Source organism: Brevibacterium sp. AGC70 (assembly GCF_057334195.1).
This window is the reverse complement of the sequence record NZ_JBHFIH010000015.1, coordinates 97,380-142,422: the sequence shown is the minus strand read 5'-3', so window position 1 is coordinate 142,422 and position 45,043 is coordinate 97,380. Positions and strand designations below refer to the sequence as shown.

The 45,043-nt window shown below is 63.5% G+C and carries 34 protein-coding genes and 3 tRNA genes (1 of these 37 running past the window's edge); 23 read left to right on the top strand and 14 right to left on the bottom strand.

The window, feature by feature from the left end; genetic code table 11:
• Window positions 1-40 precede the first annotated feature (40 nt).
• The 5 genes from ACE03M_RS13575 to ilvA all read right to left on the bottom strand — a co-directional run bounded on the left by ACE03M_RS13575 (window position 41) and on the right by ilvA (window position 4,402).
• The gene (locus tag ACE03M_RS13575) at window positions 41-880 is read right to left on the bottom strand and encodes an HAD family hydrolase (RefSeq protein WP_485934452.1); all 840 of its coding nucleotides are present in this window, start codon (window positions 878-880) and stop codon (window positions 41-43) included.
• A complete protein-coding gene (locus tag ACE03M_RS13570; protein ID WP_485934451.1) occupies window positions 852-1,379 on the bottom strand; it encodes a hypothetical protein in 528 nt (175 codons plus the stop codon). The genes ACE03M_RS13575 and ACE03M_RS13570 overlap by 29 nt, the downstream gene beginning before the upstream one ends.
• Complete coding sequence (locus ACE03M_RS13565; protein WP_485934450.1) at window positions 1,376-1,954, bottom strand: proteasome activator; 579 nt, start codon at window positions 1,952-1,954, stop codon at window positions 1,376-1,378. The genes ACE03M_RS13570 and ACE03M_RS13565 overlap by 4 nt, the downstream gene beginning before the upstream one ends.
• A gap of 61 nt (window positions 1,955-2,015) precedes the next feature.
• Window positions 2,016-3,044, bottom strand: a complete 1,029-nt coding sequence (locus ACE03M_RS13560; protein WP_485934448.1) for an NAD(P)H-quinone oxidoreductase — start codon at window positions 3,042-3,044, stop codon at window positions 2,016-2,018.
• Between the two features lie 71 nt (window positions 3,045-3,115).
• Entirely contained in the window at window positions 3,116-4,402 is a 1,287-nt protein-coding gene (ilvA, locus tag ACE03M_RS13555; protein WP_485934446.1) for a threonine ammonia-lyase IlvA, read from the bottom strand.
• 247 nt (window positions 4,403-4,649) lie between these two features.
• Here ilvA and ACE03M_RS13550 point away from each other — a divergent pair, with 247 nt between their 5' ends.
• Window positions 4,650-7,211: a maltokinase N-terminal cap-like domain-containing protein gene (locus ACE03M_RS13550; protein ID WP_485934444.1), complete on the top strand. Its 2,562-nt coding sequence runs from the start codon at window positions 4,650-4,652 to the stop codon at window positions 7,209-7,211.
• A 102-nt stretch (window positions 7,212-7,313) separates the two neighbouring features.
• A tRNA-Ser gene (locus tag ACE03M_RS13545) sits at window positions 7,314-7,401 on the top strand.
• A 241-nt stretch (window positions 7,402-7,642) separates the two neighbouring features.
• Here ACE03M_RS13545 and ACE03M_RS13540 read toward each other — a convergent pair.
• A complete protein-coding gene (locus ACE03M_RS13540; RefSeq protein ID WP_143920806.1) occupies window positions 7,643-9,016 on the bottom strand; it encodes an APC family permease in 1,374 nt (457 codons plus the stop codon).
• A 458-nt stretch (window positions 9,017-9,474) separates the two neighbouring features.
• Between ACE03M_RS13540 and ACE03M_RS13535 the strand changes: the two genes are divergently transcribed.
• On the top strand, window positions 9,475-10,569 hold the full coding sequence (locus ACE03M_RS13535) for an MBL fold metallo-hydrolase (RefSeq protein WP_485934443.1): 1,095 nt from the start codon (window positions 9,475-9,477) through the stop codon (window positions 10,567-10,569).
• A 34-nt stretch (window positions 10,570-10,603) separates the two neighbouring features.
• Entirely contained in the window at window positions 10,604-11,740 is a 1,137-nt protein-coding gene (locus tag ACE03M_RS13530) for a C45 family autoproteolytic acyltransferase/hydrolase (protein ID WP_485934442.1), read from the top strand.
• 10 nt (window positions 11,741-11,750) lie between these two features.
• Here the strand turns inward: ACE03M_RS13530 and ACE03M_RS13525 are convergent, their stop codons facing one another.
• Together ACE03M_RS13525 and ACE03M_RS13520 are read right to left on the bottom strand one after the other, a co-directional pair.
• Window positions 11,751-12,728 (bottom strand): hypothetical protein, encoded by a 978-nt coding sequence (locus ACE03M_RS13525; protein WP_485934441.1) that lies wholly within the window; start codon window positions 12,726-12,728, stop codon window positions 11,751-11,753.
• Window positions 12,729-12,779: 51 nt separating this feature from the next.
• Window positions 12,780-13,427 carry a TetR/AcrR family transcriptional regulator gene (locus tag ACE03M_RS13520; protein ID WP_143920798.1) on the bottom strand — a complete coding sequence of 216 codons (648 nt, stop codon included), beginning with the start codon at window positions 13,425-13,427 and terminating at the stop codon, window positions 12,780-12,782.
• A gap of 205 nt (window positions 13,428-13,632) precedes the next feature.
• On the opposite strand from ACE03M_RS13520, the gene ACE03M_RS13515 reads away from it, so the two are divergent.
• Both ACE03M_RS13515 and ACE03M_RS13510 read left to right on the top strand, forming a co-directional pair.
• Window positions 13,633-16,503, top strand: a complete 2,871-nt coding sequence (locus ACE03M_RS13515; RefSeq protein ID WP_485934440.1) for an MMPL family transporter — start codon at window positions 13,633-13,635, stop codon at window positions 16,501-16,503.
• Window positions 16,500-18,908 (top strand): YhgE/Pip family protein, encoded by a 2,409-nt coding sequence (locus ACE03M_RS13510; protein ID WP_485934439.1) that lies wholly within the window; start codon window positions 16,500-16,502, stop codon window positions 18,906-18,908. The genes ACE03M_RS13515 and ACE03M_RS13510 overlap by 4 nt, the downstream gene beginning before the upstream one ends.
• A gap of 99 nt (window positions 18,909-19,007) precedes the next feature.
• Here the strand turns inward: ACE03M_RS13510 and ACE03M_RS13505 are convergent, their stop codons facing one another.
• Both ACE03M_RS13505 and ACE03M_RS13500 read right to left on the bottom strand, forming a co-directional pair.
• Window positions 19,008-21,236 (bottom strand): FAD/NAD(P)-binding protein, encoded by a 2,229-nt coding sequence (locus tag ACE03M_RS13505; protein ID WP_485934437.1) that lies wholly within the window; start codon window positions 21,234-21,236, stop codon window positions 19,008-19,010.
• On the bottom strand, window positions 21,230-23,095 hold the full coding sequence (locus ACE03M_RS13500; RefSeq protein ID WP_485934436.1) for an LCP family protein: 1,866 nt from the start codon (window positions 23,093-23,095) through the stop codon (window positions 21,230-21,232). The genes ACE03M_RS13505 and ACE03M_RS13500 overlap by 7 nt, the downstream gene beginning before the upstream one ends.
• A 772-nt stretch (window positions 23,096-23,867) precedes the next feature.
• Between ACE03M_RS13500 and ACE03M_RS13495 the strand changes: the two genes are divergently transcribed.
• From ACE03M_RS13495 to ACE03M_RS13465, 7 genes are all read left to right on the top strand, one after another.
• Window positions 23,868-23,956: transfer RNA gene (locus tag ACE03M_RS13495), tRNA-Ser, on the top strand.
• Window positions 23,957-24,141: 185 nt separating this feature from the next.
• Entirely contained in the window at window positions 24,142-24,735 is a 594-nt protein-coding gene (locus tag ACE03M_RS13490; RefSeq protein WP_485934435.1) for a short chain dehydrogenase, read from the top strand.
• Window positions 24,736-24,791: 56 nt separating this feature from the next.
• Window positions 24,792-25,547: a GntR family transcriptional regulator gene (locus ACE03M_RS13485; protein WP_485934433.1), complete on the top strand. Its 756-nt coding sequence runs from the start codon at window positions 24,792-24,794 to the stop codon at window positions 25,545-25,547.
• A gap of 189 nt (window positions 25,548-25,736) precedes the next feature.
• Window positions 25,737-26,987, top strand: a complete 1,251-nt coding sequence (locus tag ACE03M_RS13480; protein ID WP_485934431.1) for an NAD(P)/FAD-dependent oxidoreductase — start codon at window positions 25,737-25,739, stop codon at window positions 26,985-26,987.
• 58 nt (window positions 26,988-27,045) lie between these two features.
• On the top strand, window positions 27,046-27,945 hold the full coding sequence (locus tag ACE03M_RS13475; protein WP_485934429.1) for a dihydrodipicolinate synthase family protein: 900 nt from the start codon (window positions 27,046-27,048) through the stop codon (window positions 27,943-27,945).
• 33 nt (window positions 27,946-27,978) lie between these two features.
• Window positions 27,979-29,064, top strand: coding sequence for a proline racemase family protein (locus ACE03M_RS13470; RefSeq protein ID WP_485934428.1), 1,086 nt, complete (start codon window positions 27,979-27,981; stop codon window positions 29,062-29,064).
• A gap of 55 nt (window positions 29,065-29,119) precedes the next feature.
• Entirely contained in the window at window positions 29,120-29,866 is a 747-nt protein-coding gene (locus tag ACE03M_RS13465) for an SDR family NAD(P)-dependent oxidoreductase (RefSeq protein ID WP_143920778.1), read from the top strand.
• Between the two features lie 92 nt (window positions 29,867-29,958).
• Here ACE03M_RS13465 and ACE03M_RS13460 read toward each other — a convergent pair whose 3' ends face one another.
• On the bottom strand, window positions 29,959-31,614 hold the full coding sequence (locus ACE03M_RS13460; protein ID WP_485934427.1) for a PucR family transcriptional regulator ligand-binding domain-containing protein: 1,656 nt from the start codon (window positions 31,612-31,614) through the stop codon (window positions 29,959-29,961).
• A 184-nt stretch (window positions 31,615-31,798) separates the two neighbouring features.
• Here ACE03M_RS13460 and ACE03M_RS13455 point away from each other — a divergent pair, with 184 nt between their 5' ends.
• The 3 genes from ACE03M_RS13455 to ACE03M_RS13445 all read left to right on the top strand — a co-directional run bounded on the left by ACE03M_RS13455 (window position 31,799) and on the right by ACE03M_RS13445 (window position 35,182).
• Window positions 31,799-33,244, top strand: coding sequence for an aminotransferase class III-fold pyridoxal phosphate-dependent enzyme (locus tag ACE03M_RS13455; protein WP_485934426.1), 1,446 nt, complete (start codon window positions 31,799-31,801; stop codon window positions 33,242-33,244).
• Window positions 33,245-33,470: 226 nt separating this feature from the next.
• Complete coding sequence (locus ACE03M_RS13450) at window positions 33,471-34,952, top strand: inorganic phosphate transporter (RefSeq protein WP_143920764.1); 1,482 nt, start codon at window positions 33,471-33,473, stop codon at window positions 34,950-34,952.
• Complete coding sequence (locus ACE03M_RS13445; protein ID WP_143920763.1) at window positions 34,949-35,182, top strand: hypothetical protein; 234 nt, start codon at window positions 34,949-34,951, stop codon at window positions 35,180-35,182. Before ACE03M_RS13450 ends, ACE03M_RS13445 begins: the two co-directional genes overlap by 4 nt.
• 458 nt (window positions 35,183-35,640) lie before the next feature.
• On the opposite strand, the gene ACE03M_RS13440 is transcribed toward ACE03M_RS13445, so the two are convergent.
• On the bottom strand, window positions 35,641-37,473 hold the full coding sequence (locus ACE03M_RS13440; RefSeq protein ID WP_143920761.1) for a phosphoenolpyruvate carboxykinase (GTP): 1,833 nt from the start codon (window positions 37,471-37,473) through the stop codon (window positions 35,641-35,643).
• A gap of 446 nt (window positions 37,474-37,919) precedes the next feature.
• Between ACE03M_RS13440 and ACE03M_RS13435 the strand changes: the two genes are divergently transcribed.
• The 3 genes from ACE03M_RS13435 (at window position 37,920) to ACE03M_RS13425 (ending at window position 39,490) form a co-directional block, all read left to right on the top strand.
• The gene (locus ACE03M_RS13435) at window positions 37,920-38,306 is read left to right on the top strand and encodes a hypothetical protein (RefSeq protein WP_485934425.1); all 387 of its coding nucleotides are present in this window, start codon (window positions 37,920-37,922) and stop codon (window positions 38,304-38,306) included.
• A gap of 165 nt (window positions 38,307-38,471) precedes the next feature.
• Window positions 38,472-38,544 (top strand) — tRNA-Arg (locus tag ACE03M_RS13430).
• A 142-nt stretch (window positions 38,545-38,686) separates the two neighbouring features.
• Window positions 38,687-39,490: an alpha/beta fold hydrolase gene (locus tag ACE03M_RS13425; RefSeq protein WP_485934423.1), complete on the top strand. Its 804-nt coding sequence runs from the start codon at window positions 38,687-38,689 to the stop codon at window positions 39,488-39,490.
• On the opposite strand, the gene ACE03M_RS13420 is transcribed toward ACE03M_RS13425, so the two are convergent.
• Both ACE03M_RS13420 and argG read right to left on the bottom strand, forming a co-directional pair.
• Window positions 39,453-40,259: a DNA alkylation repair protein gene (locus ACE03M_RS13420; RefSeq protein ID WP_485934421.1), complete on the bottom strand. Its 807-nt coding sequence runs from the start codon at window positions 40,257-40,259 to the stop codon at window positions 39,453-39,455. The two genes, ACE03M_RS13425 and ACE03M_RS13420, sit on opposite strands and share 38 nt — an antisense overlap.
• Before the next feature lie 392 nt (window positions 40,260-40,651).
• Complete coding sequence (gene argG / locus ACE03M_RS13415) at window positions 40,652-42,073, bottom strand: argininosuccinate synthase (protein WP_485934419.1); 1,422 nt, start codon at window positions 42,071-42,073, stop codon at window positions 40,652-40,654.
• A gap of 284 nt (window positions 42,074-42,357) precedes the next feature.
• On the opposite strand from argG, the gene ACE03M_RS13410 reads away from it, so the two are divergent.
• The 4 genes from ACE03M_RS13410 to ACE03M_RS13395 all read left to right on the top strand — a co-directional run.
• Window positions 42,358-43,548 (top strand): CPBP family intramembrane glutamic endopeptidase, encoded by a 1,191-nt coding sequence (locus ACE03M_RS13410; RefSeq protein ID WP_485934417.1) that lies wholly within the window; start codon window positions 42,358-42,360, stop codon window positions 43,546-43,548.
• Between the two features lie 54 nt (window positions 43,549-43,602).
• Window positions 43,603-44,079, top strand: coding sequence for a DoxX family protein (locus tag ACE03M_RS13405; protein WP_204233248.1), 477 nt, complete (start codon window positions 43,603-43,605; stop codon window positions 44,077-44,079).
• A gap of 93 nt (window positions 44,080-44,172) precedes the next feature.
• Window positions 44,173-44,940 (top strand): siderophore-interacting protein, encoded by a 768-nt coding sequence (locus ACE03M_RS13400; RefSeq protein WP_485934415.1) that lies wholly within the window; start codon window positions 44,173-44,175, stop codon window positions 44,938-44,940.
• Window positions 44,941-44,993: 53 nt separating this feature from the next.
• On the top strand, window positions 44,994-45,043 hold the start of the coding sequence (locus ACE03M_RS13395; protein WP_485934413.1) for a GrpB family protein. 637 nt of this gene lie beyond the right edge of the window; only the first 50 of its 687 coding nucleotides appear in the window; it begins with the start codon at window positions 44,994-44,996; its stop codon lies off the right edge, out of view.

Here is a 45,043-nt window from a genome sequence, read left to right as displayed (position 1 = left end):
GGCGGGCGGCGCCGCCTGACATTAGTGACGTCGGGTATTTTTAAGGGCGTCCTGCGTGAGCGTCGAGCACGGCGCCCAGGTAGCGTGCGACGCCATCCTCATCGACTGCGTCGGTGACGGTGGCAGCGCAGTCCTTCACCGACTGCAGCGCGTTGCCCATGGCGACGCCGTGGCCGGCCCAGGTCAGCATCTCGATGTCGTTGGGCATGTCCCCGAACGCCATCACCTGATCACGGGCCACGCCGAGGTGGCCGCACAGTTCCTCGAGCGTCTTCGCCTTCGTGACACCTGCCGGAGCCAGTTCGACGAGACCGTTGACAGGGTCTGAGAATGAAGCATGGCAGTTCGCGGCGACCAGGGGATCAAGCAGATCGTGGAGGGCCGCTGAGTCTTCGGAGCCGATGCTGACGAGGATCTTCACGACGTCACGCGTGGCCAGCTCCGACAGGTTCTCCATGACGTGGGCCTGTCGGGGGTTGCGGGAGATGAAGTTTTTGTCGACGAGTCCGCCGGTGAGAGTCTCGAACGCGAAATTCGCCTCCGGGTGGGAAGCGGCGATCGTGGCGATGATCTTCTCAACTTCGGAGAATTCGATCGTGAGAGCAGAGACCACACTCGCCGAGGCGATGTCATAGACGACTGCTCCGTTGAGGCAGATGACACGGCCGAGGTCGGGTATCTGTGCGGCGATCGTCTCCAGCCATCTGATCGGCCGACCGGTGACGAGGACGAAGGGGATGTCCATGTGTTGGCAGCGGTGGATCGCATCGATCGTGGCCTTGGAGATGGGCTTCCAATCAAGCAGAAGAGTGCCGTCGATATCGCTGGCGACGAGCCCCAGGTCGAAGCCCTCAGGTGGCGTCATGATTGCCCCGTCCATCCACGTTCTCCTGGACGTGTTCGAGCAGCTGCGCAGCGTCGGCGATGAATCGTTCGGTCGCCTTCGCGCTTGGGCCGAACTGTCGCCCGGCGATGATCTCGGTGCGGGCCATCGATGCCGCGAGCACCGCCTCGGCGACTTTCGATGAGGCCCTGGTCAGCAGTTCCGGAGTGTCACCGACAGCATTTCGGGTGTGGCAGGGAACGACCTGCCCGGAGACCGGGTGATGGGTGTTCAGCCACGCGGTGATCTCGTCGACGACCGGCACCAGGTCGTTGAGGCGCTGCGTCCCATCGATGATCGTGTTGGCATCGGCAGACGGACCCCGGCCCTCGGCCGTCAACTCGTGGATGGCCACCGAGGTGGTGTAGTAGCGGTCGACGGCGCGGATGAACCGGTCGCGGTTATGGCGCCAGAGACCAGTGCCGAACTGCTGGTCAGGGCCCTTGCGCGAGGAGGATCCGCCCGGCTTCCGCAGACCGGAGAAGATGTTCTTCACAAGTAGTTGCCCGTGCGGCGGTTGTCGGTGTCGTCTTGCTTCTGGCCGTTGGCGGCTGCGTCCGGAGCGGTCCCGGGTGCCACCATTCCCGGTGGCAGCTGTCCATGCCCGGCAGGACCCTGCTGCGCCATCGCCTGCTGTGCCATGATCGCGGTCTGGATGCCGTGGAAGAGTCCCTCCAGCCAGCCGACCAGCTGGGCTTGGGCGATGCGCAGCTCGGAGTTCGTCGGAGGGCCATCGCCAGTGTCGAAGGGCAGGTCGAGGCGTTCGAGTTCGTCGATGAGATCTTTGGACAGGCCGTCCTCGAGCTCGTCGATCGACCGGCGGTGGATCTTCGCCAGACGCTCGCGACCCTTCTCGTCGAGGTCGGTGTTGCGAACCTCTTCGAGGAGCTGTTTGACCATGGTTCCGATCCGCATCACCTTCGCCGGGGATGATACATCGACCTCGGCCGATGACTCTTCGACGGATTCACCGGCAGGACCCGCCGGCTGTTCAGAGATGCTCGCCGACTGACCGGGGGAGTGTCCCGGCTGCGTGGAGGAGCTCTCGGACTGATCGGGAGTACTGGTCATGTTCGGACACCTTCTTCCTGCGCTGAAGCTCAGACACGCTGGGCCTCAGCCTCAATGAGCCTCAGACGTGCTGTTCTGAATTCGCGGCGGGCGCTGACTCGTCGACGATGAGCAGCACCTTTCCGATGCTCGCGCCCTCTTCCAATGCGGTATGGGCCTTGGGCGCATCGGACAAGGGCATCGTCTCGTGGACGATCGGGCGGATGTCACCGGAGATCACTGCAGGCCACAACTGTGCAGCCACCTCGGCGATGATCTCGATCTTCTGCTCCTTGGGTCGTGCCCGGAGCGTCGTGCCCGCGACCGACTTGCGTGGCTGCATGAGCGAGGCGATGCTGAGTTCGGCCTTCGCGCCGCCCTGCATACCGATGATGACGAGGCGCCCGTCGGTGCCCAGAGCCTTGACGTTGGACTTCAGGTACTTCGCGCCGATGATGTCGAGGATGACGTCGGCGCCGGTCGAACCGTCGGGGCGAACGCAGATCTCGTGGACGCGTTCGACGAAGTCCTCGTCACGGTAATTGATGACGGCATCGGCGCCGAGGCTGCGGCAGAATTCGGCCTTGCGTTCGGACCCGACGGTGACGACGATCTTTACGCCGAGGTATTTGGCGATCTGGATGGCGGCCGTGCCGATTCCGGATCCGCCGCCGTGGACGAGGAGCCATTCGCCAGCCTGGATGTTCGCATTGCCGACGATGTTGGAATGCACTGTCGCCAGAACCTCGGGCAGGCCGGCAGCCTCGGTGAGGTCGAGACTGTCAGGGACTGGAAGGAGCTGACCTGCAGGAACGGGGACTGACTCCGCGTAACCTCCACCGGAGAGGAGGGCGGCGACTCGGTCGCCGACCTTCCAGCCGGTGACCTCGGAGCCGAGCTCGGCGATCGTGCCGGAGACTTCGAGGCCCGGGATCAGCGTGGCACCGGCCGGTGGGTCGTAGAAGCCCTGGCGCTGCAGCAGATCGGCGCGGTTGATGCCGGCCGCGTGCACTGTGACCAGAACTTCGTCGGCCGCGATGTCCGGGGTCGGCTCCTCGGTGACCTGAAGGACTTCGGGACCGCCTGGAGTGGAAATCGTGATTGCTCGCATGATTCCACTCTAGTGGTTCGGCGAAGATTCGGCCGAGGTCACTTCACGTCCGAGACCAGGCTCGCAGGGCCTCAGGCGAAGAGACGGAACATCGGTGAGTTCTGGTGCACGCGTTCGATCTCGATCTGTGAGGCGTCCATACGTTCGAGCAGGTTCGGCAGGTCCTCGGCATAGCCGAGTTCGATGCCGACGAAGGCAGGGCCGGTTTCACGATCAGAGCGTTTGACGTACTCGAACATCGCGATGTCGTCGTCGGGGCCGAGGATCTCGTTGAGGAAGCGACGGAGGGCGCCGGGCTCCTGCGGGAAGTCGACGATGAAGTAGTGCTTGAGGCCTTCGTGGACGAGTGAGCGCTCCAAGATCTCCGGGTAGCGGGAGATGTCGTTGTTGCCGCCGGAGACCAGGCACACGACGGTCGATCCCGGCTCGATGGCGATCGGCTTGCCCGTCCCCGGCTTCCCGATGGCTGCCGAGGCGATTGCCCCGGATGGCTCGGCGATGATGCCGTCGACCTGGTACATGTCGAGCATCTCCGTGGCCACTGCACCCTCGGCAACGGGGCGGACATCGACATCGAGGTCGGAGACGATGTCGTAGGTCAGCGCCCCTGCGCGCTTGACCGCGGTGCCGTCGGCAAAGGGATCGATGTTCTCCAAGGTGACCGGACGTCCGGCCTTGAGTGCTGCGATCATCGAGGCGGCACCCGCTGGTTCGGCGCCGATGACGGTGGTGCCCGGCAGGTTCTGAGCCGCATAGGCCGCGATTCCGGAGATCACTCCGCCGCCGCCGACGGGCACGATGATGTAGTCGGGTGCTGCCTTGAGCTGGGAGGCGATCTCCACAGCGACCGTGCCTTGGCCGGCGATGGTGCGAAGATCGTCGAAGGCCGAGACGAGGAGGGCGTCATTGCGTTCTGCGTGCCGGTGGGCCAGCGCCGATGCGTCGTCATAGGTGGAGCCGGAGATCTCGATCGTGACCCAGTCGCCGCCGAAATGACGGACCCGGTCGACCTTCTGCCTCGGCGTGGTCTTGGGGACGAAGATGGTGCCCTGGATGCCCAGCTCCTTACACGCGCGGGCGAAGCCCTGGGCATGGTTGCCCGCCGAGGCGCACACGACTCCCCGGGCACGCTCGGTCTCGTCGAGCTGGAGCATGAAGTTGAACGCGCCGCGGACCTTGTACGAACGCACCATCTGCAGGTCCTCGCGTTTGAGGTAGACAGTGGAGCCGGTGGCGGCGGACAGCCGCTCCGAAATCTGCAGGGGAGACATGATCACAGAGTCGGCAATTCGCGTCGCGGCCGCTTCGACCTCGTTCGCGAGTGTTTGCTGCTGGGGTGATACGTCTTTTTTCAACACGACTCCATTGTGCTCCTTCTGTGTTGTCCTTGTGCAACTCGTTCCGGAATGAGGACACCCGGCAAGCCGCCCTACCAGCACTCCGCCGCCGCTGACCGGCACTGCGCTGGGGCGTCGAAAGGCCTGCGATGGGGTGCTGAAGGTATGGAATACGGCGCGGAGTTGATGATTTCTGGTGCGCCCTGAACAGCGCGAGGGCCTTAACATGATTGGATGGAGATGCCCTTAATTCCTTCAAGGAGGCGACATGGCCATCAGCAGTGAGCTGGAGCAACTGTTAGCCAGCTGGATACCTCGGCAGTCGTGGTTTCCGAAGCACGCCGCAGACTTCGGAACCGACCCCGATATCACTCCGATGTCGGTGGCTCGTGCCTTTGTGTATAAGGCCGAGGAGCTCGGTGGTTTCGCCGGTCTCGTGACCGTGATCTCTGTCGGTGACGGTCCGACCCTGCGTCGGCTCAACATTCCGCTCTCACTGCGCGGAGTCGAAGACATGCACCTGCGCAAGTCGCTGATCGGTCGGATCGATGACCTCGCACTGGGAGAAGTCTTCGTCTATGACGGTGCGGCAGACCCCGTCTTCGTCAATCTCATGGCCGACGCGATCACCAAGCGCAAAGTCTTCGACGGCGGCCAGCTGAGCACAGAATCGCTGCGTCACAGCCAGGAGAAGGCAGCAGCATCGCGAGGGAGCCAGCCTGCGCAGTCTTCGGTGCCGGCGGCATCAGCTCCTTCGCGGTCAGCCTCGGGCCGTAGCAATTCCCCCGCCGAGGTGGTCCCACCGAAGCCGTCGAAGGCTTCGTTGGTCACGGACGCTCGTGAAGAGCTGCCCATCGACATCCGTCCCATAGAGGTCACCGACTCCGGCGCCCATAAATCAACGGTCATCATCCACGACGAGTACGAGCCGATGGAGCTCAGCTTCTTCCGTGTGCTGGAGAACGGGATGCCGTCATCGCTGACGATCCCGGTTCTGCTCACCGAGGCGGGCTCCCGCAGTGTTCCCGAAGTCATCGGCTGGGGCTCAGGCCGGTGGTACGACATGTTCGAGGTCACCGAGATGGAGGCTCCGATGGCGCTGCTGTCCCATGTGGACGTCGACGCCGAAGCCGCCTGGCGCGAAGCAGTGGACATCGTCTGCGCCGTCGATTCCGGATCGATCGGAGCCTACAACGCTCAGGCTTCGGAGATGGGCCGCCGCATCGGTGAGCTCCACTCGGATATGGCCGCCGAATTCGGCATCGTCGAAGGTCGGGGCGAGCCGACGAGGCTTCTGGCCAAGAAGTGGATCGAGCGCATCGACTGGGCACTGGGCCGTGCTCCGCTGGCCCTGGATTCCCTGGTGCCCGAGCTGCGTGCCCACCGCGTGAAGCTGCAGTCGCTGAGTACGATCGGTGTGCTGCAGAAGATCCATGGAGAGCTGACTCTTGATCACGTAGTGAGCTCGGGAACCGACGGCTACTCGGTCGTGAAGTTCACGGACTCGACGAACTCGGATCCGAAGCCGGTGGCACTCGACCTCGTGGCATTGCTGCGCAGCGTTGACTACGCGGCTGGATTCGCCAGATTGCAGCGGACCGGCGAGCTCGAATCGGAGGACGGCGGCCTCGTCGTCAACGGCTTCGGCAATGACGCGTCAGCGCTGCGAGCCGTCTACGATTCCCCGGAATTCCTCTGGGCCTCGCAGGTGCAGAACTCGCTGCTCAGCGGCTATTCTCGTGCCCGTGGCGAAAGCCTGGGTCTCGGCGATCCTGTCCTGCGCGCGGCACTCATCGACAGGCTCCTTGTGGAGGTCGTCACCGAACTGCGCAATCGTCCCAACTGGCTCTCGGTTCCGCTGTCGACCTTGACCTTGGTTCTCAAGGGCAAGCCGGCTCGTGCCGGTGACACGCCCGCCGAGGCGGAACTCAGCGTTCCCGCGACTGCCGCAGAGGTTTCGGGTGCCACGGAGGCTTCGAACGATATGGTGACTTCGAACGACACGGTGACTTCGAACGACGAAGACAATTCGAGTGACGCGGAGGCCCCTAGCGACGCAGTCGTTTCGAACGGCGCGGATGAATCGCGGACGCCCGATCTCGTGGTCGAAGCCGACGAAGCTCTCGCTGACGCGGGCACCGGGGCCGACGCTGATTCCAAGGCCAGCAAGGTCGCTGGGACCGACACCGGCTCCGAGGCCGACAAGGACACTGCAGCCGACTCCGACTTTGCGATCAACACGGACGCTGCTGCTGACGCAGACACCAAGGTCGACGCAGGCAGTGCTGCTGACGCAGACACCAAGGTCGACGCAGGCAGTGCTGCTGAAGCCGACACCACAGTCAACACCACAGTCAACACCGGCCCTGTGCCCGAAACAGACAGTGCTGCCGACGCGGAGACCACCGCCGACACGGACGCCGGCACCACCGCCGACACGGATGCCGGCACCATTGTCGATTCGGACTCCGAGGCAACAGAATCCGCTGAACCTCGGCCACGTCCCGCACCCCGGCAGGAACCGACGGCGCAGTTCACCGGCGCCGCCAGGCCGAGCAGGATTCGTCGTCCAAGCCTCGCCGAGCAGTCGGCCTTCGACGATGAGGAGTTCGAGGACGAAGAGGACGAGTTCGTCGTCTCGCCCGTGCCCGCTACGTTCGCTGCGCGCGGCGCCGCCCCGGAGGATTCGGATTCGACTGGTCGACACGTCTTGCAGGAGGAACGGCAGGCGCAGCCGCGGACCGACGAGTCCGACAAGTCACAGGCCGATATGTCCGAGCAGTTGCAGACTGACGCATCTGAGCAGGGCAGCGGGTCAGCAAAGCACTGACGCCGCTCCTTCGGGAACCGATTAGCAGAAGACAATCGGTTTGTGAGAAACTGTTGTGGCTCAGCCTCGTGCGGAGCAGGCCGTGGTTCATCGCGAACCCTTGGAAGCGTGTCCGAGCGGCCGAAGGAGATGGTCTTGAAAACCATTGAGCGGCAACCCCGCTCCGTGGGTTCGAATCCCACCGCTTCCGCAAAGTGAAAGTCCCCGTTCGCATCGTGAAAACGACAGCGACGGGGACTTTTCGCATCCCTGCACATGGTCGTGATTCTCTGGTGAAAGATTGTCGAATTCCATTGATGAATTCGACAATCTTTCACCAGGAAATCTGAGTCTGCGGGCACTCCGCCCGGCGCCTACTCCGCACCGCCGCATTGCCGCATCCGCCGCGCCCGGCGCCTACGCCGCACCGCCGCATCCGCCGCGCCCGGCGCCTACTCCGCGGCGGCCTCCGGTTCGGACATCTCGGCGTCGGCCTCGGGGTCGTCGAAGCTGCGGACGGTGCGCTTGAAGCCGCGGGTGAGCACAGCCAGGTAGATGACACCGATCGCCAGCCAGATCGCGCCGCCGATCAGTGCGGTCTCGTGCAGGCTCACCCACAGGATGCCGGTGAGTATTGCGCCGATCGCTGGCATCACCACGTAGTTGAACGCCGACTTGAAGTCGACGACCTGTCTGGTGCGGAACGCGAAGTGCGCGATGACCGTGAGGTTGACGAAGGTGAAGGCGATGAGAGCCCCGAAGTTGATCAGCGCGGAGATGAACTCGAGGCTGAACGACATCGCAAACAGGCACACCGCGCCGACCAGGATGATGTTGAACATCGGGGTGTGGGTCTTCGGATGGATGTAGCCGAAGGCCTTGCGCGGCAGCACGCCATTGCGTCCCATCACCAGCAGCATGCGCGAGACCGAGGCATGGGAGGCCAGGCCCGATGCCACAGTGGCGGCGAAGGCGGCTGCGAGGAAGAAGCCCATGAAGACGGGCCCTCCGGTGAGGAGGCCGATCTCCGGCAGCGGATCGTCGACGACGCTGAACTGCGAATTGTCGGGGAAGAGCTGCTGAGCGAAGTAGCTGGCGACGAGGAAGATGAGTCCACCAGCGACCACGGTCAGCAGAATCGCCTTGGGCATGAGGCTCACATGCTTGGCCTCATTGGTGTACATCGTCACGGCATCGAAGCCGATGAAGGAGAAGCAGACCACCGTGGCGCCGGTGAGGAGCGCGGACATGTGCACGCCCTCATGCATGAAGGGCTCGGCGCTGAAGACGATTCCGGATCCCTCGCCGTTGGTCAGATTGACGACGGCGATGATGCAGAAGAGAGCGACCATAGTGACCGCGAAGACCAGGAGGACGGCGTTGAAGTTGGCCGTGCCGCGCATGGAAGTGGTGACGATGCCGGTCATGATCACGGTATAGAGGACCACCCACACCCAGGCGGGGGCATCGGGGACCAGTGACTCCATATACAGGCGGGCGATGAGGCAGTTGACCATCGGCAGCAGCAGGTAGTCCATGAGTGAGGTCCAGCCGACCAGGAAGCCGAGTCCCGGGCTCATGGTTTCTCGAGTGTAGGTGTAGGCCGAACCCGCTGTCGGGAAGACCTTGACCATCTTTCCGTAGCTGAAGGCCGTGAAGATCATGACGATGAGCGCGACGAGGTACGCGGCGGGCACCGCCCCATCGGTTTCGTCCGACACGATCCCGAACGTATCGAAGACCACCGTCGGCGTCATATATCCGAGACCGAGCCCGACGATGGACCACAGCCCGAGGTTGCGTTTCAGTGACCCTGACGCAGCCATATCAATCCTCCCCAATGAGTCTTGCCAAATGTCGCAGCGCTCCCACCCGACCGTGCGTTCGCGCGGGCGCATAAGTGATCTGCGCCATAGACACTATCCGCAATACAACCGAAAACGCAATCATTCTCACGAAACGAAACGATAACTTCACAGGCAATGTGTCATTCGCAACGAATCCAGTGGCCCAAGTTGCTGATTGCTAGTCGAGATTCGAATCCGGGTCGGTGTGCCCGACGCCGGCATTTCACGCAGGGCTCCGTGCTCATCACGGCGCCGAGGTGGTGGCGTCCCACCACGCTTCCCCTCATCCCGTCTATCGAACGACTTTTCAGTAACGGCGAAAAGAGAGTAGGTTGAACAGCATTGGCAATGTCGGCCCGCAAAAGTACGGGGTCGCAATGGTTCGGTCCCGAGCGGACCCGACCATGATGCTCGACGAAGAGAGGCAACGGCGAACAATGGCGATCGAAACACTCAGCTCGGCGCAGTCGAAGGCGTGGAAAGACAGAGTTCTGCCCCCAGTGGAGAACGTTGCCGAAGGCGTCTGGGCGATCCCCGTCCCGATCCCCAACAACCCACTCGTCTACACCTACTGCTACGGAATCGCCGACGGCTCGGGTCTGATCCTCATCGATCCCGGTTGGGACGGCAAGGACCAGTACCTGGCGCTCACCTCGGCGCTGGGATCCCTGGGATTCACTGTCGCGAACGTCCACGGGATCGCCATCACCCACTACCACCGCGACCACATCGGGCTGGTTCCCGCGCTGCTCCACAAGAACCCTGACATGTGGGTCGCCATGCACGGCGAAGATCTGCGCTCGATCAAGCAGTTCTTCTCCCAGAGCGTGGATCTGGGCACCGGGGTCGACCCGAGCATCAACATCGCTCGCGCCTACGGAGTTCCCGAGGACCGCTGGTCCGAGGTCGAGCGCCTCCAGGTCAGCAAGAAGGACGGCAGCAAAAAGGACAAGGGCGGCGCGGGATCCAAGGACGACTTCGCGCTGCTGATGAGCAGCATGCCCGACACCGTCACCATCCTCGAGGACGGCTCCGAGCTGCCGCTGGTCTCCGGCGCGCTGCGTGCACTGTGGACGCCGGGCCACACCTACGGCCACTCGGTCTTCATCCGCGATGAGGACCAGCTGCTGTTCTCGGGCGACCACGTGCTCCCGACGATCACCCCGAACATCGGGCTCGACAGCGGCGCAATCACTCACAGCCTCGGCGACTATCTGGATTCTCTGGACAAAATCGGCCAGCTGGACGCCGAGGTGGCGGTCCTGCCGGCGCACGGGTTCCGCTTCCAGGGTCTCCACGACCGCAGGCGTGAACTCGTCGACCATCACCAGCAGCGTCTGAGTGAGATCACCGCGCGCATGGACGCCACCGATGACCACAGCGTCTATTCGATCGCGCAGGGACTGCACTGGTCGCGCGGATTCGAATCTCTGCACAACTTCAACCTGTTCGCCGCCCTGGCGGAGACCGCCGCCCACATGCACTACCTGGACATCGAAGTCGGAGCGGGGTCGCTCGTCCCGCAGGCGTGAGGCGAGCATTCCCCGGTGACAAGAGGAGACCCTGATGAGCACCGAATACGTTCCCGCGGCCGAGGTCAGGCCCGAGACCTTCATCTCGCGAGCCGCTGACCACGTCCAGCGCGGGGCCCAGCGCGGGCGTGAGCTGCGCACAGGCATCGAATCCGCGATCGCAGGCTACCGGCGCTACTTCGAATTCCTGTCCATCGCCGAGGCGAACGTCCGTGCCGCTGCCGCAGCGAGTCACGCACGTCTCAGGGCGTGGTCGCCGCAGGCTGCCGAGGAGGTCGCAGCTGTGGCCGAGGGCGCGCAGGTTCCCGTGGATGAACTGATGGAGGTCATCGCCCGCACCGAGATCATGACCCTGGCACCGGCTTCGCCGACGGAGTGCTCGACCGTGAGCTTCACTCGCCCGGGAAGCTCGCTTGCGGCGCAGAACTGGGATTGGGCCGCCGACTTCTCGACGCTGTGGCACATCAACGATGTGGGCGCTGTGCCTGGCCAGCTGCGTCATGTGGGCATCGCCGAATACGGGATGCTCGGCAAGATCGGACTCAACGAAGCCGGCGTCGGCGTCTTGCTCAACATCCTCAAGCACGAGGGCGATGGGGTCGGGGGAGTGCCCATCCACATGATCCTCGAACGTGTCCTGTCGACGGCGAGGACACTGGACGAGGCACTCCAAGTCATCCACTCGGCGCCGACCACCTCCTCGTCGATCATCACGGTGGTCACCGCCGACGAGGTGGTTCAGGTCGAGATCGCCAATGCCCAGAAGTGCGAGCGACGAGCCGGAGATCCGAGCGTATCGCCGGGCACGGAGTCAGGATTCCTGCTGCACACGAACCACTTCCTCCACCCCGACCTCGTCCCCGGAAGCCTCGAGCTCAATGCGACGTCGACCTCACGGGCACGTCACGCTCACCTCGAGCGGCGACTGGAGGAGTACTCCGCCCGAGCTGGAACCTCAAGTGGTCCCGAGTCGACGGCTGAGCTCATCGACCTTCTGACCACAGGACCAGACGAAGCGCCGGTGTCCTGCACCCCGGCTCCAGGTGCCGCCTACGGGGACCGGTCGGCGACCCTGGTCACCGTGCAGATCGACCCGAAGCGCAAGCAGATCGATCTGGCTCCCGGTTCACCGGCAGACGGGTTGCAGGGCAACCGTCGCTACCAGCTCTGAGCTATGAACGTCAGGCATCAGCGGCTTCGCTTGCGGCCTCTTCTTCGCGCATCGAGATGATCGTGTCGAGGCCGGAGGCGATCGAGTTCGAATCATCCAGCGCTGTCTGAGCCAGGCGCCACGGCACCATGTCGAGGTTCTGATCGCCGACGCGGAAACGGATGAATGGCTGCCTGCCGCGGGGGTCATCGGCCTCGAGGTGCGCGCCGTATCGCCACTGTCCGAAGCCGATCCGCCGGATGGTCTCGCCGATGAAGCGCATCGCTCCGGCGACGAATTCAGTCTCGTCTTCCGTCATCATCTCATCGCGGGAATCGTACCGGGCCTTGAGCTGCTTACCCAGCCGGACCAGTGCCTCGCGCCCGAACTCCCATGACGACGGATCGGCCTGCTCCTGGGTCCAGGCAGCGATGCCCGGTTCCACGGTGCCGATGAAGCGGGAGAGGAACTCGACCTCTTCTTCGCTGGAGTTCTCAGCGGTGAGCATCCCCATCGCCAGGCCGGTGCAGCTGCGCTTCGGCGCGCCGTCACCGCCGAGGTTCTCGCGGGCCTTGGACAGGACGGCCGTGAAGACCTCGGCGGTCCTGGCATCGACTGCGGCAAGGATGATCGCCAGGATGGGAATGGGTTCACCTTTCAGCGGACCTTCTTCCGTGTCCGGGCGGATGAACGGCATCCCGTTTCCGGTCTCCTCGTCGTGATCCCAGGCTCCGCCGATCGCTCGGAGATAGGTCTCGCCGAGGTAGCGGATGAGGCCCTCGACAAATCTGCGGTTCTCGGGGTCGATCACCTCGTCGGGGGAGGAGAAGCGGGAAAGCACGAAGAACTCGAGCATCGGAAGAGACTTGGGACCGAAATCCTTGGGGAACGGCACCGTCTCCCCGTCTTCCTTATCGAAGGTCTCGGGCAGGTCGGCGAGGACGAAGGCGCCGAGGCGGACATCCATGTTGTTGATGAAGGCGTAGTATTCGCGCTGAAGTTCATTCACGGCCACCACTTTAGTGCCTTGGCGCCGGTCCTGGGCGTTCGCCGTCCGAGCCTAGGCCTTCTGCGAGAAGTCGAGCAGCCGACTGAGGATCCGCACCATCTGCGTCGAATCGATCTCGACGACCTCGTGAAGTTCCCTCCCCGCAGCCGCGCGCAGAGAAGACTGCGTGTGAACGGCGGTGAGCGCTTCGATGAGGTCCTTCAGCGGAATCGTCGAGGCGGCTTCCGCGAAGCCGATGGCGTTCTCGATCAGCGATTGGATCCGCTGTATCTGGAAAGAGCTCAGCTCCGCGTACCGGGGGTAGAGGTCGGGCGTGCGCAGACAGTACAGCTGGATCTCCTGCTCAGCGATCACCTCGGCGGCGGTGGCCCTCTTCTGGCTGAAGGTGTCGTCGATGAACTCCGTGAGGAATCCCTCGATGTCCTCGGGCCGACTGGAGTTGAGGCGATCGCGCCAGCGTTCGATGGTGGCGTCGAGCAGGTCGAGGTCGTGGGAGGTGCGCTGTTCGATCGTGGCCAGTACCAGATCGTCGCGGCTGGAGAAGTTCGAGTAGAACGCTCCTCGAGTGAACCCGGCGGCCTCGCAGATCTCCTCGATCGAAGCCCCATCGATGCCCTTGACGGCGAAGACGGACATGCCCGCCTCCACCAAGGTGGATCGGGTCTGCCGTCTGCGGGCGCTGAGATTGTCTGTATTCATCGAACATTTCATCGTCGTGGCGGTCGCTGTGCTGGTGTGGCGGTGTTGCTGTCGCAGGGGCGGTGCTGGTGTGGCCCCTGCGCATCGGTGTCGTCCTGGGCATCCGATGGGAATCTTTAAGAAACTCCTGATGCATTTGCGCTGAGGGCACTGAGTCAACAACAATACATTACTGTATCCAATACACTTTTGTATCGAGGTCTTCGTGTCAACATTCCTGTACGCTCTGGGTCGCCGTGCCTATCGCGCTCCCATCCGATTCATCGCTGGGTGGTTGGTGATCTTCGGGCTCGTCGGCGCCGGTGTCGCAGCCTTCGCGAAGGACTTCGACAATGACTTCACCCTCCCCGGGTCCGAAGCCCAGGTCGCACTCGATTCGATGGAGACGACTTTCCCGGAAGCCTCAGGTGTGGGCGCATCTGTCATCGTCGTCGCCGCCGACGGCGACTCCGTCGAGGACTCCGCGTACAAGGACGAGATCGAGAAGGAAGTCGATCGGCTCGAAGACCTCCCGCACGTCGACGCCGTGACATCGCCGTTCGACAAGATGGTCAAGGGCGCGATCAGCGAGGACGAGTCCGCTGCGATGATCTCCGTCCAGTACGACGGCACCCAGCAGGAGGTCGGCGAAGCGGCCCCCGACCAGCTTCTCGAGGAGCTGGATCCGCTCCGCGACGCCCTGCCGGAGGGTTCCCAGGTCGAAGGCGGAGGCCAGCTCTTCCAGATCACCGGTGTGGAGATCTCCTGGGTTGAAGGCATCGGCGTCGTCATCGCCTTCATCGTCCTGCTGCTCACCCTCGGCTCCTTCCGCGCTGCCGGCATGCCGCTGATCACAGCGCTCATCGGCGTCGGCATCTCCGTTCTCCTGGTCGTAGGATCCACAGCCTTCGGTGCAGTCAACTCCTCTTCGATCATGCTGGCGCTGATGTTGGGCCTGGCGGTCGGCATCGACTACGCGCTGTTCATCGTCTCCAGAGCCCGGGCACTCCTGGCCGAGGGCCACGATCCGCTCGAGGCCACAGGACGGGCCGTCGCCACTGCCGGATCGGCTGTCGTCTTCGCGGGCATGACCGTGATGATCGCGCTGCTCGGACTGTCCCTGGCTGGAATCCCGTTCCTCACCGTCATGGGCATCGGCGCCTCCGGCTCCGTCGTCGTCGCCGTGCTGATCTCCCTGACAATGGTTCCCGCGCTGCTGGGACTGGTCAAGGAGAAGATCACCCCCAAGCCGACGAAGCGCTACCGCCGGGCGTTCGCGACCGCACAGAAGAAGGTGGACGACTCCGTCTCCCGGTCATCGATTGCCGCCGAGGCGGAGGCTGAGGCCGGTGAACCCTACCCGAAGACGATCATGAACAAGTTCTTCGCTGGTTGGCTGCACGTAGTGACGAAGATTCCGCTGCTGACGGTCGTGATCATCGTCGGCGGACTCGCATTGTTCGCGATCCCCGCCTCCAACCTCCAACTCTCCCTGCCGACTGCAGGCAGCCAGGAGGAGGGCACTCCCGCCCGAACGAGCTATGACCTCATCGACAAGCACTTCGGCCCCGGCTTCAACGGACCGCTGGTTATGACCAGCGAGATCGTGACCTCTGATGACCCTCTTGACGACGTCGAGACGATCGAAGACGAGATCGAAGACGTCGAAGGCGTCGACCAGGTCATCCTCGCCACCCCGAACCGAGATGCGACGACAGCTCTGTTCCAGATCATCCCCACCACCAGCTCCGAAGATCCGGCGACACTCGACACCGTCGACCGACTCCGGGACCTGAGTGCGGACATTGAGGACGAGGACGGCTTCGAAACCGCGGTCACCGGTGCCACGGCGATCCAGATCGACGTCTCCGATCAGCTCGGCAAGGCGCTGGTGCCATTCGGCATCTTCGTCGTCGGACTCTCGATCATCCTGCTCATGATGGTCTTCCGCTCGATCTGGGTGCCGATCAAGGCCACCGGTGGCTTCCTCCTGTCCGTCTTCGCCTCCTTCGGCACCGTGGTCCTCGTCTTCCACGACGGACTCTTCGCGTCAGCGATGGGCATCGATTCGACAGGGCCGGTGATCAGCTTCCTGCCGATCATCGTCATGGGCATCCTGTTCGGGCTCGCCATGGACTACGAGGTGTTCCTCGTCTCCGGCATGCGCGAGGCCTACGTCCACGGGGCGAGTGCGCGGGGCGCGATCAAAGCCGGCTTCGCCTCTTCTGCCAGAGTGGTCTCGGCAGCGGCGATCATCATGTTCTCCGTCTTCGCCGCCTTCGTTCCCGCGGGGGAGCCGATCATCAAGTCCATCGCACTCGCTCTGGCCTCGGGTATCTTCGTTGACGCCTTCCTGGTGCGCATGTCCTTGGTGCCTGCCATCATGCAGATGCTCGGCGACAAGGCATGGTGGCTGCCGAAATGGCTCGACCGCATCCTGCCTCGACTCGATGTCGAAGGAGAGGGCCTGGCTCACGAGGTGGCTCTGCGGGACTGGCCGGAGCCGGACTCCGATTACCGGGTCTATGGCCGCGGCATCGCTGTGCGCTCGGGCCGGCGCGGATTCGCCCAGGTCGACATCTCCCTCTCACCGGGCCAGATCCTCGTCGCCAGCGGCCAAGCGCGCAAGGCGCTCCTGCTGGCCCTCTCCGGTCGCGTTGGGCTGACAGCCGGTGAGATGAAGATCGGAGACATGGTCCTGCCCGAACATGCCGGACGGGTCCGTCGTCGTGTTCCGTACTTCGACCTCGATGAGAACGGGCCGGGGAAGATGCCAGGGGCACGCGAGCTCTCACAGCTGGCCACCTCGGCGCCGGATCTGCTCATCATCAGCGAAGCAGGCGCACTGGCCGACGAGAGAGGCCGGGACGGTCGCGATCTCCGCGATCTTGTCTTTGATCTGCAGGCCGAGGGCACGGCGATCGTGCTGGGTCTGCCCGACGGCGACGTCACAGGGATCCTGTCCCCGAATACGAACTACTTCCACCTCGACCTCGATGAGGCTAAGCCCGAGGCTGAGCGTGGAACCGACAATGACAACGGCGGCGTGCAAGCCCACGCCGCCGGTCGCAGCGAAATGGAAGGCGTGCAGTCGTGAGACTCGAACGTGCGAACTCGAAACGGCCAGTGACCTGGCTGTCCCTCTTCGGCCTGGTGCTCATCCCGATCATCGTGGCTGCTGGTTTCATTTTGGCCACGTACAACAGCACCGACCGCCTCGATACGATCGAGGCCGCGATCGTCAACAACGATGACGGCGCCGAGGTTGATGGTGAGACCGTGCCGATCGGCCGGCAGCTGACCAGTGGGCTTGTGGGCGAAGAGGACAAGAACATCCATTGGGTCATCACCGATGAAGACGATGCCGAGAAGGGCATGTCCGATGGGACCTACGCTGCGACCCTGACCATCCCCGAGGGCTTTTCCAGGGCTGTGACCTCGGTCAGCGACGCCAAGTCCGCAACTCAGACGCAGCTCGACGTCGATGTCTCCGGGGTGGCTCCGGCCGCCGACACCCAGATCGCGCAGTCGGTTGCCGGGGTGGCGCGGACAACCTTCAACACGCAGATGACCGAGACCTATCTCGACAACATCTATGTCGGCTTCAACGACATGGGTGATCAGATGAAGGACCTCGGAGACGCCGCCGGTGAACTCGATGACGGCGGCGAGGACCTGGCGAAGGGGACGAAGAAGTCCGCGAGCGGTGCGGGCGAACTCTCCGATGGTATGGAGAAGCTCGACTCCTCAGGATCTGAACTCAACAAGGGAGCCGGAGACCTGTCCAAGGGCGCCGGTGAACTGTCGAAGGGCACCGCCGAGCTCTCGGGCGGTCTGCAGGACATGAAGAAGTCGACAGCGGACCTGCCCGACAGCACGCAGAAACTGGCCGACGGCGCTGGAGAGCTCTCCGGGGGAGTCGACGAGTACACGAAGTCGATCGACCAGATCATCAAGGGCTTCGCCGGTTCCGGTGACTCGGGCTCCGGCGAGGGTGGAATCGATGATCTCGTCAAAGGCGGCAAGGACCTCGACAAGGGCGCAAAGGGTGTCTCCGAGGGTGCCGAAGGCCTGTCATCCGGTCTCGGCCAGTACCGCGACGGTCTCCAGGAAGGCGCCGACCAAGCCGATCAGCTCGCCAAGAGCGGAACCGTGACCGGTCTCGATTCGCTGGTGTCGGCGGGCATGATGACCCAGGAAGAGGCCGATCAGGCACGCGCTCAGATGTGCCCTGTCGGCACACCGGATGAGGTCTGCGCCGGCATCGAGAAGGCCTACGCTCAGGGGCTCCTCAACGGCACCTCGGGCGGACTGAACAGCGCCGTCGACGGTCTGGAGCAGAAACAGGACGGGGAGTCGCTGCTCGGCGGCGCGAACAAGCTCGCCGATGGCGCCGGTGAACTCAGCGACGGCATGAGCAAGTTCGTCAAGGGCCTCGAAGACGGCCTCGGCGAACTCACCAAGGGCATGGAGGACATCTCGAAGAATGCTCCGAAGCTGCTCGAGGCTTCGAAGGGTCTGCGTGATGGGGCCTCCGGTGTCGCCGAAGGCAATCAGAAGCTCGCCGACGGCATGCCGGAGCTCAGTGACGGAATCGCCAAGGTCGCCGATGGCTCGAGCGAACTCGACGACGGTGCAGGACAGCTCTCCGATGGACTCGGTGAGTTCTCCACCGGACTCGACAAGTACACGACAGGAGTCTCCACTGCCGCAACCGGCACCTCTGACCTTGCGAGCGGACTGGGTACCCTGTCCGAGGGCACAGACAAGTATTCGCAAGGCGTCGGCAAGTTTGCCGACGGTGTGAAGAAGGGTGCGGACGAAGTCCCCTCCTATTCGGCCCCGGAGCGTGACAAGCTCTCCACCGTCGCCTCTCAGAACATCAAAGCGCCGAGCTCCTCCGAAGCGGGCGATGTGCTGCAGGGGTCGACGCTCGCGCTGCTCATCATGCTCGCCTTGTGGGTCGGCGGACTCGTCACCTACACGGTGCTCAAGCCGATCCCGGCTTCGACCCTGCTCTCAACGAAGTCCTCAGTGGCAGTCTGGCTGCGCGGCTTGGTGCCGGGCGTGATCGTAGGACTGCTGCAGGCCCTTGTGCTGTCGATCCTGGCGGTGAGCGTGCTGGACATCGGTGCCGTCCAAGGCTTCGACATCGCGGTCCTGACGTTCGTCTCCGCGCTGGTGTTCATGGTGCTCAACTTCGCCTTGGTGGCGTGGTTCGGCGGCGTGGGCAGGTTCCTATCGGTGATCGCAGTGGTCCTCGCAGTTGCCGGACGGACGATCGGCGCGGTGCCCGGCTTCTTCGACTTCATTGCCCCGATCCTGCCGCTGACGCCGGCGATGAACGGCTTCGCCGCGATCACCGCAGGAACCACCGGAGTGGGTGCCGCCTATGGTGGCCTGCTGGCCTGGGCGATCATCGGAGTCGTGATGTCCCTGCTCGCGATCGTGCGAGCCAGGACCACCAAGCCCGAAGCCGCCCTCGAGATGGCCGATGCCTAGGGGAGACCCGCGTAGGCGCCACGCCGCCTGAGGAGTCAACGTTCTCCCGACCGCCTGCGCCGGCTGATTCCCGTCTGGGGCCCCGGGCCAGCGGAACCATCAGATGAGGTCGAGAATGGCCGCGGCTGCGGCGTTGGAATCGTTCAGTGTTGCTGCGTTCGTATGGGGATTCGCGGCGATCGCCAGACCCCACTGGACGGAGGAGAGCTGAATGGACAGTGCGAAACGGCGGGGGTGCACGGTGCCGTCGACGTCGATCGTGCGGTAGGGCCGCGGCGTGAGCGACAGCCCGTTGAGGAACTTCTCACGACCGTCGTCCAAGGTCAGTCGGGCGGGAGTGAGTTGGCCGCGGTCGACCATCCCGTGCACCAGTACATCGGCGGCCCGGGACACTGCGTTCGTCGGTGAAGCAGCATCGATGACGACACTGCCCGTGACGCCGCCCGCGACCTGCGCCGAGGTGACCGTGAAGATCTGCGGCAGCGGATCCCCGCCCGCAACCGCGGGCCTCCCGTCCGCAGGTGCAGAGACATCGGGATTCGCCTCAATGCGCATGTCCGGGCCGATGAACTCGACGAGGCCGGCTTCGGCCAGGGCGAGAAGCTCAGCGATGCGCTGCGGGGGAGGGCCGTCGCAGATGCCGGAGACGAAGCTTTCGAACCAACCGCAGATCTCCATGTCGATGCTGACTGGGTCGATATGGCCTGCCACGATGAGCTCTTTGAGCAGCAGCCGAGACTGCCAGAGCACGGTGAACAGCGATTTCTCGGCACTGCCCTCGGGACCGGCCAGCGAATCGTGGAGGTCGGCGCGGAGGAAGTCGAGCATCCACTCGTGCAGGGAGTTCGCCTCCCTGGGGCCTCGGCTATCGAACTCTCGTCCCTCGAGCGGGTTGAGCAGCTCGTGCAGTGACATCCGGTGAGCGGGGTCGGGGACGAGGCTCTCCTCGATCTCCGACCAGGCGAAGGCTTCACGGGTGACGCGGCCCTGGCGTGCAGCCTCGGCGGCTTCGCGCTGTCGAGACTCGCCAGCGGCGTCAGTGTTCCCAGCATGTACATCGGTGGACTCGTGTGCCTCCGGGTGGGTCTCCTGCCAGGTGCGCCTGGTCAGGTGTCGGGACACCGCTTCGGCGATAGCTTCACGCAGCTGTCCAGGGTCACCGGCGAACGCCTCGGGACGGATCCGGGACAGGGTGCTGTAGTAGGCGAGACGGAGGTCGGCGAGGATGAGCGGCCACAGCTGGTCGTTGAAACGTGCTCCCGCTTTGCGGTCACCGTCGAGGTCGTCGAGGCCGGCCAGCAGTGCGATGTTCTCCCGCGTGAAGTAGCGCAGAGGCCAAGGTGAGCGAGGGTGAGCCTGGCAGATGGGCTTGCTGCGGTAGGGAACGCCGCGGCGTGAGCCGAGCAGCAGGCGAGGCTCCTCACCGCTGCGCACATAGCGCAGCTCGCCCGCGATGTCGGGATCCGGGTCGAAGCGGCCTCCGCGTTCGTGTGTGAACAGTGTCTGCAGGTCGAAGTAGTTCAGACCCATGCCACGGACGATGACACGGTTGCCGGGTGCCACCTCAGCGACGGGAGCTTCCGCCGGCAGGCCCTGTGGGATGTAGAGTCCGCCGGTGCGCTGTGCGAAGGCCGCGAGCCGGGCACGTTCCTCGGTCTGCGCGCTGGGGATGTGGCCGACGGCGAGGACGACGGCCGAGGCGATGATGGCGGTTCCGTCCTCGCAGCGGACCAGCTGCGGCGGCACGGTTTCAGGGTCCGTGGACGTGTGACCCAAAGGCGTGACGGGCGGGAGATCGATGACCGATTCGACCTTGGTCGGGTGTTCGACGATCGTGACGAAGTCAGGTGCCGTGTCGCGGATGCGAGCATAGGCGTCGCGCAGATAGCGGCCGTAGAGAGTCCGGGTGGGGAACGTGGCATCGACGGGGTCCGTTCCGCCCTCATCTCGATACCACTGAGCCATGTTCGGGCCGAACCGATCGGACGTGCCTTCGGGGGAGACGAACGAACAGCTGGAGTCGGGGAAGATCGTCTGCTCGGCGATCGTCGTGTTCATCAGCAGGGTCTCGGGCTGATCGGTACGCCAGACGATTCCCGCGCCCGGAGGATAGGGATCGATGAGGTGGATGACGACCGTCGGCGGGGTACCTGCGCCCGAGAACCGTTCGGCGGCGAGGGCGACGAGTCTCTCGAGGACCGAGATCCCGCGGGGCCCGGCGCCGATGATCGCCACCGAATGGGCCTGCGGGTCTGGAACCTCTGCAGCAGGTGAGTGCGCCTCAGGTGAGCGTCCGGCTCCCGACTGTGGCGAGGACGTCGTCACCATTCATCTCCGGCTCCCGGGCCTGGATAGCCGGGGAAGTCGTCGCCGGGCTTGAACCCCTTCGGGTAGCACTTGCCTTCGGCGTTGGGTTCGCCGGGCTTCGTGGTCTCGGTGGGCTCACCACCTTCTTCTCCGGCGGGCGTCTCCTCGGCCGCTGCTCCCTCGGCGGGGGCCTCTTCCGTGGGCTCCTCCTCGGCGGTGTCCTTCTTCTCGTCCGGGGCTGCAGTATTAGTCGGTTTGGGCGTCTCCTCACCCTCGGACGCGCCCTTGACCTCGTCGAGGATCCACTTGTGGAGGACGTCGAAGTCGGGGTCGTACGTGGGGGTGACGTCGTTGTTGATCTGCACCGTCGTGACGTCGCCCTTCTGCATCGAGATCGCTAGTTCGATGAAGGCCGGGACCTCGTTCTGCGGAATCGAGGTGGCGATGTTCTTGGTCGCCGAGTTCGCGAGTTTGGGGTACGCCGTGGCGAGTTCGCGGGGATCGACCTGATCGAGGGTCGTCTTGATCATGCGCTGCTGACGGCACATACGGTCGTAGTTGTCACTGCCTTCACGTGAGCGCACGTACCAGAGTGCGTCCTTGCCCCTCAGCGTCTGCGGGCCTGGATCGACCCAGCCGTAGACATCGTTCGCGACTCCGGACATCGACTTGCCGCCGCCCATGGGGATGGGACGTTCGACGTCGATCTTCACGCCGCCGATGGCATCGACGACGTCTTCGAACCCGGCCATGTCGACGGCCGCCCAGTAGTCGAGGTTGAGGCCCAGTGAGCCCTCCACGGCCTGCATCGTGGTGAACATGCCCGGTTCCAGGCCATGGGTGTTTCCGATGTCATCCTTGTTCTCCTCGCCCCACTGCCACACGGAGTTGATGAGGTCGACCGACGATTGACCCGTGGGCCGGAACCCGTCGGGCCAGCTCTTGGCCAATTCGCTGCCTTCGGGGAAGATCGGGAACGCGAGATTACGCGGCACGGAGATCAGTGCGGTATTGCCGGTCTTCGTGTCGATCGAGGCGACGAGCATGGTATCGGGCCGTGTGCCCTCACGGTCATCGCCGTTGTCGCGGCCCATCAGGAAGACGTTGATGTAGGGTTTGTCGGCCCATAGGTCCTCGGCGCTCTTGGCATGTCCTGTGCTGTCGCCGAACAGGCTGGAGACCGTATCGCCCTGGACTCGTGCGTAGACCGAACCGACGCCGAGGGGGATGCCGACGATGAGTGCGAGCGAGACGACGAGCACGCCGGCCATCTTGTTCTGCCACGGGGCATAGCGGTGTCCCTTGCGCAGCCCCAAGTGGGAGATCACGATCGCAAGCACCCAGATCACGCCGATGATGGCGAGGATGATCGCGAGGAAGGTCAGCATCGTCGGACTTGAGACGACGGTGCCGAACGCGCGGATCGGTCCTTTGATGAGGACATAGACGAGGGCGACGAGGAAGGTGAGGACGAAGCCGCCGAGCAGGATGAAGCCCAGTGGCCGGAATCGTGTGCGCAGCAGTCCGATGCCTGGCAGCAGGGTACTCAGTGAGGTCCAGCCGACGAGGCTGGGGAAGGCTTCTCCGACCCGCGACGAATGGCGCCGTGCGCGCGAGGTCTCGGCGGCGTTTGCCGCTTCCTCCGTTCGGGTGTCTCTGCGCCGTGGTGCTGCGCTTGCATCCTCAGCGACTCTGCCTGCTGATGCCCTCGCCGAGGCGGGGCCGCGGTTGCGTGTATCGGCGGGCCAGGCGGCATTGTCGGGTCTTGGTTCAGGTGCGGAGGTGGTCTGCTCCGGTGTGCTGGCATTGCGTTCCTGGGCCTCGGCGGCAGATGCCACACCTGCGGCGGAGGCACTGCTGGCACCCGCGGCACGAAGCATCCGTGCTTCGCGGCGAGTGCGTGGAGCTACTGGACGAGGCGTCGGTGCCTTCGACTGGCTGCTCGGGGAGCTCGGCTGGTTGTTTGGGGAGCTCGGCTGCTGTGAGGCGGAGGCCGGACGGCGCGCATCGGCCGAATTCTGCGACCTAGCTGAGTTCTGCGACCTAGCTGAGTTCTGAGGCTGCCTGGTTGAGCTCTGCGACTGTGGGGAGGCCCGCTGTGGCTTCGACTGCGAGTTCGATGACGGACGAAGTGAGGTCGATTCATCCTCACTGGCTGTTGCATCACCGCGGAATCGAGGACGAGAAGAAGCGCGGAGACGGTGACCAGCAGGGCGAGAATTGGGGTCGTTCCCATTCGGCCCTTGCTTGTCAGGGGGAATCTCTGGCAAGTTCTTAACTCCTCATAGGTTTACGTCTCGTGCTGTGTGCGTTGCTCACGATGCTGGCCATGGGCGCGCATCATGATCGATGCCAGCGCAGGGCGCACCTCCGTAGCATCGTTCCCAAACCCGTCAGAGAGCAAACCGCTGAGCACTTCAGGTCGATTTTACGCCCGTAGATTGATGAATGCTGGAATTCGCGTGTATGTGAGCACAGGAACCTGGTCACCATCCCCGTTCTTCCGGTGATCCGACACTAGCCGGATTATGATCAAGGCCACTCTTTGTCGCTACGCTTTGCTCTTCGCCGCTGGTTTCGCATAGGCTGTTCCCCGTAGTGCAAACTGCAGGTTCGGTGCCCTCTTTGAGGAGAGGTGTCGAGTCAGTATCTGGAGTCGTGGCTGAGCGGCCGAAAGCGTCACCCTGCTAAGGTGAAGTCCCTTGAACTGGGGACCGAGGGTTCAAATCCCTCCGACTCCGCGTTGTGAATTGCCCCCGTCTGACCATTGAAACACCGGTCAGACGGGGGTTTTCGTCTGCTCGCACCCTGGAGTCAGAGGTGAGCGGCGCCCCCATCCCTGGTGTGATTGCTCGTCATCCCCTAGGCTCAGGATTGTCAGTCAATCTTGAGTGGTATTTCAATGCAACTACGAGGAGTCAGTGTCATGAAGATCTTGCTGGTTGGAGCCGCGGGGCACGTCGGAGGGGTTGCTCGAGCCGAGTTGGAGGCGCGTGGGCATAACGTCGTTTCAGCATCCCGATCGACTCAGCCTGGCGTCGACACCTCGGATCCTGAATCGATTGCCGCGCTGCTCGAAGCTGTCGGACGAGTCGATGCCATCGTTGTGGCGGTGGGCTCTGCGGCATTCAAGCCGGTCACCGAGCTCACACGTGAGGACTACATGAGCGCCTTTGCGTCGAAGGCTCTGGGGCAGGTTGAATTCGTCACGCAGGGCCTCGACTATCTCAACGACGGCGGATCGATCACGGTGACCACCGGTGTGCTCAGCCGAGAGCCTGTGCCGACGGCAGCTGCGGCCGCATTGGTCAACGGCGCTGTCGAATCATTCGTCATCTCCGCTGCCCCAGAACTTCCGCGCGGCATCCGTATCAATGCAGTCAGCCCAAATGTGCTGGCGAACTCTCCTCACTTCCACGACGCATTCGCGGGGATGGTTCCGGTGACCGACGAGCAGGTCGCTGCGGCGTTCGTGCGCTCCGTCGAAGGAAACGTCACTGGCAGGGTCATCTCTGTCTGACCCGGTCCGGCAATTTGACCGGACTTGACAATCGATATCGATCAGGAGGCGCCGGAGTGGACTCATCGGAATCAGCGAAAAACGATATCGAGCACGCATCGGCAGGCGCTCCCAGGTCGGGTGCCCTGCAAAAATCCTCCGGCGGCACGGCGCAGGCTCCTGCTTCCAATACGGAGCGCCGGCAGCGCGTCGTTGATGAGATCAAACGACGAATCGTGGTCGGTGAGATCCGGCCGGGGCAGCGCATCATCGAAGCCGAGCTCACGTCCTCTCTCGACGTCAGCCGTCCGACCGCTCGCGAGGCACTCAATCAGATGGCGAGGGACGGCTTTCTGATCCAGGAGGCCTACCGTGGCCTTCGGGTAGCTGATATCCAGTCAGATTCTCTGCTCGACATCGCTCGAATCCGGGTCGCCCTGGACACCGAGGCGATCAGCGAGATCCTTGCCGACAAGACCGGCCGGAGGATGGAGGCGCTGGAAGACGCGTGGCGGATGTTCGAGAGGGCTACCGCAGAATCGGACCCTCTGGCCCTGCATGAGGCGCACGTGCGATTCCACCGGGGGATCTGGGAAGCGGCGGACAACTACCTGCTCATGCGTATCTGGCCGGTGATGGAAGCGCAGATGACGATCGTTTTGGCCTATGACCAATTCACCCGGACGAATCCTGCGCGGGCTCATGCCATCCATGCGGCGCTGATGCGCGCGATCCGCACGGGTGATTCCGCGCAGATTCGGACAGCCCTGGACGTTCACACCATGGACAGCGCCCAGGAACTCGCCTTGCTGACGCCTGAATCGAGCGACTGACTGACCGACTGGCTGTTCCCAGAATTCAGTGGGGCATCAGCCGTTCCGAGGCGCAGGCCCTTGGGAAACTCTGCGCGAAAGAGCATTGACGCGATCACCACGAATGCGTAGCGTGATCCTCAAGGGATTGTCATACAATCCTTAAGCTGCGACCAACGTCGGTCGCGGTCGGCATTGAGGGAGACCTGTATGAAGGCAGTCGTTGTCGGCGGTGGAGTGGTGGGCCTGGCCAGCGCCTATGAATTGGCGTCTGCCGGCTGCGAGGTCACGCTTCTCGAAGCAGGAAAGTGCGGCGCCGGAGCATCCCATGGCAATGCGGCGAAAGTGGCACTGGCTGAGAGCACTCCGGTTCCCGGGCCAGGTGTCCTGCTGCAGGGCATCAGATGGATGCTCAGGCCCGACAGCCCCCTGTCGATCAAACCGTCTTTGGCACCTGGATACCTGAAGTTTCTGCTCCGGATGGCCCAACGCTGCAACGCCAAGGACTTCGACGCAGGTCTCGACGTGCACCTGCGCATGGGTGAAGACGCGAATGCGCTCTTCGATGACTATCAGCGCCAGGGCATCGATTTCGAGATGCATGCTAGGGGAGTGCTCCTGGCATTTGAGACGACCGCTCGATTCGAAGAACACGCTCAGACCCTGAAGGCGTTCGCAACGGCTGGTCACGTCGCCGAAGAACTCCACGGCGATGACCTGCTGGAGGCGGAGCCGGCACTGAGCGACCGAATTCGCCACGGGATGTTCTTTCCCACCGATCGTCAGATCGAACCCGACTCGCTGACCCGCGGACTGCTGAAGAAGTTGGGCGACATCGGTGTGAAAGTGCGCGAAGGAGCGACCGTGCGAAGCTTCGTGCGCAGGGGTGACACTGTCACTGCGATCGTCACCACCGACGCGGAGGTCATCGCTGCCGATGCCGTCGTCGTCGCCGCAGGCGTGCCGACCGGTGCACTTCTGGGCGAGCTCGGACGCAGACTGCCCATCTATTCGGGCAAGGGGTACAGCATCGATTACGTTCCGGCGCCGATAAGACTGAGAACCTCACTGACTCTCGAAGACACCAGGGTCGCAGTCACCCCACTCAACGGCATGCTTCGGTTGGCGGGGACGATGGAATTCGGCAGCCGAGATGACGACGTCAACGACGTCCGCGTCGAAGCCATTCGCCGTGCTGCCAGACAATCCTTCCGTGACTGGGGTGATGCACCGACCGGTGAGCAGGCTCCGTGGGCGGGCTCGCGGCCGATGACACCGGACGGGCTTCCCGTGATCGGCAATCTGGGCACGGCGAAGAACGTCTTTGTGAATTCCGGCCATTCGATGTTGGGGCTGACCCTGGCGCCCGCCTCGGCGAAGGTGCTCACCGACATCATGCTCGATCGAAGATCCAACCTCAGTCCCGATCTCCTTGCGCGGATATCACCACAGCGATTCTGATCGATTCCCGCTCCTCGTCCACTGTTGAACGACAGCCACCAGTTGAAAGGCCAAACTCATGTCAATCACCTTCACCGGCATCTATGCCGCATGCATCACCCCGTTCAGCCCTGACGGCGGCGAGATCGATATCGCCGGTATCGAGGCTCAGGTCGAGCATATGATCTCGAACGGCGTCCACGGATTGGTGCCGGGCGGCTCAACCGGAGAATTCACCGCACTCACTGTCGCGGAGCGCAAAGTAGGCAACCGCGCCTACATTCAAGCGGCAGGTGGGCGTGTGCCCGTGGTCGCGGGAACTGGGGCACTCTCAACGGCAGAGACGATCGAGCTCAGCCGCGATGCCGAAGAAGCAGGTGCCGATGCTCTCATGATCGTCCCTCCCTTCTACGACACTCCGTCAATCGAAGAGACCATCGCTCACTACCGGGCAGTCTCGAGCGTCGTCGACATTCCGATCATGTTCTACAACATTCCGGATGCCACCGGGCTTGACGTCAGTGCTGAAGAGTTCGGCCGACTTGGGCGGGAAGGAGGAGTCGCGTGCTACAAGGACACCAGCGGCGACTTCTCGAAGTTCACCTCCGTCTATCTCGACCAGTCCGATGACATCCAAGCTATCAACGGCTGTGACACCTTGACCTTCGCAGCGCTCGCACTCGGAACCGATGCAGGTGTGTGGGGAGCAGCCAGCTTCATTCCCCGACTGTGTGTCGATCTGTACAACGCGCTGTCCATCGACACTGACATTCCCCGAGCGCGGGAACTGTGGGAGAAGATTCACCCCATATGTGTCTTCCTCGAATCACACAGCTATGCCTGCGGAGTGAAGACCGGTGTCGAACTCGTCGGGATGCCGGCAGGTCCGACGCGCGCTCCGATTCTGCCACTGGCGACGGAATATCGGGAGGAGCTCCGAGGCCTCCTCAGTGCCGCAGGCCTCGAGACCGTCGCCTGACCGTCGACTGTTTTCGAACGAGGTACCGACACTATGGCCAATAGGCAGCTCATTCAGACGGTCGACGTCCACGCGGCTGGTGAACCGGGTCGAGTCCTCATGGGCTCCGGTCTGCGAGTCAAGGGTGCGACCATGGTCGAGCGGCTTCGCTACTGTCGTGACCATCTCGATGACTTGCTCACACTGGTCCTGCAGGAGCCTCGCGGATATCCCGGGCTCTGCTCGCCTCTGATCGTCCCTCCGGCAGATCTCAGTTGTGACTTCGGCATGATCGTCATGGAACAGGGCGGATTCCGACCCATGTCGGGATCGAATCTCATCTGCGCGGTGACCGCACTCATCGAGACCGGGGCTATCGATGTCCTCGAACCCATCACCACTCTGCGCGTGGACACCGCGGTCGGGATCGTCACGGTGCGCGCAAGCGTGGAAGAAGGCAGGGCCACACTGGTGACCTTCGACAATGTGCCCGCGTTCGTCCATGGTCTTGATCTGCCGCTGGAGGTTCCCGGCTACGGATCGATTCCCGTCGACATCGTCTTCGGGGGACAGTTCTATGTTCAAGCCAAGGCAGAGCACTTCGGCATCGACCTCGAGCCGGCCAACGCGAAGGAGATCGTCCGGGCCGCCTCGGTGATGAGGAAAGCCGCCGACGATGCGTTCGACGTTCTCCATCCGCTCATCCCCGAGATCGACTCGATCGCTCTGCCGATGATCCACGGACCGGCGCGAACCGAGGGCACTCACGGCCGCAATGCCGTGGTCCTGCCCAACGGGGAGGTCGACCTTGATGATCCGAGCACCTGGTCAGGCACATTCGATCGGTCGCCGTGCGGAACCGGAACCAGCGCTCGTGTGGCAGCTATGTATGCCAAGGGAGAGCTGGCCGTCGGGGAGAAGTTCGTTCACGAATCGATGATGGGCACGACCTTCACCGCTGAGGTGAAGGAGACGACATCCGTGGGCGGTCTTCCGGGGATCGTGCCGACGATCAGCGGTCGCGGGTGGATCACAGGGTTCCACCAGCTCGTCCTCGAATCCGACGATCCGTTCCCTGTCGGCTATACCGTCGGCGACATCTGGGGACGGGGGATGGGCCGAATGACAGCCGGGGAGTGAGTCGATGTCAGTTCTCCCGACTGCGAATGGACAGTGCACGGCGAAGGGACAGCTTATGGAACTCGAAGGTCGCACCATCATCGTCACCGGAGCCGCCGGCGGAATCGGCTCGGCGATCGCCACAGCCTGCGCGCGTCAGGGCGGAACCGTCATCGCCGTGGACCGGGTGGAAATGCCTCCCGATCCTTCTCTGCCCGCCGAGGTGGGTGCGCGGCTGTCGTCGTACCCGGCCGACATCTCAACAGCGGCAGGCTGCGCCGATCTCCTCACCAGCGTGCTCGCGCGCTTCGGAGTCGTCGATGGCCTCGTCAACTGTGCAGGAGTGATGCGCCGAGGTTCCCTCCTTGACATCGATGAGGACGACTGGGCGGCGACCTTCGCCGTCAACGTCGATGCCGTCATGCATCTGAGCCGCGGCATCCTGCCGTCGCTCATCGGTGCGGGAACCGGGTCGATCGTCAACATCGCCTCCCAATGGGGTCTGCACCCGGCAGGCGGCCACATCGCGTACAACACATCCAAGGCCGCAGTCGTCTCGTTCAGCCAGAGTCTTGCCCGCGACTACGGCGGACAGGGAGTGCGGGTCAACGCCGTCTGCCCCGGCGAGATCCTCACCCCGATGCTGAAGCAGAAGCTCGAAACCTCGAATATCGCCGAGGCGGTCCTGGCCGAGTCCATCCCGCTGGGTCGTCTGGGCCGTCCGGACGAAGTCGCGGAGTTGACGACGTTCCTGCTCAGCGATCGAGCATCGTTCATCTCCGGTGCTGCGATCGAGATCACTGGGGCACAGCAGGTCGGCTGAGAAGCCGAACCAGATCTTCGAGATCTGCTTCGCAAGATATCGGTGATTGTCTTACAATGCTGTGAAGGTGAATCTATCGCGTGCAGTTCACTTCACCGGTTTGTGCGCAGCCACAGAATGGCGACGTGGAGTGCGGTGCGTGATTCCGCATCTTCCAGCGAGACCCCGAGCTTGGCCTGAAGTCTGTCCAGGCGCGCGTACAGTGCCGGACGGGACAGGAAGCCGCTGCGGGCAAGCGCTGACTTGTTGCCGCTGTGAGAGAGGAACTGTTCGAGGAGGGTGAGCATCTCCTCGCCGCCGCCACCGCTTCCGCCACCGCTTCCGCCTTCAGCTTCGAGCAGAGGAGCCAGCTCCGCCTCGGCGAAGGCCCGAACGCTCGGATCATCGCGCAGGGATGAGAGCAGTCCGCGCAGTCTTACGTCGGAGAATCGGTAGTACTTCCGTTGTCGCAACTCGAGCGTCGACGCGATCTCGGCCACCTGGTTGGCGGATTCGAGCTGGCTGGCGGCGTCGACGATCGACGTGCTCGTCCGCCCGACCCCGACTGTGGTGTCGCGGGTGGGAAGTTCATCGATGAGCCCATCAAGGACCGCATCATCGTCGGTGCCTGGGGGCAGCGCCACCACGGTGCCGAATGAACCCGATTGCAGTCCGGCGGACAGTGTGGAGCAGTGGTGAGCGGTTGCTGCAGTGACGAAAGCGCGGTGCAGCGACCGTTCCCGCAGTTGGAGTGATGTCGGGTCGGTGTTCGGACCGCGATCAACGCGGACGACCACGGGAATCATGCGGCCTCGTGGTGCGAACCCCAGGTCCGCCGCCCGAATTCGGACCTGTTTCTCGTCGACGTCTGCCGATTCGATGATTTCGCGGACCAGTCCGCCCTGAGCCTGGATGAGAAGGTCCTGTTCGTCGCGTTCGGCCATCCGCGCCAAGGTCAGAGTCTGCGCGGCGCGCTCGATGACCTGCGCTGCCTCCTCGTCGGATTCCAGGCGGCCCGGCGCGAGCAGCCGGCCCCACCGACGATCTCGCAGTCCCACTGGAGTCTGCAGCCACCGTTGCCCGTGCCCGTGCCCGTGCCTGTGCCCATGTTCGTGGCCCTCACCGAGGTCGTCCGGGCCATTGCTTTCACGCCGAGCAGTGCGCGACGAAGGTATATCGCCGGCGTGGGCGAGTAGGCGATGTCCGACGTCTTCGAGCATGACGGGTGAGCCCAGCAGCTCCGATGTCCGGTCGACGATGTCCTGGGCTCCAGCACTCTCCAGGCTCAGCTGGGTGAAGACCTCGTGGACCGTGCGGGCACGCTCTACGCGGGCAAGCTGCCGACCGAGCAGTTCCTGGTGGGCGAGCTCCGTGACGCGGACGAACTTGATCCGGTGACGCAGAATCACGATCGGGATCTCGCGACCACGGGCGGCGGCACGCACATTCTCGATGGCTTCGTCATCAGGTCGGCCATCGTCTTGAATGAGTTCGATGACGGCACCGGCGGCAGAAGCGGATTCGAGCTGATCGAGAAAATTTGCCGTCGACTCCTGTGACGACCGGTAGGACAAGCCTGTGCTGAGCACGAGTTCGCCGCCTTCGAGGAACTGCGCGACATTCTCCGAGTCGGCGATGTGGACCCATCTCACTGCACGCCCCACCTGGTCGCCACCTGTCACGACTTCGGGATCACCGCGGCGGATCTCGTCGACGTCGAGCAGGTTCGCGATAGTGAGATCCGGTTCTCGCTGCGACCAAGCTTCCACTGTTCGCTTCCCTTCGTCGTCTCCAGGCCACGTGGTTTACACAGTGTAAGTCTGCATGGATATATGTTGACAGGTCGTCCATGGCGATTCGGGTGCGGCTGACTCACCATTGAAATATCAGGGTCACCTCGGCGGTCCGACCCACCTCGGCGATATGGAATGAAACGCGAAAGGACGGCGCATCATGACTGTGATCAATGCGAACGAAGAGCTCGATCGTGAGGTCAGCGACTCCAGGACTGAAGGCTCGGAGAGCAATGCGGAGCTTGGCCACAGCGAGCGGGCGTTCAGTGCCGAACAGCTGCAAGCAGGTCAACGCGCCTACGAGCTCGACCGTGCGCACGTCTTCCACTCCTGGCAGGCCCAGGGGCCATTCGAGCCGATGACGATCGTCGACGCGGCGGGCCCCTATGTCTTCGACGGCGACGGGCGGAAGCTGCTCGATATGTCCTCGCAGCTGGTGAACACGAACATCGGGCACCAGCACCCGAAGGTCGTGTCGGCGATTCAGGAGCAGGCGGCGAAGCTCTGCACGATTGCTCCCCAGCACGTCAACGATGCCCGCTCGGAGGCTGCCCGGCTCATCACCGAGCGGACCCCCGGCGATCTCGACCACGTGTTCTTCACCAACGGTGGTGCCGATGCGAACGAGCACGCGATCCGCATGGCGCGGCTGCACACCGGCAGGACCAAGGTGCTCTCCGCCTATCGCAGCTACCACGGCGGCACCCAACTGGCTGTCAACGTCACGGGTGACCCGCGCCGTTTCGCCAATGACTACTCGGCCGAGGGCATCGTCCACTTCATGCCTGCCTACCAGTACCGTTCCTACTTCGGCTCCACCACCGAGGCGGAAGAGACGCAGCGAGCGCTGCAGCACCTTGAGGACATGATCACGCTCGAGGGCCCGAGCAACATAGCCGCGCTCATCCTCGAGACCGTGCCGGGCACCGCCGGGATCTACGGGCCTCCGGCCGGATACCTCGAGGGTGTGCGAGAGCTGACAGCCCGCTACGGCATCGTCTACATCGCCGATGAGGTGATGGCCGGCTTCGGCCGGACCGGTCGCTGGTTCGCCGTCGATCACTGGGACGTCACCCCGGATCTCATCACCTTCGCCAAGGGCGTGAACTCGGGCTATGTGCCACTGGGCGGAGTCGCGATCTCCGACGCGATCTTCGAGACCTTCCGCGACCGTGTCTATCCCGGCGGTCTGACCTATTCGGGTCATCCGCTGGCATGTGCGGCTGCGGTCGCCACGATGAATGCGATGGACGAGGAGGGAATGGTCGAGAATGCCGACCGCCTCGGCCGAGACATCATCGGTCCGGCTCTGCGCGAGATGGCGCAGCGGCATCCTTCGATCGGCGAAGTCCGCGGCATGGGCTGCTTCTGGGCCGTTGAGCTCGTCAAGGATCGGACGACGAAGGAGCCATTGGCCGCGTACGGCGGCAGCTCGCCGGAGATGAACCAGGTCATCGGTGCGATGAAAGCCGGGGGAGTGCTTCCCTTCGCCAACTTCAACCGAATCCATGTCGTCCCGCCTCTGAACACGCCCGACGAGGACGTGCGCTTCGGTCTCGAGGTCCTTGACGAAGCGCTGACCATCGCCGACGGATTCGTCTGCTGACCATCGCGCCTACTCACCGGGTCGATTGTGAACGTCGATACATTCCGGGACTGGTGGTGAGGTGTTCGGCCAGCTCAGAGATGAACGCAGAGTGTCGCGAGTGTAGATACACCGAACAGTGGGTGAAGATTCGGTGAAATAGGCGGTAGACTTTTTTCGATTGAGGACGCTGCCCGCCAGCAAAATCATCCACGGTCCGAATTGTGTCTACGTTCAAGGTCGCTTAGTGGAAATCATCTTCGTCGTCGTGTTGGTCATCGTGCTGGCACTGTTCTTTGACTTCACCAATGGCTTTCACGACACGGCCAATGCCATGGCGACTCCGATCGCCACAGGAGCGATCAAGCCCAAGGCAGCGGTCACCCTGGCAGCGTTGCTCAACCTTGTCGGTGCCTTTCTGTCCACCGAGGTGGCGAAGACCATCTCCGGGGGCATCATCAGAGAAGGTGGTGGGGGAGTCCAGATCACTCCGGACTTCATCCTTGCCGGCCTCATCGGTGCGATCATCTGGAACATGGCGACGTGGCGCTTCGGCCTGCCGTCGTCGTCGTCACACGCGCTGTTCGGCGGACTGATCGGTGCCGCGATCATCGGTGCCGGGCTCAACTCCGTCGACTTCGGCGTCTTCGTGTCCAAGGTGGTCCTGCCTGCCATCGCCGCTCCGATCATCGCCGGCGTCGGTGCGTATCTGTGCACGCGCCTGGCCTATTCCATCACGCGACGCAACGGCGAAGGGAAGACCGCTCACCGGGCTCCGTTCAAATACGGGCAGATCTTCAGCTCCTCTCTCGTGGCTCTGGCACATGGCACCAACGATGCGCAGAAGACCATGGGCGTCATCACCCTCGTCCTCGTTTCCGCGAACCTGCAGGATCACGGAACCGGTCCTCACCTCTGGGTGATCACCGCCTGCGCACTGGCGATTGCCCTGGGAACGTATGTCGGCGGCTGGCGAATAATCGACACCCTCGGCACGAAGCTCACCACGGTCAAGCCTGCTCAGGGGCTGGCTGCCGAGACCTCGACTGCCGCCGCAATTCTCGCCTCGTCGCACCTGGGCTTTGCCCTGTCGACGACGCAGGTGGCGTCCGGTTCGGTAGTCGGCTCCGGCCTGGGCCGTAAGGGCGCTGACGTGAAGTGGTCGACTGCAGGTCGGATCGCATCGGGCTGGCTGCTGACCATCCCAGCGGCCGGAATCGTCGGTGGTATCGCTGCAGCCATCGCGCATCTGGGCACCATCGGCGTCATCATCGACACCGTCATCGCGGTCGTCGCAGTCCTCTGGATCTTCCTCAGCTCGCGCAAGGCTGCGGATCCGGAGATCTCGAACTTCGACACCGTCGGCGAGGCGGTGGGAATCCGCGGCCGCAAGCGCAAGCTGCGGAAGGACCGAAACCGCAAGCGTGCCGAAATGAAGCGTGCTGATCGCATCGCTGCCCGCGACCAGCGACTCTCTGACAAAGCGGATGCGAAGTCCGGTGCCGGTCCAGCTGCCGAGGCAGCTGCGGATGCGAACATCAGCGCCGCTGCCGATACAGACTCCGACGCGGGCGCTGACCCCGACGCGAACCCCAGCTCCGGAACCGGTTCCGGTTCCGAGGTGAATGCCGGCTCGGATCCCAACGCCGTGCACACCTCAGCGGCGAAGACTGATGCGGATAAGACACGAGCCGATGAGGCACGCGCAGACAAGGGAGATTCGAAATGATCGAGTGGAGCTCATTCCTCATCGTTGCGGTTGCGACCTGGGTGTCAGCGATCGTCGTCATCACGCTCTTCTCCACCGCTGTGCGGATGCGGGCAGTGCACGTCGACCTGGCTGCCGAAGGCCAGAGCAAGCCCCTGCTCAGGATCGGCTACTGGGCAGTGTTCGGCGTCTGCAGCATCGTTGTGCTCGTCGGCGTCTACCTCATCGTTCCTGCGCTCCACGGCGCCTGAGCGCGTTTCTGTCTCCCACTGCCACTGCCGCACCGACTGCCGCACCGACTGCCGCACCGCCTGCGGTACCGCCTGCCGCACCGACTGCCGCACCGACTGCCGCACCGCCTGCGGGACCCACCATCGGTAGTCGTATCCACTACGGTCCTTGGTATTCACAACCGTAAGCAAAGCACGTCCTCCCCGGAGCATCTTGTCCTACAGTTCCTGCAGGGCGTATTGGTGCTCCCGCACGTGCTGTGATTCGGCAACCGTCACGGGCCCCCGCTGGCGCCACTGAAGCCACCTCGCTGCACTGCGCGCGCCAAGCACCGCAGGCTCCGAACACCGCAGGCTCCGAACACCGCAGGCTCTGAATACCGTGGGCACTGCCTCCCGGCATACGAAAATCCCCCAACCACCTCGACGATGGTTGGGGGATTCTCTGTCGCTCAGTAGAGTCTCAATGACTCAGAGACTCAGGCGAGACCCAGGCGGTCGCGCAGGTTGTCGACCTCGGCGCGGAGTTCGGCTGGAACCGAATCGCCGAGCTGCTCGTACCATTCCTCGATGAGTCCGAGCTCGGTTTCCCATTCCTCGGGCTTGATCGCCAGAGCCTTGCGCAGCTGCTCGTCGGTGAAGTCGAGGCCCTCGGTGTCCAGGCCGCCCTCAACGGGGGTCAGGCCCAGCGGGGATTCGGCTGCGTCGGCGGTGCCGGTGACGCGTTCGAAGACCCACTTGAGAACACGCGAGTTCTCGGAGAATCCTGGCCATAGGAACGAGTTGTCGTCATCGCGGCGGAACCAGTTGACGTAGAAGATCTTCGGCAGCTGGGCACCCTCGGTGTTGCCGATGTCGAGCCAGTGCTGCAGGTAGTCACCGACGTTGTAGCCGATGAAGGGACGCATGGCCATGGGGTCGCGGCGAACGACGCCGACGGCGCCGGTGGCTGCTGCGGTGGTCTCAGAGGAGAGCACCGATCCCATGAACACTCCGTGGTTCCAGCTCTTGGTCTCGGTCACCAGCGGCATCGTGGTCTTACGGCGACCGCCGAAGAGGATGGCCGAGATCGGCACGCCGTTCGGATTCGTCCACTCGGGAGCCAGGGTCGGGACGTTGGCGATCGGGGTGCAGAAACGCGAGTTCGGGTGAGCGGCTGGAGTCTCCGAATCCGGGGTCCAGTCATTGCCGCGCCAGTCGGTGAGGTGCGCTGGCTTCTCGTCGGTCTTGCCTTCCCACCACACGTCACCGTCGTCGGTCAGTGCGACGTTGGTGAAGATGTTGCCGCCTGCTTCGATGGCGCGCATCGCGGTCGGGTTGGTGGTGTAACCGGTGCCCGGCGCGACGCCGAAGAGGCCGAACTCGGGGTTGACGGCGTAGAGCTGGCCGTCGTCGCCGAAGCGCATCCAGGCGATGTCGTCGCCCAGAGTCTCAGCCTTCCAGCCGGCAATCGTGGGCTCGATCATGGCGAGGTTGGTCTTGCCGCAGGCCGAGGGGAACGCAGCGGCGATGTACTTGACCTCGCCCTCCGGGCTTGTGAGCTTGAGGATGAGCATGTGCTCGGCCAGCCAGCCCTCATCGCGGGCGATCGACGAAGCGATGCGTAGCGCGTAGCACTTCTTACCCAGCAGTGCGTTGCCGCCGTAGCCGGAGCCGAAGGACCAGATGGAGCGGTCTTCCGGGAAGTGGGTGATGTACTTGGTGGGGTTGCAGGGCCAGGCGACATCTTCCTGCCCGGGTTCGAGCGGAGCGCCGACAGAGTGCACGCATTCGACGAATGTGCCGCCGTTGGCCACGATCGCGTCGAGAGCATTCTTGCCCGAGCGAGCCATGACGAGCATGGAGAGAACGACGTAAGGGGAGTCGGTGACCTCGATGCCGAACATCGGTTGGTCGGCCTCTGCGTGTCCCATGACGAAGGGGATGACGTACATGGTGCGTCCCCGCATCGAACCGGTGAAGAGAGGTTCGAGAGTCTCTTTCATCTCGGCTGGCGCCATCCAGTTGTTGAGCGCGCCTGCGTCTTTCTCCTCGGCGGAGCAGATGTAGGTGCGGCCTTCCACGCGGGCGACGTCCTCGGGGTCGGAGGCCGCATAGAATGAGTCCTTGGTGCCGGTCAGGCGAACGATCGTGCCGGCTTCGACGAGCTGGTCGGCGATGGTGGCCTTCTGCTCATCTGAACCATCGACCCAGACGATATCGTCGGGGGTGGTGAGGGTGGCGACCCTGCTGACGAACGAAAGCACCGACTCGTTATCGGTCGGTGCGTTCTTCAGCTGGTCAGCGACGACGTCATGGTCGAGGACAGTCATGAGTGGTCTCCTGGTCAATCGGGGTTCCGCCTGGCGGCTGGTACATCTCCACCGTAGGACTCGCACGGGCCGGAAAATCCTGGTTTTGAGTCACTGGAAGATGTGCATTGGATCACAACGGCATTGCGGAAGACGTGGATGCGTCAATTCAATGATGTGTCTTTGCATTTCGGTGATTGTTTGTTGCAAAACGTGATTGTTCATGGAACCAGCGCCTTCGGGGCCCTCGCCGAGGTGGCTCTCACCGTCCGGTCGAAGCTTTCGCAGGTGATCTTCCGGGTCTTCCGGCGCTACCTGCAGGCAGGCTGCCTGCGAGATGGACTTAAATTCTACGAATAGTAGAATAGAGGGCAGTTGTCGTCATCACTGACGCCTTCGATCATGCTCTGAATCGGAACTGTCGGGACAGGGCATCTGTGACCTCAAATGAGAATCTAAGGAGCATCATGCCCCGCACCACCATCGGACTTGGTATCGTCCTCATCGTTGTCGGCGTCATTGCCTACGTCGCAACCTCATTCGCCAGCTGGACCGCTCTGATCCCGGCCATTCTGGGCGCCGTCCTCCTCATCTGCGGACTCATCGCACTGAAGAATCAGAAGCTCGGAGTCCACATCGCTTTGGTTGTTGCCATCTTGGGTATCTTCGGCACCGGCATGAACGTCATGCAGGTCGGTGCGCTGATCGCCGGTGAGGCCGAGCGACCTGCGGCTGTGATCACGAGCATCATCACCTTCGTGCTGCTCATCATCTACGTCGTCATGGGCGTGCGCTCCTTCATTGCAGCCCGGCGCTGGAAGAATTCGGCGAAGCCAGAGGCTGCGCAGCAGTAGCCTGCCAACTGCCGCGTGGAGGGGCTGTGGATCGCCGATCGAGCGAGCCCGGCCCCTCCCTGCGGTAGCCGCAAATGTGGCGAAGCGCACTCGGGTCGAATTTGAGCTTGGGTGAATTCGGTGTGTATAGTTGATCGAGTTGCAGGGCGAGAGTCCAAACAATATGCGCCACTAGCTCAACGGATAGAGCATCTGACTACGGATCAGAAGGTTGGGGGTTCGAATCCCTCGTGGCGCACAGTAGAGGAGCCCCTCACCAGCAGAAATGTTGGTGAGGGGCTTTTTCGATGTGATCCACACCGTGACGCCGTCTTTATGCATTGAACACCTGGGACTGAGGCCTCGAGCTGCCTGAAAGTGTTCGGCGCTAGGATTGGACCATGGCCGCAATCACTGCCGATGACGGTGTCCGTCTCGAGTACACCCGGGCCGGAGTTTCCTCTGGTCGCCCAGTGGTGCTGCTGTCCGGGTTCAAGGCGCCGGCGACCAGCTGGCGCTACCAGGTCGGACCGTTGACAAGCGCCGGATACGAGGTGTTCTCCGTCGATCTGCGCGGTCACGGCAACGCCGATCACCCCAAGTCAGGCGTGACAATGGAGCGGCGCGGTCAGGATGTGGCGCAGGTTCTCGAGGCTCTGGAACTCACAGATGTTCTGCTTGTGGGCGGCTCCATGGGCGGCAATACAATCTGGTCCTATCTCACCCAGTTCGGCGCCGATCGCATCGCCGGAATCGTCATCGTCGATCAGACCCCGAAGATGCTCAACACCGTCGACTGGCCCCACGGATACTACGGCTACAACGAATCCAACGTCGACGCCTACTTCGCCGAAGGCATTCCTCCCACCGGGTACGGCACCCCCGTCTGGAAGCGGGGCAGGCGCTTGCTGCGTCTGCTCACGGCCATGAAGGGTGTGGATCATCACCTCAGCCGCGGCGAGCTCGCACTTCTCAACGACCACGCGAAGGCCGATTGGCGTCCGGTGATCGAAGGCACTGACGTGCCCGTGCTCTTCGTCGCCGGAGCCGAAAGTGAACACTGGCCAGCATCGCACGCAGCCGCGACCGCAGGGCTGGCTCCGATCGGATCATCGACGGTCATCCCCAATGATGGGCATGCGGCCAACATCGAGCAGCCCGAGGCTTTCAATCAGATCCTGCTCGAATTCGCCAGGTCCCTCTGACGGGAACTGCGAGCAGGGCATCCCGCTGCTTCGGCGACAGATGCTTCACCGCTTCGCGCATCGTCACACCTGAAGCTCGATGTGCACGCGGCAGCATCCAGTCGAAGACCATATCGGGACGTGTGCGGGCGGTGTCGCGCAGCACCCAGCCGATAGCCTTGCGGATGAAGAACTCCTTCTCCTCCAGCATCGCATCGGCGAACCGTGAAAATCGGGCGAAGCCACCGCGACCCTCACGCAATGGCCTGAGGTGGGCCAGCAGCGCAGAGCGCCGGATCCAGAAATCTTCGTCGCCCGCCCACTGCTCGAGGGTGGGATCGAACTGCGCATCGTGTTCGGCCAACGGGCCGACGGCATCACCGGCGAGTGGATCGACGAGTGCCCAGGTGTGTGCCTGACGCAGCAGACGTTCGAAGAGGTCAGTATCATCTGCGCCGAGGTGGTCCTGCTTGTCGATGAGCACCATCGTTGCCGCGCTGCGGAGTTCGTAGACAGGGGTCCGGCTGGCGGCTCGGTTCATGCCGTCTGCATCGCCTGCGAAGTCCCACAGCTCCTCGGCAAGCGCGATCACTCCGTCATGCTTCAACTCACTCGTGCGCAACACCTCGCGGACCACTCCCCGAGTAGCGGGCACGCCGACGCCGTAGTGGACGAGCTCGCTCTTGAGGTACGCCCGTTCCTTCGCGGCGCGTACTGAGCTGCCACGGTCCCGGAGTTCACGGTCGAGCACCTCGGCGAGGAAGCGCACACCGGACGCAGCTGATGTCATGGCACGATCATCCCACTGCGCGCCGAAAGAGGTGCAACGGTTGGTAAGTTCTGTTTGATCCAGGCGCTGGGATCGAGGAGAACTTACCAACTGTTGCGGCGTCGGCGCCGAAAAGTGAGGGTCCGAAGGTGGAGTTGCGCCGCGGGGGCGTCCGTTGCGCCTCATAAGTCCGTGACGACACAGAGATTTGCCACAACACAGAAGCCCCACTCACGCAGTGACATCACTGTGTGAGTGGGGCTTCGAGAATGACTCGGCCAGTCAGGCAGGCAACCAGCGGGCCAGCCAGCCAGGCAGTCGGGCGGTCGGTCAGGCAGCCGGTCGGCCAGTCGGGCGGTCGGTCAGGCAGCCGGTCGGCCGGCAAGCGGTTCAGCCGGTCAGGTGGATTCTGATCAGTCCGTGCCGGCGTCGAAGGCAGCGGACAGTCCGGCACGGTCGCTGGCGGCGTCGACATCATCGGTGGAGTTTGCGATCTCCTCGGCGCCACCGGCCTCAAGGGAACCGACGAGCTCCGAAGTCGGGCCCGAGACGATGCCCATGGCCGCGTACTGCTCGAGGCGGGCACGCGAATCGGCGATGTCGAGGTTGCGCATGGTCAGCTGGCCGATGCGGTCCTCGGGACCGAAGGCGGCGTCGCCCACGCGCTCCATCGACAGCTTCTCCGGGTGGTAGCTGAGGTTCGGGCCGGTGGTGTTGACGATTGTGTAGTCGTCACCGCGGCGCAGGCGCAACGTCACTTCGCCGGTGATCGCCGAGGCGACCCAACGCTGCATGGATTCGCGCAGCATGAGGGACTGCGGGTCCAGCCAGCGACCCTCGTACATGCGACGACCCAGGCGGCGACCCTCTTCGTGGTAGAGCGCGATGGTGTCTTCGTTGTGGATGGCGTTGAGTAGGCGCTCGTAGGTGATGTGGAACAGCGCCATGCCGGGAGCCTCGTAGATGCCCCGTGACTTCGCCTCGATGATGCGGTTCTCGATCTGGTCGGAGACGCCGAGTCCGTGACGGCCGCCGACCTCGTTGGCCTTGAAGACCAGGGCGACGGGATCGTCGAATTTCTCGCCGTTGATCGACACGGGGCGACCCGCCTCGAAGCCGACGGTGACCTCTTCGGTCGCGACCTCGACGTCATCGCGCCAGGCGGCGACACCCATGATCGGTTCGACGATGTCCAGTCCGGCATCGAGGAATTCAAGCGTCTTGGCCTCGTGGGTCGCACCCCAGATGTTGGCGTCGGTGGAGTACGCCTTCTCTGCGGAGTCACGGTAGGGGTAGCCGTGCTCGACGAGCCATTCGCTCATCTCCTGGCGGCCGCCGAGCTCCTCGACGAAGTCCGAGTCGAGCCACGGCTTGTAGATGCGCAGCTTCGGGTTGGCCATGAGGCCGTAACGGTAGAAGCGCTCGATGTCGTTGCCCTTGTAGGTCGAGCCGTCGCCCCAGATGTCGACGCCGTCTTCCTTCATGGCGCGCACGAGCATGGTGCCGGTGACCGCGCGGCCCAGGGGAGTGGTGTTGAAGTAGGTCTTGCCGCCGGAGCGGACGTTGAATGCACCGCACTGCAGAGCGACGAAGCCTTCTTCGACGAGCAGGCGCTTGGCATCGACGAAACGGGCGATCTCTGCGCCGTATTCCTTCGCACGCTCCGTCACGGAGTCGAGGTCGGGCTCGTCGTACTGGCCGATATCGGCCGTGTAGGTGCAGGGAACGGCGCCCTTGTGGCGCATCCATGCGACCGCGCAGGACGTATCCAGTCCGCCGGAGAAGGCGATTCCAACGTGCTCACCGATTGGGAGCGAAGACAATACTTTCGACATGCGCACCAGCTTAGCGGCCCGACCAACTCCTGTCGAATTGTTATGCATAGACATGTATTTTTATGTGAGACGGTGGTGTGCCAGGCTCTCCCTGAGGAAGTTGCGAGTCGGAGAACGCGGACAGATCGGACTGCTCGGCCACGCGAACGAGACCGATTTCATCCACGCGGCGGAGGTGTCGGGTTCTGCGGCAACGTAGGTTGGAACATGAGACCGGAGCCGGACTGAAGCAGGAGACCTGAAGCATCAGGGCTGAGGCGTCGGCGCAGGACTGAGGAGGAACCGTGAGCACGGGAACGGATCACAACGACAACGCCAACGTGGGCACAGACCCCGTGGCCACAGACCCCGCGGCCACCGGCCCTGCGGCCAACTCGGCGAGGCAGCTGGAGGAGGGGGTGGACGCTAAAGGGCGACCGTTGGCGATCGTGCCGGCCGCAGTGCCGTGGCTCGAGTTCGCAGTCTTCGTCGCCGTCGCGGTGATCCTCGCCTGGCTCGTCTGCCTGCCGCTGTGGTTGAGCGGTGAAGGGTTGGGTGATCCCGTGCTCGTGCAGGTGTCGGGGATGGCCATGATGTTCACCCCTCTGATCGCTGTGGTCGTAGCGATGATCGTCCAGCGCCGTCGCACCGGTGAGCCTCGGGCCAGTATCGTCAGGTACCTCGGCATCTGGCCTCTGCGTCCCTTCGGCCGGGTGCTCGGGATGACCGCACTCGCCTTCTTCGGGTTGTTCGTACTCGTTGCCGCGGCCTATCTGGTGGGAGCAGCCTTCGGGTGGATGCAGGTCGATCTGCTTGGCCTCTCGGGTTTCAAGATGCAGCTCTCGCAGCTGCCCGGCCTGGACGAGGTCCCGGTGGTCCTGGCTGTGATCGGCTATCTGGTGATCATGGCGCTTGGCTCGGCGCTCAACGTGATCGTCGCCTTCGGTGAAGAGGTCGGCTGGAGGGGGTGGCTGCTGACGAGCCTACGTCCGCTCGGCACCTGGCCGGCGCTGCTCATCGTCGGGGTGATCTGGGGCCTGTGGCACGCACCGCTGATCCTGCTCGGATACAACTTCGCACGCCCCGACATCACCGGTGTGGCCTTCATGGTCGGCGGATGCATCATGCTGGGAATCCTGTTCGGGTGGCTGCGACTGCGCACCGGTTCGGTCTGGCCGGCCGTCGCCGCACACGCAGCGCTCAACGGCTCGGCCGGAATGCTGCTCGGGCTGTTCATCGACGGCTCAGCCTCGACGCCGGACATGGCCTTGGTCTCCTTCCTGGGCGTGTCCGGATGGATTGTCTCCGCGATCGTCATCGCGGTTCTCTTCGCCACGGGCCAGTTCAGAAGGCAGCCCGAACTGGGTGTCAGACAGCCGAAGGCACCCGCGCCCGTTGCGCCGACCGCACCAGCTGTGCCTCCCGCGTCCGCTGCGCAGCCGATGGCACCCGCGGAGCAAGTACCTCCAGCGACGCCTCGTGGCGAAGCGCATTGAGGCCGAGGTCAGGCATCCGTTAGGCTCAAAAGCCCATACCTCAAGGAGAATTCCATGGCACTAGGATCATCGTTGCTGCAGACAGCAGGACGCGTACTCACTGCACCGATCTTCATCACTGGCGGTTACTCGGCACTGACAAACCCGGGCGGCCGGGTCCAGGCTGCCGGACCGACGCTCGATGCGATCCGCGAATACGTGCCGGTCCTGTCCGACGACGATGAGTTCCTGGTCCGTGCCAACGGCGGACTCCAGCTCCTCGCTGGGACCACGATGGCGTTGGGCATCAAGCCACGTCTGTCCGCTCTTGCACTCGCCGGATCTCTGATCCCGACCACATTGGCTGGTCACGCATTCTGGGAGATGGACGGTGCCGATGCCGCTGCACACAAGACCCACTTCTCGAAGAATGTCGCGGCCCTGGGTGGTCTCCTCCTCGTCGCAGGTGCCCAAACGACCAAGCAGGCAGCTAAGAATGCGGCCCGGAAAGCCGCAGCGAAGGCTCAGAGGAAAGCCCTGAAGCAGGGCTGAGGGAGGACCCTCCGAGTCCCACGCCAGCATCTTCCTTATTAGCTTAGGCTAAGCTCAGTTCTGAAGGCATGGCTGAGCGAGGGGAAGACGGCAATGGTCAATTGGCAGCGTGGCGTGATGCGCCTGATGCGGATCTCCAACCATGAGATTGCGGTGACTCGGGTCGAGGACTTCACGGACTATTACCGACGCATCCACTTCTCAGGGCCGAATCTCCTGTCTGAGCTCAGCGAGGTGTTTCCCACCCTGTGGACTCGGCTGTGGTTCCCTCATCCGGAGAAGGGCGAAGGGAATGTCAGCCAGCGCGGGTACACGTTCGTCGATATCGACGTGGCTACCGGCACGTTCAGCCTTGACTTCGTCATCCACGGTGACGCAGCGAACCCCGCCGGCACCGGTCCAGCCAGCCGGTGGGCGGTGACCGCGGCGCCGGGAACGACTATCGAGGCCGCGCTGACCCCTGCCCGCATCGATCTGCCTTCGGACACGAACCGCATCCTCCTCGCGGGCGACCTCACCGCACTGCCGGCAGTGAACTCCTGGCTGCAGACCATCCCCGCCGAGGTGCCAGTGACCGTTGCGATCGAAGACGACCACGAGCCGACCACAGTGAACACCCTTCCCCGGGCCGAGCATCCGAATGCTCGGTGGGTGTGGGTCCGCAGGGAGGGTCCGTTCGGGGCAGCCTTGGTTGAGCATGTGCGCTCGTTCGACCTCGATCCGGACGGGCTCTACGTCTGGGCAGCCGGCGAACGCAGTCTCATCAAACAGGTCCGTACGTTGATCAAACAGGATCTGGAGCTGAAGAAGGATCATCATTTCTCACAGTTCTACTGGTTCGAGGGCAAACCCACCGGGTGAGCTCTCCTATTTGAGGCTGTCGTGACCACGTCGGAGCGGATAGCGTGGAGAATATGTCAGCGAACAATGACGGCCCAGTGGATCCGCTCGGCTCCCATCCGCG

Coding starts and splice junctions, on each gene's coding strand:
- ACE03M_RS13575 (WP_485934452.1), bottom strand. CDS start 880: ATGGACGGGGCAATCATGACGCCACCTGAGGGCTTCGACCTGGGGCTC.
- ACE03M_RS13565 (WP_485934450.1), bottom strand. CDS start 1,954: ATGACCAGTACTCCCGATCAGTCCGAGAGCTCCTCCACGCAGCCGGGA.
- ACE03M_RS13560 (WP_485934448.1), bottom strand. CDS start 3,044: ATGCGAGCAATCACGATTTCCACTCCAGGCGGTCCCGAAGTCCTTCAG.
- ACE03M_RS13550 (WP_485934444.1), top strand. CDS start 4,650: ATGGCCATCAGCAGTGAGCTGGAGCAACTGTTAGCCAGCTGGATACCT.
- ACE03M_RS13540 (WP_143920806.1), bottom strand. CDS start 9,016: ATGGCTGCGTCAGGGTCACTGAAACGCAACCTCGGGCTGTGGTCCATC.
- ACE03M_RS13535 (WP_485934443.1), top strand. CDS start 9,475: ATGGCGATCGAAACACTCAGCTCGGCGCAGTCGAAGGCGTGGAAAGAC.
- ACE03M_RS13530 (WP_485934442.1), top strand. CDS start 10,604: ATGAGCACCGAATACGTTCCCGCGGCCGAGGTCAGGCCCGAGACCTTC.
- ACE03M_RS13520 (WP_143920798.1), bottom strand. CDS start 13,427: ATGAATACAGACAATCTCAGCGCCCGCAGACGGCAGACCCGATCCACC.
- ACE03M_RS13505 (WP_485934437.1), bottom strand. CDS start 21,236: ATGGTGACGACGTCCTCGCCACAGTCGGGAGCCGGACGCTCACCTGAG.
- ACE03M_RS13500 (WP_485934436.1), bottom strand. CDS start 23,095: ATGCTTCGTGCCGCGGGTGCCAGCAGTGCCTCCGCCGCAGGTGTGGCA.
- ACE03M_RS13490 (WP_485934435.1), top strand. CDS start 24,142: ATGAAGATCTTGCTGGTTGGAGCCGCGGGGCACGTCGGAGGGGTTGCT.
- ACE03M_RS13480 (WP_485934431.1), top strand. CDS start 25,737: ATGAAGGCAGTCGTTGTCGGCGGTGGAGTGGTGGGCCTGGCCAGCGCC.
- ACE03M_RS13475 (WP_485934429.1), top strand. CDS start 27,046: ATGTCAATCACCTTCACCGGCATCTATGCCGCATGCATCACCCCGTTC.
- ACE03M_RS13470 (WP_485934428.1), top strand. CDS start 27,979: ATGGCCAATAGGCAGCTCATTCAGACGGTCGACGTCCACGCGGCTGGT.
- ACE03M_RS13465 (WP_143920778.1), top strand. CDS start 29,120: ATGGAACTCGAAGGTCGCACCATCATCGTCACCGGAGCCGCCGGCGGA.
- ACE03M_RS13455 (WP_485934426.1), top strand. CDS start 31,799: ATGACTGTGATCAATGCGAACGAAGAGCTCGATCGTGAGGTCAGCGAC.
- ACE03M_RS13445 (WP_143920763.1), top strand. CDS start 34,949: ATGATCGAGTGGAGCTCATTCCTCATCGTTGCGGTTGCGACCTGGGTG.
- ACE03M_RS13440 (WP_143920761.1), bottom strand. CDS start 37,473: ATGACTGTCCTCGACCATGACGTCGTCGCTGACCAGCTGAAGAACGCA.
- ACE03M_RS13435 (WP_485934425.1), top strand. CDS start 37,920: ATGCCCCGCACCACCATCGGACTTGGTATCGTCCTCATCGTTGTCGGC.
- ACE03M_RS13425 (WP_485934423.1), top strand. CDS start 38,687: ATGGCCGCAATCACTGCCGATGACGGTGTCCGTCTCGAGTACACCCGG.
- ACE03M_RS13420 (WP_485934421.1), bottom strand. CDS start 40,259: ATGACATCAGCTGCGTCCGGTGTGCGCTTCCTCGCCGAGGTGCTCGAC.
- argG (WP_485934419.1), bottom strand. CDS start 42,073: ATGTCGAAAGTATTGTCTTCGCTCCCAATCGGTGAGCACGTTGGAATC.
- ACE03M_RS13405 (WP_204233248.1), top strand. CDS start 43,603: ATGGCACTAGGATCATCGTTGCTGCAGACAGCAGGACGCGTACTCACT.
- ACE03M_RS13400 (WP_485934415.1), top strand. CDS start 44,173: ATGGTCAATTGGCAGCGTGGCGTGATGCGCCTGATGCGGATCTCCAAC.